This is a genomic window from Prosthecobacter fluviatilis, assembly GCF_042655725.1.
Classification (GTDB): Bacteria; Verrucomicrobiota; Verrucomicrobiia; order Verrucomicrobiales; family Verrucomicrobiaceae; genus Prosthecobacter; species Prosthecobacter fluviatilis.
In genome coordinates, this window is sequence record NZ_JBHSMQ010000008.1 from 114,262 (window position 1) to 171,932 (window position 57,671).

The 57,671-nt window shown below is 60.2% G+C and carries 49 protein-coding genes (2 of these 49 only partly in view); 28 read left to right on the plus strand and 21 right to left on the minus strand.

Annotated elements, in window-relative coordinates:
* The 4 genes in view from ACFQDI_RS19425 to ACFQDI_RS19440 are tightly spaced (at most 56 nt apart) and all read left to right on the plus strand, a layout consistent with a single transcriptional unit that may run on beyond the window.
* A protein-coding gene (locus tag ACFQDI_RS19425) for a hypothetical protein (RefSeq protein ID WP_377169934.1) crosses the window boundary here: on the plus strand, positions 1-509 show its 3' portion. Its footprint begins 475 nt before the window's first position; 509 of the gene's 984 nt are visible here — the last part of the coding sequence; the start codon falls outside the window, past its left edge; the stop codon is at positions 507-509.
* A 56-nt stretch (positions 510-565) separates the two neighbouring features.
* Positions 566-2,143: a hypothetical protein gene (locus ACFQDI_RS19430; protein WP_377169936.1), complete on the plus strand. Its 1,578-nt coding sequence runs from the start codon at positions 566-568 to the stop codon at positions 2,141-2,143.
* On the plus strand, positions 2,140-2,670 hold the full coding sequence (locus ACFQDI_RS19435; protein ID WP_377169938.1) for a type IV pilus modification PilV family protein: 531 nt from the start codon (positions 2,140-2,142) through the stop codon (positions 2,668-2,670). The genes ACFQDI_RS19430 and ACFQDI_RS19435 overlap by 4 nt, the downstream gene beginning before the upstream one ends.
* A gap of 42 nt (positions 2,671-2,712) precedes the next feature.
* The gene (locus ACFQDI_RS19440; protein ID WP_377169940.1) at positions 2,713-3,939 is read left to right on the plus strand and encodes a type II secretion system F family protein; all 1,227 of its coding nucleotides are present in this window, start codon (positions 2,713-2,715) and stop codon (positions 3,937-3,939) included.
* 48 nt (positions 3,940-3,987) lie between these two features.
* Here the strand turns inward: ACFQDI_RS19440 and ACFQDI_RS19445 are convergent, their stop codons facing one another.
* Genes ACFQDI_RS19445 through ACFQDI_RS19455 form a run of 3 tightly spaced genes read right to left on the minus strand, consistent with a single transcriptional unit; the run spans position 3,988 to position 7,079 of the window.
* On the minus strand, positions 3,988-5,091 hold the full coding sequence (locus ACFQDI_RS19445) for a glycosyltransferase family 4 protein (protein ID WP_377169942.1): 1,104 nt from the start codon (positions 5,089-5,091) through the stop codon (positions 3,988-3,990).
* 4 nt (positions 5,092-5,095) lie between these two features.
* Positions 5,096-5,878, minus strand: a complete 783-nt coding sequence (locus tag ACFQDI_RS19450) for a glycosyltransferase family 2 protein (protein ID WP_377169944.1) — start codon at positions 5,876-5,878, stop codon at positions 5,096-5,098.
* A 46-nt stretch (positions 5,879-5,924) separates the two neighbouring features.
* Complete coding sequence (locus ACFQDI_RS19455) at positions 5,925-7,079, minus strand: beta-ketoacyl synthase N-terminal-like domain-containing protein (RefSeq protein ID WP_377169946.1); 1,155 nt, start codon at positions 7,077-7,079, stop codon at positions 5,925-5,927.
* 280 nt (positions 7,080-7,359) lie between these two features.
* On the opposite strand from ACFQDI_RS19455, the gene ACFQDI_RS19460 reads away from it, so the two are divergent.
* The 9 genes from ACFQDI_RS19460 (at position 7,360) to ACFQDI_RS19500 (ending at position 18,183) form a co-directional block, all read left to right on the plus strand.
* Positions 7,360-7,731, plus strand: coding sequence for a bactofilin family protein (locus ACFQDI_RS19460; protein ID WP_377169948.1), 372 nt, complete (start codon positions 7,360-7,362; stop codon positions 7,729-7,731).
* A 169-nt stretch (positions 7,732-7,900) separates the two neighbouring features.
* Positions 7,901-8,932: a polymer-forming cytoskeletal protein gene (locus ACFQDI_RS19465; RefSeq protein WP_377169950.1), complete on the plus strand. Its 1,032-nt coding sequence runs from the start codon at positions 7,901-7,903 to the stop codon at positions 8,930-8,932.
* Positions 8,933-8,942: 10 nt separating this feature from the next.
* Complete coding sequence (locus tag ACFQDI_RS19470; protein WP_377169952.1) at positions 8,943-9,929, plus strand: L,D-transpeptidase family protein; 987 nt, start codon at positions 8,943-8,945, stop codon at positions 9,927-9,929.
* Positions 9,930-10,121: 192 nt separating this feature from the next.
* Positions 10,122-10,484, plus strand: coding sequence for a GxxExxY protein (locus ACFQDI_RS19475; RefSeq protein WP_377169954.1), 363 nt, complete (start codon positions 10,122-10,124; stop codon positions 10,482-10,484).
* A 329-nt stretch (positions 10,485-10,813) separates the two neighbouring features.
* Positions 10,814-11,812, plus strand: a complete 999-nt coding sequence (locus tag ACFQDI_RS19480; RefSeq protein ID WP_377169956.1) for a zinc-binding alcohol dehydrogenase family protein — start codon at positions 10,814-10,816, stop codon at positions 11,810-11,812.
* Positions 11,813-11,997: 185 nt separating this feature from the next.
* Positions 11,998-13,167 carry a class I SAM-dependent rRNA methyltransferase gene (locus ACFQDI_RS19485; protein ID WP_377169959.1) on the plus strand — a complete coding sequence of 390 codons (1,170 nt, stop codon included), beginning with the start codon at positions 11,998-12,000 and terminating at the stop codon, positions 13,165-13,167.
* A 38-nt stretch (positions 13,168-13,205) separates the two neighbouring features.
* Positions 13,206-15,443: a KAP family P-loop NTPase fold protein gene (locus ACFQDI_RS19490; RefSeq protein WP_377169961.1), complete on the plus strand. Its 2,238-nt coding sequence runs from the start codon at positions 13,206-13,208 to the stop codon at positions 15,441-15,443.
* Positions 15,444-15,556: 113 nt separating this feature from the next.
* Positions 15,557-15,952 carry a BlaI/MecI/CopY family transcriptional regulator gene (locus ACFQDI_RS19495; RefSeq protein WP_377169963.1) on the plus strand — a complete coding sequence of 132 codons (396 nt, stop codon included), beginning with the start codon at positions 15,557-15,559 and terminating at the stop codon, positions 15,950-15,952.
* 242 nt (positions 15,953-16,194) lie between these two features.
* Positions 16,195-18,183, plus strand: coding sequence for a M56 family metallopeptidase (locus ACFQDI_RS19500; RefSeq protein ID WP_377169965.1), 1,989 nt, complete (start codon positions 16,195-16,197; stop codon positions 18,181-18,183).
* Between the two features lie 409 nt (positions 18,184-18,592).
* Here the strand turns inward: ACFQDI_RS19500 and ACFQDI_RS19505 are convergent, their stop codons facing one another.
* The 5 genes from ACFQDI_RS19505 to murA all read right to left on the minus strand — a co-directional run bounded on the left by ACFQDI_RS19505 (position 18,593) and on the right by murA (position 25,603).
* On the minus strand, positions 18,593-20,050 hold the full coding sequence (locus ACFQDI_RS19505; protein ID WP_377169967.1) for a DUF7133 domain-containing protein: 1,458 nt from the start codon (positions 20,048-20,050) through the stop codon (positions 18,593-18,595).
* The gene (locus ACFQDI_RS19510) at positions 20,044-22,200 is read right to left on the minus strand and encodes a c-type cytochrome (protein WP_377169969.1); all 2,157 of its coding nucleotides are present in this window, start codon (positions 22,198-22,200) and stop codon (positions 20,044-20,046) included. Before ACFQDI_RS19510 ends, ACFQDI_RS19505 begins: the two co-directional genes overlap by 7 nt.
* 44 nt (positions 22,201-22,244) lie before the next feature.
* Entirely contained in the window at positions 22,245-22,820 is a 576-nt protein-coding gene (locus tag ACFQDI_RS19515; protein WP_377169971.1) for a DJ-1/PfpI family protein, read from the minus strand.
* A 141-nt stretch (positions 22,821-22,961) separates the two neighbouring features.
* The gene (locus tag ACFQDI_RS19520; protein WP_377169973.1) at positions 22,962-23,867 is read right to left on the minus strand and encodes a sugar phosphate isomerase/epimerase family protein; all 906 of its coding nucleotides are present in this window, start codon (positions 23,865-23,867) and stop codon (positions 22,962-22,964) included.
* A gap of 470 nt (positions 23,868-24,337) precedes the next feature.
* Positions 24,338-25,603: a UDP-N-acetylglucosamine 1-carboxyvinyltransferase gene (gene murA, locus ACFQDI_RS19525; protein WP_377169975.1), complete on the minus strand. Its 1,266-nt coding sequence runs from the start codon at positions 25,601-25,603 to the stop codon at positions 24,338-24,340.
* Positions 25,604-25,741: 138 nt separating this feature from the next.
* Here murA and ACFQDI_RS19530 point away from each other — a divergent pair, with 138 nt between their 5' ends.
* The 7 genes from ACFQDI_RS19530 (at position 25,742) to ACFQDI_RS19560 (ending at position 34,135) form a co-directional block, all read left to right on the plus strand.
* Complete coding sequence (locus ACFQDI_RS19530) at positions 25,742-26,146, plus strand: BlaI/MecI/CopY family transcriptional regulator (protein ID WP_377169977.1); 405 nt, start codon at positions 25,742-25,744, stop codon at positions 26,144-26,146.
* A gap of 7 nt (positions 26,147-26,153) precedes the next feature.
* Complete coding sequence (locus ACFQDI_RS19535; RefSeq protein WP_377169979.1) at positions 26,154-27,884, plus strand: M56 family metallopeptidase; 1,731 nt, start codon at positions 26,154-26,156, stop codon at positions 27,882-27,884.
* A 185-nt stretch (positions 27,885-28,069) separates the two neighbouring features.
* Positions 28,070-29,536, plus strand: coding sequence for a polysaccharide lyase (locus ACFQDI_RS19540; protein WP_377169981.1), 1,467 nt, complete (start codon positions 28,070-28,072; stop codon positions 29,534-29,536).
* 91 nt (positions 29,537-29,627) lie between these two features.
* Positions 29,628-31,502, plus strand: coding sequence for a DUF1549 and DUF1553 domain-containing protein (locus ACFQDI_RS19545; RefSeq protein WP_377169983.1), 1,875 nt, complete (start codon positions 29,628-29,630; stop codon positions 31,500-31,502).
* Between the two features lie 12 nt (positions 31,503-31,514).
* Positions 31,515-31,958: a hypothetical protein gene (locus ACFQDI_RS19550; RefSeq protein ID WP_377169985.1), complete on the plus strand. Its 444-nt coding sequence runs from the start codon at positions 31,515-31,517 to the stop codon at positions 31,956-31,958.
* On the plus strand, positions 31,955-33,304 hold the full coding sequence (locus ACFQDI_RS19555; protein ID WP_377169987.1) for a DUF1501 domain-containing protein: 1,350 nt from the start codon (positions 31,955-31,957) through the stop codon (positions 33,302-33,304). The genes ACFQDI_RS19550 and ACFQDI_RS19555 overlap by 4 nt, the downstream gene beginning before the upstream one ends.
* Positions 33,305-33,415: 111 nt before the next feature.
* A complete protein-coding gene (locus tag ACFQDI_RS19560; protein ID WP_377169989.1) occupies positions 33,416-34,135 on the plus strand; it encodes a class I SAM-dependent methyltransferase in 720 nt (239 codons plus the stop codon).
* Here the strand turns inward: ACFQDI_RS19560 and ACFQDI_RS19565 are convergent.
* The 8 genes from ACFQDI_RS19565 to ACFQDI_RS19600 all read right to left on the minus strand — a co-directional run bounded on the left by ACFQDI_RS19565 (position 34,116) and on the right by ACFQDI_RS19600 (position 44,567).
* Positions 34,116-35,531, minus strand: coding sequence for a N,N-dimethylformamidase beta subunit family domain-containing protein (locus tag ACFQDI_RS19565; RefSeq protein WP_377169991.1), 1,416 nt, complete (start codon positions 35,529-35,531; stop codon positions 34,116-34,118). The genes ACFQDI_RS19560 and ACFQDI_RS19565 overlap by 20 nt on opposite strands.
* A gap of 69 nt (positions 35,532-35,600) precedes the next feature.
* The gene (locus tag ACFQDI_RS19570) at positions 35,601-37,001 is read right to left on the minus strand and encodes an efflux transporter outer membrane subunit (protein ID WP_377169993.1); all 1,401 of its coding nucleotides are present in this window, start codon (positions 36,999-37,001) and stop codon (positions 35,601-35,603) included.
* Positions 37,002-37,013: 12 nt separating this feature from the next.
* Positions 37,014-40,184, minus strand: coding sequence for an efflux RND transporter permease subunit (locus ACFQDI_RS19575; protein ID WP_377169996.1), 3,171 nt, complete (start codon positions 40,182-40,184; stop codon positions 37,014-37,016).
* A gap of 30 nt (positions 40,185-40,214) precedes the next feature.
* Positions 40,215-41,360: an efflux RND transporter periplasmic adaptor subunit gene (locus tag ACFQDI_RS19580; RefSeq protein WP_377169998.1), complete on the minus strand. Its 1,146-nt coding sequence runs from the start codon at positions 41,358-41,360 to the stop codon at positions 40,215-40,217.
* 125 nt (positions 41,361-41,485) lie between these two features.
* Positions 41,486-42,154, minus strand: coding sequence for a response regulator (locus ACFQDI_RS19585; RefSeq protein ID WP_377170000.1), 669 nt, complete (start codon positions 42,152-42,154; stop codon positions 41,486-41,488).
* Between the two features lie 8 nt (positions 42,155-42,162).
* Positions 42,163-43,236 (minus strand): sensor histidine kinase, encoded by a 1,074-nt coding sequence (locus ACFQDI_RS19590; protein ID WP_377170002.1) that lies wholly within the window; start codon positions 43,234-43,236, stop codon positions 42,163-42,165.
* A gap of 156 nt (positions 43,237-43,392) precedes the next feature.
* The gene (locus ACFQDI_RS19595; protein WP_377170004.1) at positions 43,393-44,145 is read right to left on the minus strand and encodes an SDR family NAD(P)-dependent oxidoreductase; all 753 of its coding nucleotides are present in this window, start codon (positions 44,143-44,145) and stop codon (positions 43,393-43,395) included.
* A 17-nt stretch (positions 44,146-44,162) separates the two neighbouring features.
* Positions 44,163-44,567: an FKBP-type peptidyl-prolyl cis-trans isomerase gene (locus ACFQDI_RS19600; protein ID WP_377170006.1), complete on the minus strand. Its 405-nt coding sequence runs from the start codon at positions 44,565-44,567 to the stop codon at positions 44,163-44,165.
* A gap of 134 nt (positions 44,568-44,701) precedes the next feature.
* On the opposite strand from ACFQDI_RS19600, the gene ACFQDI_RS19605 reads away from it, so the two are divergent.
* The 7 genes from ACFQDI_RS19605 (at position 44,702) to ACFQDI_RS19635 (ending at position 52,040) form a co-directional block, all read left to right on the plus strand.
* A complete protein-coding gene (locus ACFQDI_RS19605; protein ID WP_377170008.1) occupies positions 44,702-47,404 on the plus strand; it encodes a DUF1592 domain-containing protein in 2,703 nt (900 codons plus the stop codon).
* A 60-nt stretch (positions 47,405-47,464) separates the two neighbouring features.
* Positions 47,465-48,082 (plus strand): hypothetical protein, encoded by a 618-nt coding sequence (locus tag ACFQDI_RS19610; RefSeq protein ID WP_377170010.1) that lies wholly within the window; start codon positions 47,465-47,467, stop codon positions 48,080-48,082.
* Between the two features lie 80 nt (positions 48,083-48,162).
* The gene (locus ACFQDI_RS19615) at positions 48,163-49,152 is read left to right on the plus strand and encodes a Gfo/Idh/MocA family protein (protein WP_377170012.1); all 990 of its coding nucleotides are present in this window, start codon (positions 48,163-48,165) and stop codon (positions 49,150-49,152) included.
* Positions 49,149-50,111 (plus strand): Gfo/Idh/MocA family protein, encoded by a 963-nt coding sequence (locus ACFQDI_RS19620; RefSeq protein WP_377170014.1) that lies wholly within the window; start codon positions 49,149-49,151, stop codon positions 50,109-50,111. The genes ACFQDI_RS19615 and ACFQDI_RS19620 overlap by 4 nt, the downstream gene beginning before the upstream one ends.
* Positions 50,112-50,117: 6 nt before the next feature.
* On the plus strand, positions 50,118-50,438 hold the full coding sequence (locus tag ACFQDI_RS19625; protein ID WP_377170016.1) for a hypothetical protein: 321 nt from the start codon (positions 50,118-50,120) through the stop codon (positions 50,436-50,438).
* Between the two features lie 10 nt (positions 50,439-50,448).
* On the plus strand, positions 50,449-51,258 hold the full coding sequence (locus ACFQDI_RS19630) for an HpcH/HpaI aldolase family protein (RefSeq protein ID WP_377170018.1): 810 nt from the start codon (positions 50,449-50,451) through the stop codon (positions 51,256-51,258).
* A gap of 5 nt (positions 51,259-51,263) precedes the next feature.
* Positions 51,264-52,040 carry an SDR family oxidoreductase gene (locus ACFQDI_RS19635; protein WP_377170020.1) on the plus strand — a complete coding sequence of 259 codons (777 nt, stop codon included), beginning with the start codon at positions 51,264-51,266 and terminating at the stop codon, positions 52,038-52,040.
* 313 nt (positions 52,041-52,353) lie between these two features.
* Here ACFQDI_RS19635 and ACFQDI_RS19640 read toward each other — a convergent pair whose 3' ends face one another.
* From ACFQDI_RS19640 to ACFQDI_RS19650, 3 genes are all read right to left on the minus strand, one after another.
* Positions 52,354-53,136, minus strand: coding sequence for a Kelch repeat-containing protein (locus ACFQDI_RS19640; protein ID WP_377170022.1), 783 nt, complete (start codon positions 53,134-53,136; stop codon positions 52,354-52,356).
* Positions 53,137-53,419: 283 nt separating this feature from the next.
* Positions 53,420-53,971, minus strand: coding sequence for a hypothetical protein (locus tag ACFQDI_RS19645; protein ID WP_377170024.1), 552 nt, complete (start codon positions 53,969-53,971; stop codon positions 53,420-53,422).
* On the minus strand, positions 53,968-54,483 hold the full coding sequence (locus ACFQDI_RS19650; RefSeq protein WP_377170026.1) for a hypothetical protein: 516 nt from the start codon (positions 54,481-54,483) through the stop codon (positions 53,968-53,970). Before ACFQDI_RS19650 ends, ACFQDI_RS19645 begins: the two co-directional genes overlap by 4 nt.
* A 124-nt stretch (positions 54,484-54,607) precedes the next feature.
* Between ACFQDI_RS19650 and ACFQDI_RS19655 the strand changes: the two genes are divergently transcribed.
* Positions 54,608-56,104, plus strand: coding sequence for a sodium:solute symporter family transporter (locus ACFQDI_RS19655; protein ID WP_377170028.1), 1,497 nt, complete (start codon positions 54,608-54,610; stop codon positions 56,102-56,104).
* Here the strand turns inward: ACFQDI_RS19655 and ACFQDI_RS19660 are convergent.
* Positions 56,061-56,822, minus strand: a complete 762-nt coding sequence (locus ACFQDI_RS19660; protein ID WP_377170031.1) for an SDR family NAD(P)-dependent oxidoreductase — start codon at positions 56,820-56,822, stop codon at positions 56,061-56,063. The genes ACFQDI_RS19655 and ACFQDI_RS19660 overlap by 44 nt on opposite strands.
* 57 nt (positions 56,823-56,879) lie before the next feature.
* Positions 56,880-57,671 carry the 3' portion of an amidohydrolase family protein gene (locus ACFQDI_RS19665; RefSeq protein WP_377170033.1) on the minus strand. Its footprint extends 168 nt past the window's final position, so only the last 792 of its 960 coding nucleotides appear in the window; its start codon lies beyond the right edge, outside the window; it ends in the stop codon at positions 56,880-56,882.

Sequence of the window (57,671 nt, forward strand, 5' to 3'; positions counted from 1 at the left end):
TTCCTCAGAACGCCAGCATTTTCATCCTCGGCTACAGCAAATACGCCGGCTATCTCAAGGTCACCTCCATCTACGACATCGACGTCATCCGTTTCACAGGCGCCACAGAGCCCAATGGCTTTCATGCCTCTGTCAAACGCTATACGGACGCCACCACCAGCCTCACCCCTTCCACACTGAGCTACATGGGAGGTTATGACGTCTTTTTCCCTCCCTCCGTCCCAAATGCCACCAACTCCTCACAGTGGTCCACGGATGGCTTCGCGCCGCTGTTTGTCACGATAGAGCGCGCCTCCCGCCTCGCATTGCGTGAGACCCCCGCCACAATCGACCGCTTCAAGCGTGCCTACGAGCGCCCCTTCTACTTCATCTGGTGGCCAGATCCCGCCGCACGTCATCTCGGCCCGGTGGCAAACACCCTTTCATCCACCGACCCGCGGCAGGCCTACAACCAGATGGCCGGTCGCTCCTCCTTCATGTTTACCGTTCCGATGTTCCCTGCCCTCTGACCCCCTTGCCCATGCGAATTTCCCGGCAACATCATCGCAGCACACGCGGCGCCCTAATGGCAGCCGCGCTCATGCTCATGATCGTCGGCGGCATCTTTGTCACCTCCTGGGTCACACTCATGAGCACGCGGGCATCGCAGGTCAGTTATTTGGAAGACGTCTGCAAACGCCGCATCGGCATCGAAAGCTCCCGGCTCCTTGCCTGGCAAAGCATCACCAGCAAGGCTTTTGACCCCAACAACTCCCAGCCTGCCGGCCAGAACACCATCCTCGGCAATGGCATTGGAGGACTCAACACCTTCAAAGGTTGGGACAACCTCAATGTTTACACCTCCAGCAGCACCGCCGGAGGCATGAGCACCGTTTTCCCCTACAACCATACGGGACTTCGCCCCGGAGCCACTTACATCAGCATCGAGCAGCTGACCCGCCCGTCAGCGGCCGCCGCAGGCAACATTGATGATTACAACGCATGGCAGTTCCTCAAGTCCATGCCGCCTGTTCTCAATGGTGACGTCTTCTGCATCTACCGCAAACCGGACAATGTCACCACAGAGCTGGACATTTACGCCAACGCAGGCTCAGGCGGTGCCGGCCACAACGCAAACTGGACCGTGCAAGGGCGCACCGTCCTCCATCACCCGCCATCTTTGTTTGTACGCACCACGCCCAGCCCGCTCCAGCTGCCGTTCCTCACCAAATCACTTTACATCCAGTCACACTCCACTGTCGAGCCCCCGTCCATTCCTTACCCCGTTTATGGCACCGACATGAATGGCAAGGCTCTTGCTCCGTCCAACATGCCAGTGGTACCCAGCACCACCGGCCCCATCGACAGCAGCGGCTCCAGCAACTATCTCGGATACCTCGATGTCGTTCGCAACAACGACAACCCTGACAATTCCCTCTGGCATTTCCAAGACCGGGAAGCCGCGGCCGGCCGCACTCAAACCATCACCATCGATGTGGGAAGCGTCTTCAACTCCGCCACCGAAGCCTACTGGATCGCCGAACAGGCCACCCCCACCTACACCCCGCCCGGCTGGCCTTCGGGCTATGACACCAAGCTGAAGGTCCTCTTCATCAAGCTCGACAGCCAGTATCTCAAAAACATGCGCATCTATGGCGTCGTGGATCAGATCATCTTCGTCGGGCAGAGCAATGCCACCGCCTTTGCCAACGCCGCCGCACTCAAGCCGGTCATCATCACCATCATGCCCAACGGCTCCAAAGGCCGCTGGGTCAGGGACATCCGCTTTGAGCGCGAAAACAACCGCCGCCACGTCCTCGCGTTTCAGGATGACAACGGCCGCCCCGTCGAATTTTCATGGGTCAACAACCCCATCAGCGGCAGCGAATTCCGCTGGCGCTGCGTCCTGGTCAACGAATACCAGAGCATCATGTTCAACATGCCCGCCACTCTGACCCAGAGCGTGCGCTGGATCGGCGGTGTCATGACCAACTGGACGGTCAAACGTCGCGCCGCCGGAGGAGTCAACCCCAGCCGCCTTGTTTTCACCAGCGACAGCGACCCCTCCGTTCCCGCCTCCGTCAATGGCGGCCCGGCTTTCTCCACCTTTCTGCCGCGTGATGCCTGGCTTGAATCCTATTTCCTCCCTGTCGCACCACCATGAAGAACACTCGGCTTCATCGCTTGCCCATGCTGACGGCGGTTGGCCGTTGTTTGCAGTGGTTTGCCAGACCATCGCAAAAGACCACCGCACCCCGCAGGACGCGCAACGGCTACACACTCATCGAGGTCCTGGCCGCCGCCTCCATCATTTCCATCGGCACCACCGCCTTGGTCAGCCTTTCCTCAACACTCATGCTGCAGGAGGAGCTCGCCAGCCGTGTTGCCATCACGCGCAATTACCAGGAAAACACCGTGCGTCTCTGGCAGCTCGGTCTTTCCACCGTTCAGATCACCGCGCTCATGCCATCCATGGCGCAGAATCCCCTGCTCCAGCAGGCCATGTTCAACAATCCCGTCATTGTCGAAAACGGCCTCACCACGGTCAATGGCGTCGTCATGGAGACCTCGCTTTGCACGGCTATCGTGAACATATCCCAGAATCCCTCAGCAAAAGCCGCAGGAGCATCCTTCACGCTCACAGCCTACCGCCCGCGTCTTGTCACAGACCTCCGCACACCGCCGCCATGACCTGCGCATTCGCACAGCCGAAATCCTTCAGCCTGCAGCACCATGCTTAAAAAAGTCAAAATCACCAACGTTCACTCCGGCAAGTCCACCGAATCTCTCGTGGACACGGACACCGACGAAAAAGCGCTGATCGGCGCTGGCGTGGCACAGAATGAGACCACTACGGTGCAGACCATCACCGGCGTTGACGAAAAGCTTCACCGCCTCACCAGCCCGAAGCCCAACACCGATGACAGCGCCGCCTTCTTCGCTGGGCTTGGCCGCTGCTTGGAGCGCAACATCTCCCTCACCAAATCACTGCTGCTTCAGACCAACCGCGTCAAATCCGCCACCTACAAAGGCATGATCGCCGAAGTCGTCCACGCCATCTCCGTGGGTGACAAATTCAGCGATGCCATTGCAAAATTCCCCAAGCTCTTCCCCGATGACATGCTCTCCCTCATCCTTGCGGGTGAGGAGGCCGGCCAGCTCGCCAAAGTCTGCAAACGAATCGCCGTCTCGCAGAAAAAATCATCCAAAGTCATCAAGAAGCTCAAGGGCGGCCTCATCTACCCCGCCGTCGTTATCGTCCTCGGCGTCGGCGTCGTCATCGTCATGAGCTTCACGCTTGTGCCCGCCATGGCCAAGCTTTTCACCTCCTTCAAGACTGAGCTTCCTCTCGGCACCAAGGTGCTTATCGGCCTTTCCGATCTTTTCCTTCACCGCCCTTATCTTGCCATCCTCCCCTTCATCGGCCTGTACATCTTCTTTTCAAACTGGGGCAAGATCAGCTCCCTGCGCCCCATGCAGGATCTCTTCCTCAAAATTCCCGCCGTTGGCGTTCTCGTGCGCAAATCTGCCGCAGCCACCGGATTCCGCACCCTGGCCATGCTCACGGAGTCCAACGTCCGCCTCAGCAGCGCGCTGGACATCACCTCACAGGCAAGCTGGCACTACCATTACAAGGAGCTGTTCATCCGCCTGCGCGAGCACATCGCCGTCGGCCGAACGCTGCATGAAGCCTTCCTCATGGAATCTCACTGGCTTGGCCCTGATGCCCGTAACTTGTGCGGCCTCATTGAACTTGCTTCCGAAACTGGCTCCGGCACCGAAATGCTCTCCGAAATCGCCGACGACTACGAGGAGGATCTCGACAACCTTGCCGCCACCCTGGACAAAATGATCGAGCCTCTCACCATGCTTATCCTCGGTGTCATGGTCGGTTTCCTCATCTACGCCATCTACGGCCCCATGTTCAGCCTCGGAGACGTCATCCTGAAGAAGAAATAACCGGGCTCTAGCATCAGTGCTCCGTCCTCAGACGGGGCACTGAACCGCTCACTCCTCCAGAAGCTCGCTCCACTCCTGCATGTGGCGCTCCCACGTCAGTTGCAGCACCGTCTCCCGTGCTGCAGAGGAAAGCTTTCGCCAGGCCGGAGCATCAAACGCCAGCGCCTCCTGAATGCGTGCCGCCAGCTCCCGGGGCTGCTGCGGATGGTAGAGCATGAATCCGTTTTCCCCGTTTCGGACGTGATCCACAGCACCGTCCATCACTGAAACCAGACCTGGCAGCCCGCAGGCCATGCTTTGCAGCACGGTGTTGGAAAAGGCATCGTATTGCGTAGGATGCACAAACCAGTCTGCAGACTGGTAGAGCTCCACAAGATTGCTTGTCACCGGAACAATGCGTATCCGCGAGCCTATGCCCAGGCGCCTGACCTTTTCTTTCAGCGCAGCGCCGGGACTTTTGCCCACAATCCAAAGCGTGGCGTCAATCTGCTTCATCGCCTCCAGCAGCGGCTCAAGCCCCCGGCGGCGATGGCTGAGCGAGACAAAGATCAGCACGGGCTTTGCGGCATCAGTCTGCAGCTTGCGGCAGTAGATTTCACGCGTGTTGGCGCGATTTTCCGCCGGCTGGAAGAGCTGGGTTTCCACAGGTGGCGTAAGCATGCGAAAGCGCTCACCGTCGGCGCCATAAACTCCCTGAAGCTGCGCAGCCACGCGGGCGGAGCTGGAGACAAATTTCGGCGTTTCCCGGCCCGCATAGAGGCGGCGCTCCAGATGCAGCTCATACAGATGCTTCAGGCTGTAGCGCTGCCAGAGCGGCAGCAGGTTGCCATAGATGCGGTGGCAGCCGGTGCCGTTGCGGTGGATGTCCTGTACGCAGGTGCGGCCAAAGCCGATGCTAAGATCTGCACCGGCCTGCAAGGCCGCGCGCGGGGCGAGGCGGTTGAAATGCCACATGCGCAAGACGGCGGAGCCGCGCAGGCGTGGCTGCAGCTCCCAGCGGCCTGGCAATGCGGCGCCGATCTGTGCAGTGGTCAGCGAGGTGATGTAAGTCAGATCATGTCCGGCGGTGGCGAGGTGTTTGGCGAACTCGATGAGGTAGTTCTCCACGCCGGAGCCGCGGATGATCTGAGGATGGATCAGGGCAAGCTTCATCCGTTTACCTTTTCCCGCCCTCCACTGCGCTTTCATACATCCGGCTGTAACGATCGAACGTGAAAAAGGCCGTGGCGGCGGCGATCCAGAGGCCGGGGAAGCCGTCGAGGAAGCCGCGTTTCAGGATGTAGGCGCGGGTGAAACGCCACCACGGGCGGAAGAGAGTGTGCAGCAGCGACCATTTCTTTCCTTTGCTTTCCTGGGTCTGCAAAAAAACACCCGAGTACTGCACGTGCTTGACCAGGTAGTGCTGGATGTTCCTGAAGGAATAATGAAGCAGGTCGCCCTGCAGCGTGGTGCACGGGCCTGCCACGTCCAGCCGTTCATGCACCTGCCCGCCACCATCTGCGGCCCATTGACTTTTCTCGCGACGAAAGAGGCGTATTTTGCGGTCAGGATACCAGTCGCCGTGGTGAATCCAGCGGCCCATGAACCAGACGAGGCGTGACATCCAGGCGCCGTCAAAGCGCTTTTCGTCGCCATTGGTGAAGAAGTTTTGTATCGAATTCCGCAATTCGGGGGTCAGTTCTTCATCACAGTCGAGCGCCAGAACCCATGGCTGGGTGCAGAGGGAGAGGCAGTGGTTTTTTTGGGCGGTGTAGCCGAGCCAGTCCTGATGCACAAACTTTGCATCAAACTCGGCGGCGATTTCGGCGGTGCGATCGGTGGACCCGGAGTCAACGATGACGATTTCCTGGGCCAGATCTCCGAGGCTGGCCAGGCAGCGGCGCAGGTTGGCCTCCTCGTTGAGAGAGATGATGGAAATCGAGAGCGGCAGGCGGGTCATGTGGTGGGCGACTTTCGCGAATCCGCCGCCGGTGCCAAGCACGGAATCAAACGACGCGCAGGGAAACTGCCGCGTTGTGGCCGCCCATGCCGGAGGCGAGTTTAATGACGCGGTCTCCGGGGGTGAGCGATAGCGGTGCGTCCAGCAAAGGGAGGCCGCAGGCGGGTGGGGTGAGGCCGGGCAGCGAGGCCGGCAGCCAGTGCTGAGCCATGCAGGCGGCCAGGAGGGCCACATCCAGCAGGCCGCTGGCGCCGAGGGTGTGGCCGGTTTGCGGCTTGAGGGGGAGGAGGGGCACCTTGCGGCCGTCCAAGGCGCGCAGCAGGGCCGGGGGCTCGACACGGGCGTGATTGAGGGTGCCGGTGGCGTGAGGACAGAGGGCGACGACTTGGGTGGGGGCAGCGGAGAGGAGAGCCGTGCGCACGCAGTCTTCGATGCCGCCGCCGTCCTCGGGGATCATGAGGGTGTCGTAGGCGTCGCTGTTGGCGCTATAATGGTCCAGGCGGCAGAGTTTGGGGCGGCCTGTGGCATCGCGTTCCAAGGTGAGGGCCACGGCGGCTTCGGCGGGGAAAAAGCCGCTGGTTTGGAGGGAGAAGGGATCGTTGACACCGTTGGTGGAAAGAAGGCCGGTGTCCCTGAAGTCCTGGAGCAGTGCGGGGATGAGCGGCAGGTCCACGGCGACCACGAGTGCACGCGGAGCCACCCCGGAGGCGACCGCCATCCAGGCCATGCCGAGGGCATCCAGACCGGAGGAGCAGCCGTTGGAGACCATCTGCCAGGGGCCTTTGATGCCCAGCCCTATGCTGACTGCAGCGGGTATTTCACAGTGCATGGTATTGCTGGCACTGAACTTGCGAAGAGGTCTGCGCCATGCATTCACCCCCACTATTTCACCCGCGTTGCCACGGCTGCTGGCCCCGTAGAGCCAGCAGGAACGGATTTCCTCCGGGCTCCAGCGAGCGCGCTCCACGGCTGCAGCGGCTACGTGAAGCGCTGCATTGCTTGCTGCGCCGTGGCGGCGGCCCTTCAGCAGTCCGCGTGAAGGCAGAGCCCCCATGGGGAGTGACTCAAAGCCCGGCACGGGCGTGCATCCGGGCAGGGCCAGAGCGCCGCGGCGCTCACGCAGCGCGCCCAGGCATTCCTCCGTCCGCATACCAAGAACACAGGCCGACTCCACGGCTGTGATGAACACATTTTCCATCATGACACGATACAGCCCCAAAACCCACCCCGCGCAACCCATCTCCGCAATTCCATCACATCAAACTGACAAAAAATAAGCAAGCCAAAGATTGACACTCAACTTAATAGCCAGCTATATTTTATTCCTCATGTTAAGGCAAATCATAGGACAATCCGAAGGGCAAAAGGAAGACAGACGCTCCGAGATTCCCGCACCGGCTCCCGCAGTCGAGCGCGCACCCATTCTCTCCGCCACATCCGCTCCCGCTGCACAACCCCAACGCACACACTCAGCTCCCGTCATGACCACCAGCAAAAACGTTCTTGCCAACGACGTCGAAATCAAAGGTTCCATCAAATTTTCCCACGACCTGATCATCGACGGCAAGATCGAAGGCGAAGTGGTTTCCGACGGCAGCCTGACCGTGGGTGAAAACGCGCTGATCAAGGGCGAGGTGAGAACCCGCTCCGTCATCATTTTCGGCAAAGTCGAAGGCAACATCACCGTTGCCGAGCGCTGCGAGCTGAAGAGCAATGCCATCCTCGTAGGTGACATCTCCGCCGGCACGCTTGCCATCGAAGAAGGCGCCACCTTCATGGGCCAGTCCCAAGTCGGCAAAAAGGCAGATTCCAAGCCTGCCTTTGGTGGAATCAAGCCACAACCACAACCTTAACTCCTTTACCTGAGTGTTCAGGCGGATCTTCGGCACGAAGACCAGCAGCATCCTTCCCACACCACCGAAGAATCAAATCGAAGTGGTGTGCCCTTCCTGTGGCGCGGCTCAGTATGAGCCGCGCCTCGTTGTTTCCACCTTTTGTAAAAAATGTGGAGTTCATCTGACTGTGGAGAAACGCCGTGTGGTGGCCTCCAACGTGACACGCTCTGGCATGGGGATGAACAGCGACTGGGCGGAGCCCAGTGCTGCGGCACCTGCGCCAACGGCGAAGGCTGCCGAGCCCGCCAAACCGCAGTCTGCCCCTCCCCCGGCCCGCGCTCCTGAGCCTGCGCCGTCTGCGGCTGATGGTTTCGGTGCCTTTTTGCAGAGCAAAAACCTGCCTGCGCCCGAGGCGGCACCTATACCTGAGGCAGCGCCTGTGGCACCTGCCACGGCTCCCGAACCGGTGAAGGATGCGCCCTCTGCCGCCGCGCTTCCCCCGCCCCACGCGCCTGCTGAGGAGCCCGTTTCTACGGAAACGGCTGCTGCCAGCATACGCAGACCGCAGTCCAACTCCCCGCCCCCGACGCCGTCCCCTGCCCCGCAGACGGCGACCTCTCTGCAAAAGATGAAGGAGCAGGGCATGTACCGGAACCAGTATTTCAAGGACGCGGAGTGCTTTGACTGCGGGCACAAATTTAAAACGGGACGCTCGGCCAAGTCTGCCAACTGCCCGACCTGCGGCGCGTATATTTCGCTGGAGGATGTGGAGATCAACATGACCTCCACCCAGCCGATCAAGACGCGCGGGAATGTGCTGATCCGCAAACGCGGTCGTCTTTCAGCCAGCAGTGTGCAGTGCCGTGATCTGGACTGCCATGGCATCATTGAGGCGAATGTGACCTGCAGCGGGGATGCGTCCTTCCGCACGACGGGAAGCATCATCGGTGAAATCCGCTGCCAGCGCTTTGTGGTGGAGAAAGGGGCGGATGTGGCCTTCATGAATGCGGTGCATGCCACGGAGGTGGAGATCCAGGCGCGGGTGACGGGAACGATTTACAGCACGGGTCCGGTGCTCATTACGAGCATTGGCTCTGTGAATGGCGATGTGACGGCGCGGTCGGTGTCCATCGAACCGGGCGGTGAGCTTAACGGTGCGATGAACATCGTGCGTGGCAAGCAGCCGCCGCCTTCGCTGGCTCCCGCGTCTGTCGTCTGAGGCCTGTGCCATGAAGATGCGCGCGCTGAATTTCGCGGCGGCCATCTTTGCCGGTGTGGTGCTGGCCTTGTGCGCCCGAGCGGTGAGAATCGCCTTCCAGGAGCTGACGGGTTCTGTGCCTGTGCATGAAATGCCGCATGAGCCGAAGCCTGCTTCCCAAGAGCAGGAAGCCTCTTCCAAGGTCTCTACGCCTGCGCCCGTGCCCGCCCCTGCTCCCCTTCCCACCATCACTGCCATGCCTCCAGCGCCGACTCCTCCAGACTCCCGCCCGTCTGTGCACGTGCCTGAGATGCCGCCTGAGCCACCCCCATTCTCCCTGCCCTACCCTGCACCGCCAGAGCCGGCGGCGTGGCGGAGCATGGCGGCAGAGGAGAGGCTGAAGGATGCGCGTGCACGGCTGCTGCCGAAGCTGCGCGAGGAGCTGGCGGCGAAGCAGTGCAAGCTGGGGCTGCCTGCGTACCTCCGCCTTTTCAAGGATAGCCGGGAGCTGGAGCTGTGGCTGCAAAACGGGCCGAAGGAATGGACGCTGTTCCGGAAATACCCCATCGCGTGCTTTTCAGGAACGCTGGGGCCGAAGACGCGGGAGGGCGACATGCAGGCGCCGGAGGGTTTTTACAACGTGACGGCGAAGATGCTGAATCCTGCCAGCAAATACCATCTGGCATTCAACATTGGGTACCCGAACGACTACGACCTGGCGCACAAGCGGACGGGGAACCTGATCATGGTGCACGGGGATGTGTGCAGCGTGGGATGCTTTGCGATGACGGACGCGGTAATCGAGGAGATCTACCTCATCGTGGAGGCGGCGGTGAAGGACGGCGGGAGCGTGGCGGTGCACAGCTTTCCGTTTCGAATGACGGCGGAGCGGGTGCAGAGCGCAGACCCGACACACCTTGATTTCTGGCGGGAGCTGGTGCCTGCGTATGAGGTTTTTGAGAAGGAGCGGAGGGTGCCGAAAATCTCAGTGGAGGGTGGAAGATACCGGGCGAAATGAGGTGCCTGGAGGTGGAATAGTGATGCAGGCATGTGCCATTCGTGGCCCATTCCTCCAGAATCTTTGACCACGGATTACACGAACTGACACGGATCACAGAGAGCAACCCCTTGCATTTATCCGTGCTGCTCGTGAAATCCGTGGTTCAACATCCTTTACGTTATTCCTTCCTATCACATGAAAACCGACAAGATGCTTTACCGATCCCAGTCGGAGTCGATCATTGGAGCGGCGATGCAGGTGCTGAACACCTTGAAACCGGGCCTGAACGAAAAAGCCTATGAAAACGCGATGGTCATCGAGCTGAAGAAACGAGGCCACCACATTGAACAGCAGCGACGGTTTGATGTGTTCTATGATGACCAGTGGGTGGACACTCTCGTTCCTGACCTGCTAGTGGACGGTCTCATCGCAGTTGATCCAAAGGTCGTTACCGACTTCAACGACACTCACGTCGCCCAGATGATGGGTTACCTTGCCATCACAGGCTTTCGACTTGCTCTACTCATCAACTTCAAATACGCTGACCTTCGCTGGAAGCGTGTCATCTCCTGATTGAAGCATGAATCTCTCGTTTATCTGAGTTTTGGACCACGGATCACACGGATCACACGGATTAACACGGATAATGGGGAGCAAACTTTTGCTTTGATCCGTGCTGCTCGTGAAATCCGTGGTTCCACATTCTTTGAACCAGCATTTCCAACCACGGATTACACGAATTAACACGGATGCCGGAGGCTGATGGTGACGGCTCAATGCTTTGATCCGGAGTGCCAAATTCCGGCTGCTGCGGTGCCATGGGCGAAATTCTGACGTGGACCGGACGAGCCGGATGTCTATGGTCCGATGAACTGCAGGCGGGACGCCTGTGCTACGATTGCATGAACTCACTGACTCTCACTGCTGCCAGGACTTTTGAATGGACGACTCTGCCGGAGGCTGCGGAGCCGGGGGCGGGAGAGGCGCTGGTGGGGATAAGGGCGATTGGGATCTGTGGGACGGATTTCAGCGGGTATCTGGGGAAGATGCCGTTCATTGAGTTTCCGCGCATCCTGGGACATGAGCTGGGGGTGGAGGTGCTGGCGGTGGGCGATGGGGTGACGCACTTGAAGGTGGGAGATCGGTGCTCGGTGGAGCCGTATCTGAACTGCGGGACGTGTCATGCGTGCAAGCGTGGCTGCACGAACTGCTGCGAGACGCTGCAGGTGCTGGGGGTGCATTGCGATGGCGGGATGCGGGAGCGGATGGTGCTGCCGGCGCACAAGCTGCATGCGTGCAACGCGCTGGGCTTTGAGCAACTGGCGCTGGTGGAGACGCTGGCGATCGGCTGCCATGCGGTGAACCGGGCGCAGGTGGCGGCGGGTGATGAGGTGCTGATCATTGGCGCGGGGCCGATCGGGCTGACGGTGCTGGAGTTTGCACGGGCGGCGGGCGCGGCGATCACCGTGCTGGAGCTGAATGCGGCGCGGCGGGAGTTTGTGATGACGAACTACGCGGGTGTGCGGGTGGTGGAGGGGCTGGCGGATGAGGGGGCGTTTCAGGTGGTGTTTGATGCGACGGGGCATGCGGGGTCGATGGCGGGGGCGCTGAGGTACGCGCGGTTTACCGGGAGGATCGTGTATGTGGGGATCACGAAGGAGCCGGTGGCGATTGATGATCCGCTGTTTCACCGGAGGGAGCTGACGCTTCTGGCGAGCCGGAATGCGGTGGCGGCGGATTTCCCGAGGATTCTGGGGATGATTCAGGAAGGGGTGATTGATACAAGGCCGTGGATCAGCCACCGGTGTGTGTTTGCGGAACTGCCGGGGAAGATGGAGGAGTGGCTGAAGCCGGAGGCGAGGGTGATTAAGGCCGTCGTTTCACTCCGGAATGACGAATGAGTAAATCCGAATGTCGAAATAATGACGAGGCTCGAATGTCGAAGGGTGCGCCATCGAATGTCTTGGTTCGTCATTTGGCATTCGGGCTTATTTAGTCATTCGGATTTACTCATTCGTCATTTGCTCCAAGCTCTCTACCATTCGTCCGGCCCTGTTTATCAATCCAACTTCCCTTCCCTCCAACCATGCCTACTCTTACTGTTCAGCCACGCGCGCGTCTTTTTCACGGTCACCTTTGGGTTTATGCGACGGAGATTCAGAAGCGGTTTGGGGATCCGAAGCCGGGGGATGTGGTGCATCTGCAGGATGTGAGGGGGAAGCCGCTGGGGAGTGCGATCTATAATCCGCAGTCGCAGATTTCGGCGCGGTTGTTTTCGTACCGGCGGCAGGACCTGGACCTGGACTTTTTCACGCGGCGGATTCAGCGGGCGGTGAAGGTGCGCGAGGAGTCGGGGGTGGACCTGAATCTGTGCCGCATGGTGTGGAGCGAGTCTGACGGGCTGCCGGGGGTGATCGTGGATCGCTACGGGGACTTTCTGGTGCTGCAGACGCTGACGCTGGCGATGGATCAGCGCAAGGAACTGATCGTGCAGGCGCTGAATGATGTGCTGAAGCCGCGCGGCATCGTGGAGCGCAATGAGGTGGCGGTGCGCAAGGCGGAGGGGATGGAACTGATCAAGGGTGTCATTAGCGGGGAGTCGCCGGAACCGTTTGTGGTGCGGTATCAGGGCAGCGCATTTCATGCGGACCTCATCGAGGGGCAGAAGACAGGGCTGTATCTGGACCAACTGGACAACTACCAGCAGGTGTCGCGGCTGGCGAAGGGGCGTCGGGTGCTGGACTGCTTTTCGAATCAGGGCGGGTTTGCCCAGGCCTGTGCGCTGGCGGGTGCGAGCGAGGTGACGGCGGTGGACATCAGCGAACCGGCGACGGAGGTGGCGAAGAAGAATGCGGCGATCGCGGGTGCGAAGATCGAGTGCATCGCGGAGAACTGCTTTGATTTCCTGAAGCGGAGCGAGGCGGCGGGGGCGAAGTATGATCTGATCATCCTGGATCCGCCGTCGTTCACGAAGACGAAGAGCTCGGTGCGGGATGCGCTGCGGGGCTACAAGGAGATCCACCTGCGGGCGATGAAGATGCTGGAGCCGGGCGGGATCTTTGCCACCTTCACCTGCTCCCACCACGTAAGTGCCCAAGAATTTCACAGCAGCATCACGGACGCGGCGGTGGACGCGAAGAAGACGCTGAGGCGGGTGACGACGTACACGCAGCGGCCGGATCATCCGATTCTGGCGACGATTCCGGAGACGGAGTATTTGAGAGGGTATGCGTATGAGGTGGTGGCGAGCTGGTGATGTGTGGTATGATTGAGTGACTTCAGCAGGGCTTCGCCATGAGTCAAAAAAAGCAGCCTCGATATTCATCGGACAAACCGATTTCCAAATTACCTGAAGACAAACTCGGTCGAAGCTCGTTTGCGACACGTTTAGCAAATGACATTGCTGCTTGGGGCGGTGATAGTTCTTTGGTTATTGGTCTCTACGGCGATTGGGGAGTTGGAAAAACATCATTAAAAAATCTTGTTCTCGCATCACTGAAAAAGCGGCGGAGCAAAATACCGATTCTGGAGTTCAATCCGTGGCAACTATCAGGTTCAGGCGGCACCACAGAGTTTTTTCTCAATGAACTCAAAATCAAATTAGCGTCTAAGGCAGTTTCGAGCGAACAAGAAACGGCCGAAGTGAGAAAGCGTCTCACAAGATATTCTAAACGACTCTCTTTTGGAAGCGTTGTGGGACGAATGTTTAGCCCTCTTTTTATAGCTCTCGGGCAGCCTGAGGCAGCCGTTGCGTCGGCAGCCGCCGCCGAAGCGCTAAGCCATGCATCTGATGTAACAAAGGCTGGCGCAGACACATTGGATGAGCGCGAAAATGCGGACGATTCATCCCTATTCGAATTGAAGAAGTCACTGGATGCATCATTGCGAAATATGAAGCGTCCTTTGCTTGTCGTAATCGATGATATCGACCGCCTGACAACCCGTGAAATACTCGACATATTTCAGCTCGTCAAAGTTAACGCAGACTTCCCAAAAGTTATATACCTGATGCTGTTCGAGAGGAATATTGTTGCAACAGCATTAGACTCTGTATCGGACGGTCGTGGAGTTGAATTCCTTGAAAAGATCATTCAGGTTGGTTACCACATTCCAAAGGCTTCTAGAGCATCAATTCAAAAAGTTCTCTTTGAAGGACTCGATGAAATTTTGGCCAGACCAGGAGTCCTTAGGCGCTGGAACACCGACAGATGGTCCCGAATTTACCTTGATGCACTACAGGGTTTTTTTCGCAACCTTAGACATATATACCGTTTCTTATCCTCGTTCGATTTTCATGTGCGCCAATTTCAACATCGTGATCATTTCGAAGTAAACCCTATCGACCTTATTGCACTCGAAACACTGAGAGTCTTCGAACCAAATGTTTTTGAAAAACTTGCCGCGCTAAAAACAATCTTAACACGAGACACCGGAAAGTCGCTTTTTGGGGAGATTAAACAAGACGACATTGAAACGTCCATCAATGAACTAATTAAACTAAGTTCACAAAACCATGTAAACTCACTTCGACGCATAATTCTATCCATTTTTCCATCAACTAGCAGCACCTATTCTGGTAATGACGGAGTAAGCAGCGAAGATTCGCAGAAATGGCTGCGGGAGGCGAGAGCATGTCACCCAAATATGTTTGATAGATATTTCACTCTCGCAGTTGGCGAGGGTGAGTTTGCCCAAACTGAGTTGGACCAATTAATAGATGAATCGGGAGATCATGCAAAATTCTCGAAACGAATTACTGCATTGCATGCGAGAGGATTACTTAATCTTGCCTTTGAGCATTTGGATGCCTGCAAAGAAGATATCCCTTTGGAGAACATGGAACCGCTGACCCGTGCGCTGTCTGATCTAAGTGATTTATTCCCACCTAGAAGCACCAGCATGTTTGAGACGGAAGCGAAGATGATGGCGGCGAGACTCATTCATTGCGGCCTTCGCCGCGAAAAAAATGAGCAGGAGCGCCTCAGGATTTTGGTCAGCGCTTTCAAAAAATCCACAGGATCACTTTTGCCTACATTTGTGACTTTGCTGCAAACACGCCGACAAAAAAATGTCGAGCAGGGTCAAGAATATTTAATCAGCGAGAGTGACTGCGGCACTTTGCGTGATATCTGTGCTCAGAAAATCTCACTGGCTGCAGCAAGTGATCAAATAATAACGCACCCCCAAGCGAACTTACTGCTTCAATGTTGGAAGGATTGGGACACATCGAAGGCAAAGTCTTGGATCAAACAAAAATCACAATCCAGCAAAGGAGCGCTTTGGCTACTAAGCGTACTACTTCTTGAAATTCATTCTCACGGATCAAAAGTCACTATCCGATATTTTATTAAACTTAGTAATATCGAACAATTCGTTGAAGTTGATGCCCTGAAATGCCAGCTCGAGCATGTAGATTTGGAAAAACTAACAGAAAGAGAACGAATAGCAGTAAACGCGTTTGATGCCGCTCTTAGACGTCGCTCAGAGGGAAAGCCGGAATCGGATGGTTTTGATCAAGATTGGGATTTTTAGACTACTTGGAGCCGCATTCTTCCAGTGAATCTTGTTTGGAGAGTTTATCCAAAGGTTGAAAATCCAATCTTTGGTATTGACTCTTGGGCCAAGATGGGTTGAAATTTCAACCTATGAAGAAAATTACCCAATTAAGCCGCCGTGAGCGGGAGGTGATGGACCTGGTGTTTGCGCAGGGGGAGGCGACGCTGTCGCAAATTCTTGAGGGGATGGAGAAGGCGCCGACGCGGGCGGCGCTGAGGTCGATCCTGACGATCCTGGAGGGGAAAGGACAGCTCAAACACCGGCAGGAGGGGCGGGAGTTCATCTACCAGCCGGTGCATTCGCGGGAGGAGGTGGGGCAGAGCACGCTGAGCCGGGTGATCGGGACGTTTTTTGGGGGATCGCTGACGCAGGCTCTGTCGGCGTACCTGAGCGCGCCGGGGACGAAGCTGAGCGAGGAGGAGGTGATGGAGCTGAGGGGGTTCCTTGAGCAGGCGAAGACGGGTAACGGCGGCAAGAAGACCTGATTTTACACCGCAGAGATTGGAAAAACGCAGAGGCTCTGAAATCAAAATCTCTGCGTGTTTTCAATCTCTGCGGTGTGTCGATTTTTTCTCAACTTCCCAACTGGAGCGCAGGCATCTCATGAGCACCGAACCTATGGCACCGCAGAGATTGGAAGACCGCAGAGCCGAGCCTTCAGATTCGAGGTTCTTTGGTGTTTGAATTTTTTCAGTGATTTCATCAACAACGCACACGCACGCAGATTATGAACTTGGAAACTCTTCTTTCTTTCACTCCTGGCTGGCTGCTGGATGTGGGGCTGCAAATGACGGCACTGCTGGCGCTGGCGGGAGGGGTGGTGGTGTGTGTGCGGGGGATGGCGGCGGCGAAGCGGCATTTCATTCTGGCGTCTGCACTGATGCTGATCCCGGTGGTGATGGGGTGCAGCTTTATCGCGCCGGTGTGGCGGATTTCTTGGGAGGCGGGGCGTGAGGCGATGACTGCGGAGGAGGTGGCGAAGAAGGAGATCGCGGAAGGGCGGGATCCGTTTGCGCCGAGGCTGGCGGCAACCGTGACGCTGAAGGCGAGCGTGCTGGATGAGGTGGCAGTATCGCCGCTGTGGGCGGTGCTGTGGCTGGGGGGCGTGGCGGCTGGCGCGGTGGTGCTGGGGGGATCGGCCTGGGCGCTGCGGCGGCTGAGGAGGGAATCCCACATGGTGGTAGATGCTGGCATGCGGCGCTGTTTTGCGGAGGAGGCGGGGGCTTTGAACCTGGAGCTGCCGGTGGCGTGCCTGCGGATGAGTGCTGCGTGTGCGGTGCCGATGACGTGGGGGATTTCCCAGAAAACGGTGCTGCTGCCGGTGGAGGCGGCGGGGTGGGAGGAGAAGCGGCTGCGGCTGGTGCTGCGGCATGAGCTGGCGCACATCGCGCGGGGGGATGTGCTGGTCACGCTGCTGACGACGGTGTGTGCGCTGCTGCTGTGGCCGCACCCGCTGGTGTGGGCGGTGCTGCGGGCGTGCGGACGTGCGCGGGAGCAGGCGTGCGATGATGTGGCGCTGGAGCGCAGCGGCGGGAATGCGGATGATTTTGCGAAGGAACTGCTGGAGGCGGTGGCGGGACTGGGGTGCACGGGGCGGCCGTGGCTGCCGCTGGCGCTGGCGATGTCTGTGTCTGCCAACGCGAGGGCGCTGCGTGGGCGGCTGGCGAGTCTGGTGCAGGCAGGCAGAGGGCGCGGCGGGTATTCTTTGATGCAGAAGCTGGTGCTGATGCTGCCGGCGATGGCGGGGGCGTTTGTGCTGGCGGGGCTGACGGCGTGCCGGAAGGCGGAGCCTGAGGTGCCGAAGCAGATCCTGGTGAGGAGCCGGTTTGTGAGCATCCCGAAGGATTCGCCGGTGCTGGCGGAGGCGGGGCTGACGCTGGACGGGAGCAACGAAGGGATGCAGAACCTGGGGATCCGCACGATGGAGCAGACACAGGAGCTGCTGCGCAAGGTGAGCCAGCAGAAGGGGGTGGAGCTGATGAGCACGCCCTCCGTGACGACGAAGAGCGGTGCGAGGGCGACGGTGGAGGTGATGCGGGAGTTCATCTATCCGACGGAGTTTGACCCGCCGAGGCCGGCGACGGAGGGCAAGCCGCTGATCCCGACGACGCCGACGGTCTTTCAGATGAAACCGGTGGGGGTGCGGATGGATGTGACGCCCACGCTGCTGGAGGATGGGAACATCGCGCTGGAAGCGACGCCGGAGGCGACGAGCTTTGAGGGGTACCTGGAGTACGGCAAGCCGATCACGCAGGGGGACAAGGTGGTGTCTGAGAACAAGATCCAGCAGCCGATTTTTCACACGATGAAGACGACGGCGAGCTTTGTGATGAAGCCGGGGCAGAGCGTGGTGTTTGGCGGGCTGGGAGGGCCGGATGCGACGCCGCTGACGAGCCGGATGCCGAAGACGAAGGACCTGGTGTTTTTCATCATCGAGGCGAGCGTGGTGGATGCGGCCGAGAAGGCTGCGATGGAACGCAGCAAGCCGGAGCCTGCGGTGTCTGTCTTTGGGCCGGTGAAACGGCAGGGGCGTTATCTATTTAAAAAAGGCATGACGGTGCGGGATTTGCTGGAGCAAGCGCAGGGGCTGAGTGAGCGCGCGGATGGGAAGTGGGCGGAACTTCGCCGGGGGAATCAGGGGGTGATGATCGACCTGGAAAAGGACGGAGGCAAGGCGCTGGAGGCGGAGGATGCGGTGACGGTGAAGGAGAAATGAGGGGGGCGGGAGAGATGGTAATGCGCGGAGTGATGGGTGATCGCGGGGGCTGCGGGCTGGACGGACGCAGGCAGGTTGATCCTTCGATGTGGAGGGGCGCTGTGAGGAGAGCGGAGGTGCGTGCTTTTACGGAGTGCTGCGGAATGAATTCCGCGCTCCAGTGGGTTTTGTGGATGCGGATTGCCAGTGGTGATGGCGGGGGCGCTGGCCGACAGACATGAGTGTCTGTCGTACTGCCGGAGAGCGGTGAGAGATGTGGAGCGGCGCGTGATGGCGGAGCAGAGTCGGCGGATTGAGGACAAGCAGCCCTACCAGCGCTGGATGCTGGCGAGTCGGCTGCTGTCTCAATGAGTGTCTGGAAGATCTGGCGTGGCTGCCGAGCCTGAGCTGAAGCTCTGGAGTGCTTTTTTTAATCCGCGAGGAGCTTGTTAAGCGTGTAATAGGCCATGCGGTGCCAGAGCGGGGTGCCGTCTTTGGATTTGAGCTGGGGGAGCTGGAACTCGTGGACGTAGCCGGGGCGAAGGGTGGTGGGGCACTGGACTTCGAGGGTGAGGCCGTCAGGGCTGAGCTGAGCGGAGTCGATTTTGAGGGGCTGGGTGTCGAGCTCGTCGCCGCCGTATTTGCTCTGGAAGGGGTAGGTGTAGCTGGTGCCGGTGAGGGTGGTGAGGGAGGCGGGGTCCACGGGGAGGGTGAAGGTGAAGCGGAAGCCGGTTTTGGTGAGTTCCATCTTCTGCACTTCGAGCGGGGTCTTGTGAGTCCAGACGATGCGCTGGAGGCCGAAGGGGCGGTTGCCTTTGCTGTTCCAGCCGCGGTTTGACTGACCGACGATGAGGGAGCCGTCCTGGAGGAAATTGAGGGCTAGGGCGGCGCACTGGAGGCCATCGATGAAGGGGAAGCAGGCGCCCTGGTATTCGCCGCCGACTTTTTCGAGGAAGACGCGGTTCACACCGCTGAGGACGAATTCGCCGAGGAAGAGCTGCTTTTCGAAGGGGCCGAATTTGCCAGGGCTGAGATCGCAGGCGATGCCGGTGCCGCTCTGGCCCATCTTGACATACGGGAGCCAGACGGCGGGCGGGGTGTAGCCCTGGACGGTCTTGATGGCTTCGGCGACGGTGATGCCGTCGGGCTGCTTGGGCGCGATCTTGACGGGAGACTCGGGACGCATGGCGTCGGGGATGGAGTCTGCGTGGGAGAAGTAGGCGCCTTTGCGGGCATGCATCAGGGGCGTGGTGGGCATCCAGTTGCCCTGCTGATCGGTGATGAAGATGTCGCCTTCGGCATTCTGGCCGATGCCGCAGGGGCTGCGGAATCCGGCGCAGAAGGGTTCGAGCTTGCCGTCCTTGGTCGTGCGCACGACCCAGCCGCGCCAGAGGGGGTGCTTTTCTTCATCGCCCGCGCCTTTCCAGGCCTTGCCCATGCTGCAATTGAGCGAGGTGTAGAGGTTTCCCTCCTTGTCGAAGACGGGGCCGTAGGCGTACTCGTGGTAGGCGCCGGAGACGCCCCAGCCGGTGGAGGCGCAGAGGTATTCGTCGGCTTTGCCGTCGCCATCGATATCGCGGAGTTTGGTGACTTCGGCGCGCTGGGTGGCATAAAGTGCTCCATCATGCCATGCGAGGCCGAGGATTTCGTGGAGGCCGGTGGCGAAGAGTTTGAAGCCGGGCCTGGCGGTGTCGGAGGAATTTTGGGCGATCCAGACTTCGCCTTTGCGGAGGCCGACGGCGAGTTTGCCATCGGGGAGGACGGCGATGCCGCTGGCTTCGAAATTGACGTTTTTGGGGAGTTCGTAGGTCTCGGTGCGGTAGTAGGCGGACTGGTCCTGGGCGAGCAACGACGTCGCCAGCAGCATGAACATGAATTGTTTTACCATGACAAAACCTCCTTCGTTTCCTTGCCGTTGCTGATGATGATGTGTTCGAAGCCGCCTTTGACGGGGCGGAGGGTGTCTTCGATTTGCTGGCCGTTTTCGAGATAGCGGAAGGTGGGGATGCCGTCTTTGCCGAGGGTGTAGCCGCTGAAGGTGCGCTCGCTGGCAGATACTGGCATTGGCTTTATGTCGGTGCCGAGGGGTTTGATGGGGGGCATGGAGCGGTCCTGATAGTTGCTCATGGCATCGAGGAAGCGGCCTTTCCAGAGGATGGCCCAGCGGCTGGTCTTGGCATCGAAGGCGGCATTGAGGCCGCCGGGGAAACCGACGCCGATGGCGTGGGTGCCGACGCCTTCGATGAAGCTGCGGAAGATGATGACGCGCTTTTCGGCAGTGGGCTTCAATTCGAAATCGGCGGAGGACATGAGGCCTTCGGGGAGCGGCTGGCCTTCGATCTCGCGGAGGTAAGTCCAGATGCTTTCGATGTCCTTGTCGGCGTTTTTGCGGCCAATGAACATGGGGGGCATGACGGTGCCAGGCTGGGTGACCTGGGGATTGAGGAGGAGTTCTTTGAAGTACTCGGGCTGCAGGCGCTCCGCCGTATGTGTGAGGCGGATGACGGGCGGGCCGAGGGATTTGCGATCCTTCAGGCCATGGCATGAGACGCAGGCGAGGCCTTTGGCTCCGAGAAGCTGGCGGCCGAGCTCGGCTCGGTGGTGTTTGGCGAGGCCGCTGACATCAATCTGGAATGGTTTTTCCAGGGCATCGGCTTCATTGAGCCAAGAGATGAGCATCTCGGTTTGCTCACGGCCAAAGCTGGGCATGCGGGTGTCCATGTAGGGGCGCACGCTGCCATCCTGGCCCCAGAGGATTTTTCCAAACCAGCCGTGCGTGAGCTTGCGGCCGACCTTGTCGAGATTGGGCGGGAGATTGCCGAGCTGGCCGAGTGATTCTGCGGTGGAGTCGTTGACGCCGAAGTATTGGGCACGGGGATCTTCGGGGCCGCCCTTGCCATCGCGGTCGTGGCAGGCGTAGCAGTTGAGGCGGGTGAGCTGCCAGTCCACTTTTTCCTGCGCGGTGAGTTTGGGGGCGTCTTCTTTTTGGATGAGAGCCAGTGCGAGTTTGATGGCGCGCTTTTCGAGGGCGTTGAGATCGAAGCGCGGGGTGCCGGAGGGTTGTTTTTCGGCGAGGCAGCCTTGGTCTTGGGCGAGGTCTTTAAGGGGCTTTTTCATCTCAGCCAGCTGATTTCGACTGGTGCTGAAAAGTGGCGAAACTATTGGGATATCACCCAGCACAGGAACATTCGCCTGACCTCCTGAACCCATCTTATGACATGCCACGCAGTTCATCGTTCGGAAAAGCTCACGGCCTTTCTCAATGCCCTGCTTGGGAGTCTTGAGCGCGGCGCGGGCGGTAGCTTTTTCGGCGACGCGGCCGACGTGGAGGTAGGCGGCGATGTCGGAGGCTTGCTGGGCGGAGAGGCGCATGTCTGGCATGCGGCCCGAGGGACGAACGGAGAGCGGATCGTGGAGGAAATGGGAGAGGGCGTTGAAGTCGTAGGCGTCTGCGAGGGCGATGGGCACGGAGGCATTGCCGGGCTTTTCGACTTCGGCATCTGCAGCGACCTTTGGCGGCCGCACGTCTTTGGCCGGCTCGTGGCAGGCGACGCAGCCGACTTTGTGATATAGGTCCTTGCCGCGCTCGACATCGCCAGCGGGGACTTTGGGCTGGGGCTGTTTCAGGCTGCTGAGGTATTCGACGAGGGCCTCGACTTTTTCGTCATCGCCTTCTGCTCCTGCGAACAAGCCGGGCATCTGCGTGCCCTTCTTGCGGTTTTGCGGACTGCGGATCATGAGCCAGAGGGTGTCTGGATCGAGACGAGAGCCCACGGCAGTGAGGTCCGGGCCGGGCTTGGGCTTGAGGCGCTCTTCCCATGACTTCGGCACGGCATGGCAGGTGGTGCAGTTCAGCTCTGCGAGGAGGAGCAGGCCGCCATTCACCAGTGATTCGTCGGGGTCTTCGGGAATGTGGAACTGATCGAAGGTGTAGACGAAGGCGTGGTTGATGGGCTCGGCCTGGAGAGGATGCGCCTGGAGATGGCCGCAAAAAAACGCAGAGGCCGCAAAAAGGGTCCAGAGTTTTGATGAATTCATTTTTGCGTTTACTTTGCGTCGCTTTGCGGGCGTTCAGATCCGATTTAGATGCCCATCTTGGCGCGCTCGGTGTCGAGGGCTTTGATCCAGGGGGCGATGAAGTGGCCGGAGTCGTGGTAGGTGCGGCCGGAGTACATGTGCTGGTCGATGACGCAGGGTTCGTTCACGTAGATGCCGCCGCAGATTTCGAGGTCGAACTTGCACTTGGCGACGGTGGCCATGCGAAGGCCTTTGACGATGTCCGCACGGGCGGGGATTTCGACGCCGTGGCAGACGCTGGCGCAGGGCTTTTTCTGCTCCCAGAACCATTTGGTGATGCGGAGGAGATCGACATCTTCGCGGATGTACTCGGGGGCGCGGCCGCCGCTGAAGAAGATGCCGACGTATTCTTCGGGATTGATGTCCTTGAAGGCGATGTCGGCGTCGATGCTGTAGCCTTCCCATTCCTTGGTGATGGTCCAGCCGGGCTTGATTTCATGCAGCACCATCTGGTATTTCCGTTTTTCCGGCGCGGCTACGACGGGGGTGTAGCCGCCTTCGATGAGGCGGTAGAAGGGATAGAGGGTATCAACGGTTTCGGTGGCGTCGCCGACGATGATGAGGACTTTGGCTTGGGACATATTATTTATGATTTACGATTTTTGATTTATGATTTTGGGTGGTGAGGACTTAAAAAACGCTGGGCGATTTGTAATCACAGTTCACAATCGAGGCGAAGCCAAATCATAAATCGTAAATCACAAATCATAAATGCTGAGGCGTCAGCTGAGAAGACCGTCGAGATGCTGTTTGGCGCGAACGATTTCGGCGGTGGTCTCTGCAGCCGTGGGGAGGATGGGGATGCCGCGGGGGGTGGGGTGCATGAAGATTTCGGTGGGGCCGGTGAACTTGATGGCTTTGAGGGCTTGCAGCAGGGGTTTCCAGTCGAGCTTGCCGCGACCGGGCATCTGCTGGAGTTCGTCTTCCTTGGGCATGGCCTTGAAGCAGCCCTGGCCAAACTCCCAGGCGTAGAAGAGCGTCATCTTTTGGTCGATGTGCCTGATGAGGTCTGACAGCAGCTTTTCCTCCTGCGGCAAGTGGTATGGAGCCAAGGCGATGCCGATGCCGGGGATGGCGCGGACTTCATCGGCGAGCCAGCGAAGGGAGTCGGGGGTGTCGATGAGGTTGTTGACGTGGTTTTCGATGCCGAGGGTGAGGCCGTTTTCGGCGGCGAGTGCGGCTTGAGGTTTCATCTTTTCCACGAAGGCTTTGACATTCAGCTTGAGCTGTTCAGGCGAGACCTTGTAGTCCCCTGCCCCGCCGGTGACGATGAAGGTGCCGCCGAGTTTTTTCACGATGCCGATCTCTTCGGTGAGGCGGAAGGGCCCGAGATCATAGCGGGTGGTGCCGCCGAAGGTGAGGCCGTGGTCCTTGAGCATGGCGGCGAATTTGTCGTGGCCGATGGTGTCGATCTCTTCGCGCTGAGTGCCGTGTTTTTTGGGCCAGAGCTCGATGCTTGTGGCTCCGGTCTTTTTTACTTCGGGAAGAATCTCGGCCAGAGGAAGGCTGCCATACATGGAGGAGGCGAGCATGTAATTCAGCTTCCACGGCGGCGGCTCTGCGGCGAACGCGGGAGCGGCGGCGACGAGAGCGGAGAGGGATTGCAGGAAGCGACGGCGGCTGGTCATGGGGGAGTAAACGCGGGGAGCGCGGGTTCTTCATTCAGACTTTGAATTCGCGTCTTCAGGTTTTGCGGCGGGTTGGGAAGGCGGCAAGTGGTGTGAAATTCCACCCGCGATAATGGCGCGCAGCTGCGGGCAGGATTGTCCGCGCTACTTCCGGCAGCGTCAGCGCCGTGGGATAGCGGAATCATTGCGAGGCGGAGCTGATTGCAGACGCTGCTGGTGGGCGCATTGTGTGGCGGGGCGGTGGGTTTGCTTCCCTCTTGTTTGCTGCTTACCCAGGGAAGCACTCGCTAAAGCTCGGCCTCCCTGGGCTGAAATCCGCAGCCCCGTCGGGGCTGGCGTGTGGCGGAAAGAAGTGGTGATGAGTGTAGAATCCTAACACGAGAACACGGAGTTCCAGGCGTGCGGTAATCTTGCCCGTGATGAGAGTGCAGAGCTGCGGGCAGGATTGCCCGCGCTACTTTCGGCAGCGCCTATTTATCCTGAACGCGTTCGAGCTGCGCGCCGAGGGCGGCGAGCTTGTCGTCAAGGTGCTCGTAGCCGCGGTCGATATGGTAGAGACGGTTGATCTCGGTTTTGCCTTCGGCGACGAGGCCGGCGAGGACGAGGGCGGCGGAGGCGCGGAGATCGGAGGCCATGACGGGGGCGCCTTTCATGACGCTGCCGCCGCGAATGCGGGCGGTGGCGCCCTGGAGATCGATATTGGCACCCATGCGCTTCATTTCGGCGCAGTGCATGAAGCGCTGCGGGAAGATGGTCTCGGTGATGGTGCTGGTGTCATTGATGACACAGGCGAGGGCGCACATCTGGGCCTGCATGTCGGTGGGGAAACCGGGATAGCAGAGGGTGGTGAGATCAAAGCCTTTGGCGTTTGGATTGGGCTTCACGGTGATGCTGTCCTTGGTGATGTCGATGGGGAAGCCGCATTTGATCATGGCATCGGTGACGGCCTTCATGTGCTCTGGCATGACGCGCTTGAGGGTGACGCCCTCGCCAAGCATGGCACCGGCGACGAGGAAGGTGCCGGCCTCGATGCGGTCTGGGATGACGACGTGCTCTGCGCCGTGGAGTTCTTTGACGCCTTCGATGGTGATGCGGTTGGTGCCTGCGCCTTCGATCTTGGCGCCCATTTTGATGAGGAAGTTGGCAAGGTCCTCGACTTCGGGCTCAGCGGCAGCGCCTTCGATGATGGTGGTGCCTTTGGCGAGGACGGCGGCCATCATGACATTGTCTGTGCCGAGGACGGTGGAGCCGTGCTTGCCCATGAGATTCATGGGGCCGCCTTTGAAGCCTTTCTTGGCGTTCACGAAGATGTCGCCGCCTTCCACGGTGATCTGCGCGCCGAGGGCTTCGAGGCCTTTGAGATGGAGATCAACGGGGCGATCCCCGATGACGCAGCCGCCGGGGAGTGAGACGGTGCATTTTTTCAAACGACCGGTGAGGGGGCCGAGCACGCAGATGGAGGCGCGCATTTTACGGACGAGATCGTAGGGTGCGACGGATTTAATCTTCTCTGCCTTGACGACGACGACGCCGCTGGCGCGCTCGACCTCGGCACCGAGCTCGCCAAGGATGCGGACCATGTAATTGGTGTCGCTGAGATCGGGCACACGGCGGATGGTGCAGGTGTCCTTGGTGAGGAGGGTGGCCGCGAGAATGGGCAGCGAGGAGTTCTTTGAGCCGCTGATGTTGATGCGGCCCTTCAGAGGTGCGCCGCCGTGAACGATGAGTTTTTCCATGTGTGAGTGCTTTGTGCTGCGGAAAGAGGCAGTGGCAAGCCATTCTTCGAAATCCTCGCACAAGAAAGAGTGCTTGAAAAAAGTTCTTGCCGACTCGGATTACATGCGTAATCCGTGGATCACGTTTGTAATCCAACCATGTCACGCCGCGCTCCCAATCCACCCGCCCCGAAGATTTCTGACGCCGAATGGACGGTGATGAATGTCTTCTGGCAGCGGGGCACGAGCACTCTGGCGGAGGTGGTGAAGGAGCTGGAAGGCAGGCTGCACTGGAAACCGCGCACGGTGCAGAGCCTGATCCGCCGGCTAGCGGACAAAGGTGCGCTGGGGGTGGAGGCGGTGGGCCGGGAGTTTCGCTACTCGCCCGCCGTGGCGCAGGACCAATGCCAGCATGAGGAGAGCCGCAGTTTTCTGGATCGCGTCTTCAACGGCCGGCTGACGCCCTTTGTGGCGGGGCTGATGGAACGTGAAGATGTGACGCAAGATGACCTGGCTGCGCTGCGTGAAGTGCTGAATCAGGCCGAGAAGAAACTTAAAAAGTAATCCAACCATGAATGCCGACGCTCTCCTCCACTGGCTGCTGCGCACTTCGCTCGAAGCGAGCCTCTTGATTTTGGCCGTGCTGGGGCTGCGGCTGATGCTGGGGACGCGGCTGAGCCCGGCATGGCGCATTGGCTTGTGGCTGCTGGTGGGGACGAAGCTGATGCTGCCGGCTTTTATTCCGGCGGGGTTTGGGCTGGGGGCCTGGTTTCAGCAGGATGAGGGGGCGCGTATGAGTGCGGTATCGGCTGCACCAGCCGTGTCGGCGGCGGATTTGATGATGCCCGCAGATTCAGGGAAGCCGCAGATTGTTTCTGAGTTGATCGGTGGTGGGGCTGAATCTGCGGGAATGATTTCTGGATACACGCTGGCGCTGGGGGTGTGGGTGCTGGGGGCGCTGTGGGTCTTTACGGCGGCGTTGTATCGGCAGCGGCGGTTTGATCTTGAGCTGCGTGAGCGTCCGGATGCCAGGACTGCGCTGCTGCGGGCGCTGGTGGCGAGTCTTTGCCAGAAGGCGGGGATTCAGAAGAGTGTGCGCATTCTTCTCATGCCGGTGGGCACGACTCCGGCGGTGGTGGGCATCATGCGGCCGAGCGTGCTGCTGCCAGAGGACTGGGAGACGCGCTTTGATGAGCACAGCCTGCGCCATGTGCTGCTGCATGAACTGCTGCATGTGAAGCAGCATGATCTGGTATGGAACTGGGCCGCGACGGCGGTGCAGGCGCTGCATTGGTTTAATCCGCTGGTGTGGTTTGTGGTGTCGCGCTTTCAGGCGGACCGCGAGCTGCGCTGCGATGCCGGGGCGCTGGAGCTGCTCTCCCCCACGGAGCGGCTGGACTACGGGCACACGCTGCTACGCATTCAAGAAAGCTTTTTCGCACCACCGGCCATGGCAGGGTTGGCCCCATGTGTGCGCAACCACCCCACCCTGCGCCAACGCATCCATATGATCGCCCATCCAACCACCCGCCAGCCTGTGATTCAAATGCTGCTCGTTCTTACGCTCAGCGTGCTTGTTTGCTACTCATTCACGACCGCGCGTGCGGTGGAAAAGGAAGTGCCGGCGAAAGAGCGCAGCCGTGAGGGTGCGCGTGCACCTGCTGCTGAGCAGACGAAGACTGAAACCGGTGAAGCAGGCACACGTGAAGGTGATGGCGGTGCGAAGAAGTCCGGCATGCGTGAAGGTGACGGTGGAAGCCGGAAGCCAGGCACGGGTGATGGTGAAGGTGCGCGCAAGCCTGGTGCCCGCGAAGGTGATGGCGGAAGCAGGAAGCCAGGTGCACGAGATGGTGAGGGCTCTGCCAAGACTGGCATGCGTGATGGCGAGAAGCCACGCACAGGAGGAGAGCGCGATGGCGATGGCGGAGCCAAGAAAACGGGAGCCCGCGATGGTGAAGGTGCAAATAAAACCGGCATGCGTGATGGTGAGAAACCACGCACAGGAGGTGAACGCGAGGGTGAAGGCAGCCGGAAGACAGGGGCGCGTGATGGCGACAAGGCCACCTCTTCAGGCGAGACGATCACTCTCAAGGTGATCAAGAACGGCGAGGCGGTGATGGTGGGTGACGAGGAAGTGTCCATGGGAAGACTGCGGGGGCACCTGAGCACCTTTTTGCCGGAGCATCCTAGTGCCAAAGTCCTGGTGACGGGGGATGAGGATGTGCCACTGGGTGCGCTGCATAACACGGTGGATGCCGTGAGGGATAATGGGAACAAGAATGTGGGGATCAAGGCGGAGTAGCCTGAAGCTGCGCAGTCACCTTTCGTGGGGTCATGCCCACGGTGGGTGAACCAGCGGCCTCAAATGACGAATAACTCCCGATGTCGAAGCCAGATTCCAACCAACACTTTATGCACGGTTCTTCATTGGGACTTCGTCAGTCTTGGGTCATGCTGGTTTCGGCCTTCGTCTTTTCGACGCACGCAATGTCTGCGACTTCGCAGGAGGTCACGGCGGCGATCACGAAGGCTGTTACTTTTTATCATGCCAAGGCGGCGGCGCATGGGGGGTATGTGTATCGCTACAGCGCTGACTTCACGCTGAGGGAGGCGGAAGGGATTCCGGGGGCAGATACGGTTTGGATTCAGCCGCCGGGGACTCCGGCGGTGGGGATGGCGATGCTGGATGCGTATGAGGCGACGAAGGATGAGAAGTGCCTGGCTGCGGCAGTGGCGGCAGCGCATGCGGTGTCGCGCACGCAGCTTGTGTCAGGTGGATGGGATTACTCGGGGGACTTTGCCAAGAAGGATCGGGAGAAGCATCTTTACCGGCGTGACGTGAATGGCAGGCTGATCGAGCGCAGGAAGGTGCCGGAGAACGAAGGCGGGTGGCATGTGTGGAAGAAGCACGCGAACAAGAACAACTACTCGACCTTTGATGATGATGTGTCGCAGGCGGCCACGCGGCTGCTGGTGCGGGTGGATCATGCACTGGGCGGCAAGGATTCGGAGATCAAGGAGGCGGTGGATTTTGCGCTGAGCGCGATCCTGGCAACGCAGTATCCGGCGGATGGGTGGAGCGCGAACTGGGATGCTTGGCCGAGCGCGCCGCCGGCGGCGGGGATGTATCCGATCAAGGCTGCAAGCTATCCGGCGGAATGGCCGCGCAAGTGGCCGAAGGATTTCACGGGATGCTATGTGCTGAATGACAACACGCATGCGACGCTAATGAGCACGCTCGTTCTGGCGTGGCAGCTGCGGGGGGACGCCAAATATCTGGAGGCGGCGAAGCGCGGCGGGGATTTTCTTGTCACGGCGCAAATGCCTGAGCCACAACCGGCGTGGGCGCAGCAGTATGATAAGGAGATGCAACCAAGCTGGAGCCGCGCGTTTGAACCGAGTGCGATCTGCGGGCGTGAAAGCCAAGCGGCGATGTGGGCGCTGCTGAGGCTGGCGGCGACGGGTGACAAGAAGTACCTGGCACCGCTGCCGCGGGCGCTGGCGTATTTGCGGAAGTCGCTGCTGCCGGATGGGAGGATCGCGCGCTACTATGAGTTGCAGACGAACAAGCCGTTGTACTTTGAGCGTGGTGAGGGCGGCAAGGGTTTTGTGCTGACTTATTCGGACCAGAAGGCTTCATCCAACTATGGGTGGAAATGGGACAGTGAACTGGATGCGATTGAGTCGATTGGGCGGAAGATCGGGCGCGGTGAGAGTATTGTTTTTCCACGGGTGGAGAAGGAGCGGTGGTCTTCGCCGCCGACGGAGGGGGAAATTGTGACGATTTTGAAGGAGCAGCAGGCGGATGGCTCGTGGCCCGTGACGGATGAGGAGCGCGGATGGATGCGCGATGCGGGCGGAAAGAAAACGCGGCCGGCGGGTGGTGTGATCTACAGCCTGGACTTTGTGCAGAATGTGAAGGCCTTGAGCGTGTGGCTGAAGGCGAAGCGGTGAGGTGGAATATTATTATCAACCATTGGCCATGATGACACAGCATTTATCTTCGAGAGCATTCTGGCTCTGCGGTGTTCTTATCTCTGGGGGAATGCTTCCTGCGTCAGAGAAATATGAGAATGACACGCCGTGGTCGTATCAGAGGATCCTGCGTCCGGTGGTGCCGGTGGTGAAGGATGGGGCGTGGGCGAAGGATGATATTGACCGCTTTATTCTTGCGCGGCTGGAGAAAGAGAACCTGCATCCGATTGGGGATGCTTCGCGGCTGACGCTGATCCGGCGGGCGTCGTTTGATCTACGTGGACTGCCGCCGACGCAGGAGGAGGTGGAGCGGTTTGTGAAGGATGCGGCGGCCGATGATGTGGCGTTTGCGAAGGTGGTGGATGCGTTTTTGCAAAGCGAACGTTTTGGCGAACGGTGGGCGCGGCACTGGCTGGATGTGGTGAGGTATGCGGACAGTGTGGGCCGGGTGTGGAATGCGCCGTTTACGTATGCGTGGAAGTATCGCGACTGGGTGATTGATTCGCTGAATGCGGACAAGGCTTACAATCGGTTTGTGGCGGAGCAGATTGCGGGGGATCTGCTGCCTGCCACGACGGTGCTGCAAAAGCGTGACCAGATTGTGGGCACGGGCATGCTGGCTCTGGGGAGTGTGAATTTGCAGGAGGGGGACTATGAGCAGTTTGTGCTCGATCAGGTGGATGACCAGATTGACGTGGTGTCGCGTGCGTTCATGGGGCTGACGCTGAGCTGCGCGCGCTGTCATGACCACAAGACGGAGCCGGTGAGCCAGAAGGATTATTATGCGCTGGCAGGCATCTTTTACAGCAGCCGCACGCTGCCGGGCCAGGCGAACCGCAGCGACATGAACGGATCGGGCTATGTGGACCCGGAGATGCTGGTGGACCTGCCGACGAAGCTGGACGAGCGCGTGGGACCGCCTGCGAAACTGCCAGAGGGGATTCACTCGATGGATGACATCCGGGCGCTGGGGAATCCGAAGACGACGATCCGCTACGATGTGGATCCGCACTTTTGCATGGGGGTGATTGAGGGTGACGTCAAAGACTGTGAGCTGGCGGTGGGTGGTGATCCGCATGATCGCAAGGCTGCGCCGGAGCGTGGCGGGCTGGGCATGCCTGCCCTGCCCCCGCTGCCGAAGGTTCCGGCGAAGTCCTCCGGGCGGCTGGAGCTGGCACAGTGGATGACGCAGGCGACGCATCCGCTGACCTCGCGTGTGGCGGTGAACCGCCTATGGCAGCATTTGTTTGGCGAAGGGATCGTGCGCACGGTGGATGATTTTGGCATCACGGGGAGTGATCCGACGCATCCGGAGTTGCTGGATCATCTGGCGATTCGTTTTGTGGAAGGCGGGTGGTCGGTGAAGAAAATGATCCGCGCGATGATGCTGAGCCGCACCTACCGGCTGGCGAGCACGGGAAATCCTGAGCATCCGGACGCGGGGAACAAGCTGCGGTGGCGGATGAACCCGAAGCGCCTGGAACTGGAGCCGCTACGCGACACGCTGCTGCAACTGGCGGGCAGGCTGACGTTTGACCGGCCCGAAGGCATCCAGGTGGCGGGCACAGGCGGCAAAGGACGGCATGGGGTGACGCGTGGATTGCTGAGCCCTGAAGATCCGTATCGCACAATCTATCTGCCGGTGGTTCGGGACAATGTGCCGGAGCTTTTCAGCACGTTTGATTTTCCTGGACCGACGCAGATCAAGGGACAGCGCGATGTGACAACGGTGGCTCCGCAGGCGCTGTTTTTCATGAACAACCCGATGGTGGAGGAGCTGGCGGGTGAGATCGCGGAGAAAGCCGGTAAGGATGTGAAAGCGGTCTATCGTGCCGTGCTGGGACGGGAGCCGTCCAGTGAGGAGCTGCGTGATGCATCTGAGCTGGATCTGCAGACGCTGGTGCAGGCGCTGCTGGGGACGGCGGAATTTCGATATGTGTTTTAACTCTCCAACATTATGAATTCACTGTTTAACCGGCCTCTTCTCATGATTTGCGCACTGAGTTTCGCTGCTCAGCTCAAAGCCGAAACCCTCGTCCACTCAAGTGAGGAAAACTGGGAAGCCCGATTGGCTGAAATGCCGCCCCAAGTTCAGACATTGGTGCGCAAGATTCAATCCATGGACATGCATCCCTATTTGCTGTCAGAGTTGAAGAACAACCGGTTGTTAATCTCACACTTCCTCATTCTCGAAGACTCTCTCGTGGCAATGGACTTCGATGAAGGACATACGAAGGAGAAAGTGCTGTTTGATTTCGATGTAGCACGCGGCTGGACCATCATTCGTCGCTCGCCTCAGGGCGACTGGAAACCGAAAGGCCAACGAAACGGGGACAGGCTGACCCCCATTCCATTCCCGGTTGAAGCCAGTGCATCAGAACCCATCACCAAGAAGCCATGACCTCACGTCGTTCCATTCTTCAATCCACCAGCACCGGCTTCGGCTGGCTGGCGTTTAATGCGCTGCATCAGCAGTGGGCGGGGGCTGCGGCGCCGCCAAAGACGATCAATCCGCTGGCGCCGAAGGAGCCGCATTTTACGGCGCGGGCGAAGCGGGTGATCTTTATGTTCATGCAGGGCGGGCCGAGCCACCTGGACACGTTTGACTACAAGCCGGAGCTGGCGAAGGCGGAGGCGAACAAGGTGCAGAAGTACATGGGGAGCGTGTTTGAGTTCAAGCCGCGGGGGAAGAGCGGGATCATGATCTCGGAGGCGTTTCCGGAACTGGCGAAGCATGCGGATGACCTGTGCCTGCTGAATGGGATGCAGACGCGAACAAATGCGCACCAGATGGCGACGGTGGCGCTGCACATTGGGAGTGAGACGTTTGTGCGGCCGTCGATGGGGGCGTGGATTGTTTATGGGCTGGGCACGGAGGCGGAGGATCTGCCGGGGTTTGTGACGATCAATCCGGCGGCGGACAACGGCGGGGCGATGAACTACGGCTCGGCGTTTCTGCCGGCGACGTTTCAGGGCACGCGGCTGAGCAGCGCGGGCGGCGGCGTGCCGGACCTGAGCAACGGGAGGCTGAGCGATGCGCAGCAGAGGAAGCAGATTGAATTCATTCAGAAGGCGAATCGCAAGCTGCTGAGCGGGGATCCTGGAAATCCGGAGATCGAGGGGATCATTCAGAGCTATGAGCTGGCGTACAAGATGCAGACGAGCGTGCCGGAGGTGCTGAATCTGGACAAGGAGCCGCAAAACATTCGGGAACTTTATGGTCTGGATGATGGGGCCACGGAGCGGTTTGGTACGCAGTGCCTCATGGCGCGGCGCATGGCGGAAAAGGGCGTGCGGTTCATCCAGCTGACTTCGCCGGGGTGGGACCACCACAACGGGCTGCGCGAGAACCTCGCGCGGCAGTGCACGTCGATCGACAAGCCAATTGCGGGATTGATCGCGGACCTGAAGCAGCGGGACATGCTGAAGGACACTCTCATTATGTGGGGCGGGGAGTTTGGGCGTGGAAGCGGGTATGACAACGAGCTGTACAATGGGCGTGGTCACAATGGCGGCGGTTACACGATGTGGATGGCGGGCGGTGGTGTGAAGGGAGGCTTCACGTACGGCAGCACAAATGAGATGGGGGACAAGGCGGAGACGGGCATCATCGGCACGCATGATCTGCATGCCACGGTGCTGCATCTGCTGGGGATCAACCACGAGCGGCTGACGTACCGGTATGCGGGAAGAAATTTCCGGCTGACGGATGTGAGCGGCGAGGTGGCGAAAGTGATTTTGGCGTGAGGAGGAGTCGCCAGCTTGGGATTTTTTGCTCGGCGCCAAGAAAGTTTCGCCCATGGCGGCATGCGGAGCGTTTCCCATGCCGCAGCTGTGCCTTCCCCTCTCATCAGTCTAATGGAAAAAGAACAGATTACCGCCATCTTTGATCAGCAGGCCGCAACGTATGACCAAAAGTGGAGCCGGCTGTCCCCCATCAACAGCGCCTTGCATTTGCTCACAAGCGCCGTGCTTTCAGAGCTTCCTGAGACAGCGCGTATCCTCTGCGTAGGCGCGGGAACAGGTGCCGAAATTCTCCACCTGGCCCAAAAGTTTCCCGGATGGCATTTTACAGCTGTGGAGCCTTCCATAGCCATGCTGAACGTCCTGCGGCAGCGTGCGGAAGAGCATGGCATTTCGGCACGATGCACCTTTCATGCAGGCTATCTCGACACGCTACCGCCTGACAGCCCTTTCGATGCGGCGACGGCCTTTCTTGTTTCACAATTCATCCTGGACACCCAGGCACGCTCTGAGTTTTTCAAAAGCATTGCAGAACGTCTGCAGCCTGAGGGCATGCTGGTCAGCTCGGATCTGTCTGGAGATCTTTCCGGAGGTGCGGACTCCATGGGGCTGCTTGATGTTTGGTTTCGGACGATGCGGGATGGAGGCTCACTCGCCGTGCCGGAAGAGGTGGAGAAAATGCGCGAGGCTTACAGGCATGACGTAGCGGTGCTATCGCCTGCGAAGACACGAGACATCATCAGCAATGGCGGCTTTGGCCCACCGGTTCAGTTTTTCCAGGCGGGAATGATCCATGCCTGGTATGCCAGACGGCTCAAGCAAGCGCGCGTTTGAGGAGGTTTGCGGTGATGCACTGGACGCGTGCGTCGGTGCCGTGGGGGCGGGAATAGTGGCTCCAGACGGGCATGTGGCCGGGGGGCTTGCTCAGGCCCTGGGCCCACCAGATGGTGGAGGCGTTGAAGATGAAGTTGCCTTTTGGGCCGTCGAAGATCACGGCCTGCCACTGCTGCGGATTGGTACCGCCCTGGAAGGCTGTGCCGGCGGCGAGGATTTCGAGGCCGGGCAGATCCTTGGGTGCATCGCCATGATACTCCCAGCCGATCATGCCGGGAATGGAATCTCCTTGCTTCATGCCGGTGCCTTCAAAGACCCAGTGCGCGGGCTTGGTACAGATCCAGTCGCCACCACCGTTCACGGGGCTGATGTTGCGCACGCCCATGAGATAGCCTTCGTCTGGCCCACGATGAGGATAGGGGCCATGGTTCTTCTCGCGATCCACCGCATACTTGTAGTCACCGCCGTAGGGGCCGCCTCGGAAGATCCGGCGAAGGGGAGCGCCGTCTGCATTGGGGGAAAAAGGCGTGACCCAGCAGACAGAATTGCCGGAAAGGAAAAGCAGATTGACGCCGGCATCGCGCATCTTTGCGACGCTGTCGTGCTGGCGGATGTCCCAGTACTCGTCGTGCCCGATGCTGATGAAGGCCTTGCACTTCAAACCGTGATCCGGGGTGATCATGTCGGCATTGGAGCAGTAGGTCACGTCGTAGCCTTCCTTCTCCAGCCAGTAGGCGGCGGGAAACTCAAAGCACAGCCACTCGCCGCTGCCGACGGACTGCGGATTTTCGTAAATCTGCGCATACTTGGCATACGGGCGGTCAAAGCTGACATCGGACCATGGCCCCTGATTGCCCTTGGGATCGGTGTATAGCGAGTAGTTGTCCGGCCACTTGTTGTAGGCCTGCCAGGTGTTGTCACTGCATTGGAAGAGAATGTCCGCCTTCCGGTCGTCGGTGACGATGAAGACAATGTAACTCTGCCAGTAGGGTTCGTCCTTCGAGGCAGGCAGCGTGGTGAGCCTGCCGAGATACACACCGCTGAGCCAGTCTTGAGGAATGGTGATGGAGGTGGTCTTTTCCCAGCGACATTCGCGGAGGCGCTTTTCGCCGATTGGAGGCACGGGCTGTTCTTTGCCTTCAAAGGGGCCGAGCTCCGTCATCAAGCGTGCGCCGCAGCCACCGTAGTAACCGGTGCGGAAGATTTCGAGTTTGAAGCGAGCGGTGGGTTTGGTGCTGACGAAGATGTCCAGAGTCTCGCCAGCTTTTACGGACTGGCGGGAGCAGTAGCCTTCGATCACCGGCGAGCGAAAGCCCTCGTTCTTGTCGAGGCGCATGCGGGTGAGCTGCCAGTCGGAGGATCCAGGCTTGGAGTTTTCGGCGGTGATCAGGGACATTCTCAGATTACGCAGCGAACCGGCAAAAACGATCAGCCAGGAATGGACAGAAAACGGGGACCGTTTAAATCAGCCGCCGCCCAGCGCCTTGTAGAGGGAGATCTGCAGCTGAAAGCGCCGCTTGTTCACGTCCACCAGTTCCAGGCGGCCCTCGAGGGTGGTCTGCTGTGCGTTGAGCACTTCAAGATAGGTGGCGCGGCGGGTGGCGAAAAGTTCATTGGAGGTGGCAACACTTTCGGCGAGCAGGCCGACCTGCTCCGATTTGACCTTGTGCAGTTCATCCAGCAGACGGATTTTGGACTGGCGATTGTGAACTTCCACATAAGCGTTGACGATGGACTGCTGAAAGGCAGCCAGAGTCTCCAACTGTTCTGCACTGGCTTTTTGAAACTGGGCCCTGATGGCGGCCCGGTTGACCAGCGGGGCGACGAGCCCGCCTGCAATGCTGTAGGCGGCTGAGTGGGAGTTGAGCAGGAGATCGCCACGAAAAGCCTGGAAGCCGAGCACGCCGTTGATGTTGAGGCTGGGAAGAAAGGCGGCACGTGCGGCTTTTACGTCTGACCTTGCGGCCGCCACTTCATGTTCGGCCTGGATCACATCCGGACGCTGGGTGAGCAGGCTGGCAGGGACCTTTTTGGAAAGGTGCGGCAAGCTGAGGCTGGTAAGAGGCTGCTGGCTGCGCTGGATTTTTGCACCGGCGTTTCCGAGCAACAAACGAATTGCCGCTTCAAGATCCAAGATCTCCTGCCGGGCTTCGAGCTTGAGGCTGCGCAGGTTTCTGGCACGTGCCTCAAACTGCTGAATGGCTAGCGAGTTGGCAGCCCCGACGGCTTTCTGCGCCTGCACGGTTTCAATGGCACGCTCCTGGAGCCGGAGGTTGTCATCCAGAATAGTCAGCGTGGTGTCGAGAGCGAGGAGATCGTAATAGTGGGTGGCGATGTCGCTGATGAGGCTGACAAGCACGAGGCGGCGGCCGGCCACGCTGGCCAGCGTGCGCTGCATGGCGGCATCACGCTGGCTGCGCAGCTTGCCCCAGAGATCCACCTCCCAGGCGGTCTGCAGGCCGAGACTGAAGTCCGGCAGCGTGTTGGGAATGATCTGATCTTTGTAAATGGTCGTGGTCCGATTTCCGGCATCATCCATGGTGTAGTAGCCGAACTTCCGCAGACCCACGCCGCTGGCGATGCCTAAGGCAGGGGCCAGCGCCCCACGGCTGGCGGTGATCTGCGCACGTGCCGCCTGCACACGCTGGAAGGCAATTTTGAGATCGTTGTTGCCAGCGATGGCCTGATCGATGAGCCGGCCGAGATGAGGATCGGTGAAGTGTTTGCGCCAGAGCGCGGTCTGAGCGCGGGCTTCTTCCTGAGTAAGGATGGTCTTGGGCGCGGTGATGGGCTTGGGCAGCAGCACGCCGGCACAGCCTGAGGCGAGCAGAGTGAGGGCGGCGGAGATGAGAGGGAGTGGTTTCATGCGGAGCGCGACTCAGAGGGTTTCGCTCAGCGGCAGTTCTTCACGCCTGCGGCTGAATTTTTCCGCCAGGGTGGCGAAGATAACGTAGAGCCCCGGCGTGAGAATGACGCCAAAAACGGTGCCAAAGATCATGCCTCCCGTGGCAGCGGCGCCGATGGTGCGATTTCCCACGGCTCCAACACCACTGGCGAGCAACAGAGGCATGAGCCCCGCGACAAAGACCATGGAAGTCATGAGGATGGGGCGCAGGCGTGTTCGCACGGCCTCCACGGCTGCGAGGAGCGGTGTTTTGCCCTCGCGGTGGCGCAATGCGGCGAACTCGACAATGAGGATGGCATTTTTTCCGAGGAGGCCGATGAGCATGATCATGGCGACCTGGGCGTAGATGTTGTTTTCCAGCCCCATCCATTGCAGGAAAAGAAAGGCTCCGACGAGGCCGGTGGGGAGAGAAAGGATGACGGGAAGCGGGAGCAGCAGGCTTTCATACTGCGCGGCGAGCAGCAGATAGACGAAGACGATGCAGATAATGAAAATGAAGGTGGCCTCGTTGCCGACATTCACTTCATCACGCGTCATGCCCGCCCAGTCGATGCCGTAGCCTTTGGGCAGCTTGTCCTTCACAGTTTCCTGGATTGCGCGGATGGCGTCGCCACTGCTGTAGCCGGGGGACTGCTCGCCGTTGAGCTCGGCTGAAGGAAACATGTTGTAGCGGGTGACCTGATCGACGCCGTAAACTTTCTCCAGAGTGATGAAACTGGAGAGCATGACCATCTGATCGTTGCTTGCTTTAACACTGAGCTTGAGGATATCCTCCGGGCGGGCACGATACTGCGGCAGTGCCTGGACCATGACGCGGTACATCTGGCCGAAGCGGATGAAGTTGGAACCGTATTCACTACCGAGCAGGGTCTGCAGCTCTGCCATGGCGCGGCTGACGGTGACGCCTTTCTGCGCGGCTTTGTCCATGTCCACATGCAGAAGATACTGCGGATAGCTGGCGTCAAAGATGGTGAAGACGCTGCCGATTTCCGGCCGCTGCCGGAGGTCTGCCATGAACTGCTTGAGCACGGCATCCATGCGCTGGAAGTCGCCACTGCCGGTTTTGTCCAGCAGGCGCAGCTCAAAGCCTCCCGCATTGCCATAGCCGGGCACAGGAGGCGGGGGGAAGATCTCGATGCGTGCGTCTTTGAGATGGGAGATTTTTTGGCGCACGTCATTCATCACCGTCTCCACCGTGGCGCTGCGCTGATCCCATGGGACTAAATTCACAAGGCAGGTACCGTAGCTGGCGCCGGTGCCGTCTGAGAGGATATTGGTGCCTGAAAGGCTGGAGACGGAGGAGATGCCCGGCAAGCCGCCTATGCAGCGGACGATCTCGTCCACCACGTCCTTGGTGCGCTCCAGCGTGGCACCGGATGGCGTGGTGATGCTGATGTAGAAGCTGCCCTGATCCTCGTTCGGGATGAAGCCGGTGGGCACCTGACGGCTGACCCAGCCGGTGGCGGCGCAGAAGCCGAGCAGCATGAGGCAGGTGAGGGCGCGACGCCCGGCGATACCGCGAATCATGGCGGTGTAACTGGAAGCGAGACGCTCATAGGTGCTGTTGAACGCATGGAAGAACCAGGCAAGCGGACCACGCCGTTTGGGCGCTTGGGCAGAATCGTGCGGTTGATGATGCGAGTTTTTCAGCAAAAGCGCACACAAAGTCGGCGTGAGAGTGAGCGCGACAAAGCCGGAGAGGCTGATGGCGATGGCGATGGTGATGGCGAAGTTTCGGTACAGGATGCCGCTGGGGCCGGACATGAAGGCCACGGGCACAAACACGGCCGCCATGACGAGGGTGATGGCGATCAAAGCGCCGCTGATCTCATGCATGGCACGCTCCGTGGCCTGCCGTGCGCCGCCGCTGCCGCGCTCCATCTGCGCATGCACGGCCTCCACGACGACGATGGCGTCATCCACCACAATGCCGATGGCAAGCACGAGGGCGAAGAGGGTGACGAGATTCAGCGAGAAGCCGATCATGTGCATGAATACGAAGGTGCCGACAAGGGACACAGGCACAGCGAGCACGGGCACGACGGTGCTGCGCCAGTCCTGCAAGAAAACGTAGGTGACGAGGGAGACGAGCACGAAGGCCTCCAGCAGGGTGCGCAGGACCTCATGCAATGAGGCATCCAGAAAGCGTGAGACGTCATAGCTGATCTCGTAGTCCATGCCTTCGAGGAAGGTGGACTCGCGGATCTCCGCCATGCGCTGCTTAACGGCAGCGATGACCTCGCTGGCGTTTGAGCCCGGAATTTGCTTGAGCATGATGGCGGCGGCGGGCCTGCCATTGAACCTGGCCTCCACATCAAAGTAGGTGGTGCCAAACTCGATTTCCGCCACATCGCGCAGGCGGAGGATCTGCCCCTCTGAGGTGGAGCGGAGGGGGATGTTGCGGTACTCCTCCTCGGTGGTGAACTTGCCGGTGTAGCGCACCACGTACTGGAGCTGCGGGCGGCCTTTTTCGGAACTCTCTCCCACCTTGCCGGGGGCGGCTTCCACGTTCTGCTCTTCGAGCGCGGTCATCACGTCATTGGCGGAGACATTGAGAGCGAGAAGTTTGTCCGGCTTGAGCCAGACGCGCATGGCGTACTCCTTGGCGCCGAGGATGTCGGCGTAGCCCACGCCTTTGATGCGCTTGAGCTCGGAGAGGATGTTGAGATCGGCAAAGTTGTAGAGGAACTTTTCGTCAACATCGCTCCTGGTGCTGAAAATGTTGAGGTACATCAACATGGCGTTTTCCTCCTTGGCGATCTTGACGCCGTTGCGCACCACCTCGGCGGGAAGCTGGCCCATGATGGCAGCCACGCGGTTTTGCACGTTCACGGAGGCCGTGTCCGGATTGGTTCCGACTTCGAAGATGATCTGCACCACGCCGACGCCATCGTTGCCCACATCGGTGGACATGTATTTCATGCCGGGCACGCCATTGATGCTGCGCTCCAGCTTGACCATGGCGGCCTTGGTGAGCGTCTCGGCATTGGCCCCGGCGTACTCCACGGTGACGTTCACCTCCGGCGGCGCGATGCCGGGAAACTGCGACACGGGAAGCTTTGTCAACGACAGCAACCCCAGCAATGTGAGGATGACGGACAATACAACTGAAAGGATGGGACGATTTATGAAAACGGAGGTCATGCAAGGTGAATGACTGGGATGCAGGCCGGATCACAAAGGGGCGGGAGCGTCCCATGCGCGATTCTGCGGCTCGATGACCTGGCCCTCATGCACGAGTTGGATGCCTTCAAAGAGGATTTGATCCTGCTCACCGAGGCCTTGACCGATCACAAAATGATTGGGCAGGCGGAGGATGGGCTGCACTTCTTCCATCTGCAGCTTGTTCCCCTGCCCCACGCGATAAACGCAGAGCCTGTGCTGGACTTCAAAAGTACACTTCTGAGGGATGACGACCACGTGCTTGAGAGTATTGTGCACGGCAACCTTGCAACTGGCCCCATGCCGCAGGACATGATCGGGATTGGGAAAGCGCCCGCGAAAGGCGATGGTGCCCATGGTTTTGTCGATGACGGCGTCCAAGGTCTCGATGCGGCCGCGGCAGGGGTAGGCGCGTCCGTCTGCCAATTCCAGTGAGAGGCCATCTGCTGCGGCATAGTCCGGACGAGAGCTGATCTCCAGATACTCCTGCTCGCTCACATTGAAATAGACGAACACATCTCCGTCGCTGGAGAGAGTGGTGAGAACGTCGCCGACATTGACCATGCTGCCTGCCTTTTTGGAAAGACGATTGATGATGCCATCAAAGGGAGCGCGCACTTCCGTCAGAGTGAGCAGGCGCTCTGCCTCCGCGACATCCGTGGCGGCCTCTTCCACAGCCGCTGCAGCAGCATCCGCCTTTGCCTGAGCCAGATCCATGTCCACCTTTGCAATGATTTTTTTCTCCAGCAGGGTTTGGGTGTTGGCCAGCTCGATCTCCGCCATGCGGAGGTCTGCCCGGGCGCTTTTGAGCCTGGCATGGGCACGGCGAAGGCTCATCTCAAAGGCCTGCCTGCCGAGAGCGAAAATGAGCTGGCCTTTGGAGACGTGCTGGCCCTCATCGACGGCCACTTTTTCGATGAAGCCCTCCACACGGGCGCAGAGCTCGATGTGGCTGGTATTCTGAACGGACGCCACGTAGTGCCTGTCTGCCGGGACATCCATCACGACAGGGGTGGTGACGCTAAAAACCTCCGGAGACGTCGGCTCTGCGGCCGCTTTGGCGACTTTGGAGCAAGATACCGAGGATGCCCCCGAAATAAGGCAGGCCGAGGCCCATAGGAGCCGGAGGATGAGATGTTTGGCAACGATCTTGTGCATGTGCCCGCCACATTCAAGCATGATGCTCGAGGGGTCATGTCAGCACGATGCGCAGCGTTTTGTCATCCACGTCTTACATAGCCATGTAGGGCCGCGCCTTACACACAGGTCAAGCAGAGGCCTTATCAGCGTTCGAACTTCGGCTTGCCCGCCTGCTGCTCCCACCAGCGGAAGGCCTCACGCATGAGCTCATGGTGACCGGCCAGGCCGAGCTTTTCACGCACGCGGGTGCAGTAGACCTGCACGGTCTTGATGCTGATGCTGAGGGAGTCTGCAATCTGCCGCGTGTCGCCACCCTGGCCAAGCATGCGAAAGACCTCCAGCTCGCGATCGCTGAGGGTGCTGATGTCCGAGGAACTGGTGCGGTTTCCCAGATAGCGCTCGGTGATCTGGGCCTGAACCTCCGGGCTGACGAACACGCGCCCGGCGGACACCTCACGAATGGCATTGACGATTTTTTTGGTGGTGTCCCGTTTGCTGACGTAGCCACGGGCACCTGCACGGAGGGCGCGGTCGGCATAGGTGAGCTCATCGTGCATGCTGAGAACCAGGGAGATACTCTCCGGAGAGACGCGGCGGATGTCCTTGATGAGTTCCAGACCGGAGCCAGATGCGAGCATGATGTCCACGACGACGACGTCGGGCTTGAGGGTCTCGATTTTGGAGAGCGCCTCAGGGGCTGCTTCGGCCTCGCCGCAGATGGTCATGTCTGTCTGCTGATTGATGAGTGTACCAAGCCACTCACGAACCAGGGGGTGATCATCGACGATAAAGATGCTCTGGTGTTCACTCATGCAAAAAATCAGACAGAGGTGGGCCCGGCGCCCTCGGCGCGGGAGCGGGTGGGCACAAGAACACTCACACAGGTGCCATGTGCAAGAGCGCAGACTTCGCACACGGCCCCGATCATGTCTGCACGGTGGCGCATGATGTGCAGGCCCATGCCGGACTTGCGACCTGCACCAGGCGGCAGGCCGATGCCGTCGTCCACCACCTGCATCTGCACGCCCCTGGGGGTGTTTTGAAGGGAGATGGTGATACGCTCTGCACCGCTGTGGCGCACGGCATTATTGACCGCCTCCTGGGCAATGCGGTAAAGGTGCACGACGGCCTCGGAGTCATCGAGGAGGACCTCCTCCGGCATTTCCAGGGTACAGTGCAAACGTGCGCGAATGGTGGTGGTGCGCGCGAGCTCGCGCAGTGTGGCGGTGAGGCCGAGCATGTCGAGCTCCACCGGAGCCAGACCACGTGCGAGGCTGCGCGCGAGATCGATGCCGGACTCGATGAGGCCCACAAGCTGCTCGCTGTCGGCAGCCTCTGGCAGCGACTTTTGCTGCAACTTTTCACTCAGCACCTGACCTGCGAGCGCTGCGCTGGTGAGATGCTGGCAGAGGCTGTCGTGAAGATCGTGCCCGATGCGGCGCTGCTCGCGCTCGCTGACCTCGAGGACGGCTTCTTCAAGTTTTTTGCGCTCCTGAATCTCTTCCAGCAGGGCGGTGGTGCGCTCGCGCACACGCACTTCGAGCTGCCGCTGAAACATGCGCAGGCGGTACAGCACGGAGATCATCACCATGTAAAAGCTGATGGAGATCACGCAGTTCCACCCTGTGACCAGCCTGTTTTTGTTCACCGCTCCGCTAGCGAGATCGCCGGTGAGGGAAAGGGCCACACTAATCAGTGAGACGACCACTCCCATGCGCCAGCCGCCAAACCAGGTGGCCAGATAAACGGAGACCAGATAGAAGATGGAGAACTGAAGCTCAAAGCCTGCATGATAGTCCACCATAGCCACCACGGGCAGCAGCAGAAATGCGACCCAAAGCCATTTTCGATTTGAGCCCGACCGTTCAGAATACTGTGAGGAAACGGCACTCATGGATCATTCAACGCAAAGTCATTTGTTGGCATGCCTGAATCATAAGGCATGCACCGTACCGGGTTTCAAGGACCAATGTCAACATGCCATTGCAGCCCGGGAAAAGGCTCCCCGGCTGCAATTGATCCAATACGGCATGAACTGACTGAGCCGCGATCAATACGTCGCGCGGCCGCCGGAGAGATCGAATACGGCGCCGGTGGTAAAGGAGCAGTCTTCGGAGGACAGCCAGGCAACGAGAGCTGCGGCTTCCTCCTTTTTGCCGAAGCGGTTCATCGGGATCTTGGACAGCATGTAGTCGATGTGCTGCTGGGTGAGCTGCTTGAGGATGTCGGTCTCAATGACGGCGGGTGTCACTGCATTGACGATGATGTTGCTGGTGGCAAGCTCCTTGCCGAGAGATTTGGTCAAGGCAACGACCCCGGCCTTGGAGGCGCTGTAGTGGGCGGCATTGGGATTTCCCTCCTTGCCGGCGATGGAGGCGATATTGACGATGCGGCCGTAGCCGTTTTTGAGCATGTGCGGGACGACGGCGTGGCAGCAGTGGAAGGGGCCGTTGAGATTGATGGCCATGACGCGCTGCCATTCGGCGGGATCGGTTTCCCAGGTCTTGGCGTTTGTGCCGGCGATGCCGGCGTTGTTGACGAGGATGTCGATCTTGCCGAAGGCACCGATGGTGGATGCGGCGGCGCTTTCCACGGAGGAGATGCTGGTGAGATCCACGGTGGCGGTGTGCACTTTGCCGAGGGCGGAGAGTTCAGCCTTGGCCGCATCGAGCGCAGCTGCGTCAATATCCCAGAGGCAGACGCCTGCTCCGGAGCGTAGCATGCGTTCTGCGATGGCGTGGCCGATTCCGCGTGCGCCACCGGTGACGATGGCAACTCTGTCTTTGAGGTCGATTTGATTCATGGGCAGAGCAATCGCTCTCAGTCCTCCCAGACTTTCAGCAGTTCCACTTCAAAGATGAGGGTTTCATTGGGGCCGATGTCGATGCCTGCGCCACGTTTGCCGTAGGCGAGCTCCGAAGGGATGAAGAAGCGGTATTTTGCCCCCTCCTGCATGAGCTGGAGGCCTTCAGTCCAGCCTTTGATGACACGCTTGAGGGGAAACTCGGCCGGTTCGCGCCCGGCGAGGTAGGAGCTGTCAAACTCCACGCCGTTTAGGAGGGTGCCGCGGTAGTTGACCACGACGGTGTCCTTGGCCTTGGGGCTTTTCCCGGTGCCGGGGGTGAGGACTTCATACTGGAGGCCGCTGGCGGTGGTGGTGATGCCTGGCTTGGTGGCGTTCTGGGCGAGGAAGGCGCGGCCGGTTTCGAGTGCGGAGGTGGACATGGGTAAAAGGGGCGCGCTCCATCAGCGCAAGCCCGGGCGCATGCAACCGCAAATGATGTGCATTGGGCGTTGGTTTCGGCGAAATCCCTGCCATTCTAAACGCGTATCCTAGATACCCCCAAATTCCTCCTTTCATGCTTCGCCGCCTCATCTTTGCATCCATCGCGATTCCATCACTGCTTTCCGCTGCTGAACGTGGACAGGACGCCTATAACCAGCGGATCCTGCCGCTGCTGCAAAAGTACTGCTATGACTGCCATGGAGACGGCACGGACAAGGGCGACTTTGCGCTGGATGAGTACCCGGAGTACTCCAAGCTGATCGGGGACAAGGTGTTGTGGGACCACGCGCGGCAGCAGTTGGTGACGCATGTGATGCCGCCGGAGAAGAAGGAGAAGCCGCCGCTGAGTGAGCGCGATGAGATCGTGGCATGGATCGACAACACGGTGTTCTGGTTTGACCCGAAGAAGATCGACCCGGGACACATCACTTACCGCCGTCTGAACCGGACCGAGTACAACAACACCATCCGTGACCTGCTGCTGGTGGACATGAAGCCCGCCAATGAGTTCCCGCCGGATGACACGGGCTACGGCTTCGACAACATCGGGGATGTGCTGAGCATTTCGCCGATGCTGATGGAGAAGTACATCCGTGCGGCCAATGCAGTGGCGGCCAAAGCGCTGGACACCTCCAATGTGGAACGGCTGGACATGGAACTGGGGGCCAAAAAGTTCTGGAATCAGAAAGGCGAAACGAAGGAGTGGGACGGCGTGCGGTGGTTCCACAGCAATGCGGATGCGGCGACGAAATTCACAGCGCCCGCCAGCGGCAACTACCTGCTGAAATTTCACCTCTCCGCCACGCAGGCAGGGCCGGACGCGGCAAAGGTGGCGCTGAGAGTGGATGACAAGGAGCTCGGCACCTTTGACGTGACGGCACGCTACAACGGCGACAAAGGCCCCTGGCAAATGATTCAGCAGCAGGTGCAGCTCAAAGGCGGGGAGCATAAGATCGTGGTGCGTTTCATCAATGATTTCGCGGACCCGCAGAATCCGGACGCGAGCAAGCGGGACCGCAACCTTGCGCTGGAGAAGATCGAGATCGAAGGTCCAGACGGACTGCTGCCACCACGCGGCACGCGACTGGTGCAATGGCTGCTGGATGGCAAGCCTGCGGGGCTGCCGGCCATCAACCTGAGCGGTGAAGACTTTGAAAACGGCCAGGGAAATGCGAGCCGCGACACGGGAACCATCGAACTGCCCTCGAACGGCTATGTGAAGCATCACCTGGATCTCGCGATTGCTGGCAAGTACCGGCTCGCCATCAAGGCGGGAGCACAGCAGGCAGGCGGTGAGCCTGCGAAGTTTGACGTGCGCATCGGCGGTAAAAATGCCGGCTCCTTTGCCATCACGGCCAAGGACCAGACGCCGCAGAAGTTTGACGCGGAAGTGGAACTCCCTGCGGGCAAGCATGAAATCCAGGTGTGGTTTCTAAATGACTACTACGACGAGAAAAAGCACGAGGACCGGAACTTCTGGCTGCACCAGCTCAAGGTGGAGGGGCCGCTGGACCAGCCGGGGGGGATCTCTGCTGCTGATGTGCACAGCCTTGTGGACAAGCTGGGACAGCGCCTTTTCCGCCGCCCGATGCGCGAGGCAGAAAAGACGAAGTGGCATGGCATCGCAGATCTCGGACTCAAAGAGAACCTGCCGCCGATGGAGGCCATGGGCTACGTGCTGCGCGGCATGCTCATGTCTCCGGGATTTCTTTACCGAGGGTCGCCCACACCGGTTGGCGAGGTGAAGGACGGTGTGGCATTGATCGACGAATACAGCCTTGCCTCGCGGCTTTCATATTTCCTGTGGTCTGCGCCGCCGGATGAGAGGCTGCTGCAGCTGGCGGCGAAAGGCGAGCTGCGCAAAAACCTCGCGGCAGAGGTGAAGAGGATGATCGGCGACTACCGTGCGTGGAGCCTGACGGAGGATTTTGCCGGCCAGTGGCTGCAACTGCGCGACATGGACATTGTGGATGTGGATGAAAGGCGCTTCCCAGACTGGAAGGGCGGCATGGCCTACGCGATGAAGAAGGAATCCCAGATGTTTTTTGACAACATTCTGCGGAACAATCTGGACGTGATCACATTCCTGAATGCCGATTACAGCTTCATGAATGAGAAGCTGGCGCGCTTCTATGGCATCCAGGGAGTGAAGGGGGACAAGTACCAGAAGGTGTCGCTGCAGGGCACTCCGCGTGGGGGCATCCTGACGCAGGGGAGCATCCTGACGCTGACTTCGACGCCGACGCGCACGTCTCCGGTGAAGCGTGGCAAGTACCTGCTGGAAAACATCCTGGGCACACCGCCGCCGCCCGCACCGGGTGGCGTGCCGCCGCTGGATGAGCGAAAGCAGCAGTTTGGCAAGATGACGCTGAGGCAGCAGTTTGCCGAGCACCGCAGCAATGCCTCCTGCGCAGGATGCCATGCCTTCCTGGACCCGATGGGCTTTGCATTTGAGAACTACGACGCCATCGGGCACTGGCGTGACGAGGAGAAGAAGCAGCCCATCGACGCCTCGGGCTCGCTGGTGCGTGGACAGACCTTTGCGAATCTGGCGGAACTGCGAACGATCCTGGTGCGGGACATGAGCGACCAGTTCGTCAAAAACCTCGCCGACAACCTGCTTATTTTTGCACTGGGGCGCGGCCTGGAATACTCCGACAAGCCGACAACGGAGGAGATTCTGAAGAAGGCGAAGGCCTCCGGCAACCGCATGCAGGACATCATCCTGGCGGTGTGCGAGAGCGTGCCGTTTCAGAAGATGCGGGCAACGCCGTAACCGGCGGGGGATTTCGGGGTTTACCGCGCACCCGCACGCAGCGAGCATCCAGCGCAATCCATGAGCAAGCAGATCAACGACCACGAAGATCCGCCAGGCGAAAGCTGGCGTGACGAGCCGATCCAGCCCAAGCAGAAGGCGGTGCTGGAGTTTCTGAAAATGCCGGTGCCGCCTACACGCGGGGGCGCGAGCAACCTGATCAAGGCGGTGTTTGAAGGGCCGGGAGGCTACGCGCACCAGAACCTGTGGAACGCCTCCAAGCATGAGCTGCACCCGGACCTGTACCCGGAGCCTGCCAAGAAGCTGCCGCAGCCAAAGCCGACGAGCCTCTTTACCAAGATCATGGTGGTGCTGGCGGGAGTGGCGGTGGTGTTTTATGCCATGGACCAGTATGTGGCGTATTCCAACAAGAAGGGTGCCGTGCCTGAAGCCTCCGCGTCGCCCGGAACAGTTCCCCCGCCGCCAGCGCCGCCGAAGGTGGTGAATGAGATGGTGTCTCTGGAAAGCACGGATGGGAGGACCATCAAGGCGCGCATCACGGCCTTCACTAAGGAGAGCATCGTGATCCGCCGGGAGGATGGGGAGAGCTTTGACCTGCCGCTGGAAAAGCTGTCCGAGGGATCGCGAAAACTGGTGGAGGAGCAGCGCGTGGCCCGGCGTGCGGGGCGGACGAAGTGAAGAGGCTCGGCATGTGGTTCATTGACCAGACCAGATCATTTTTCTAGGACGGGGCGCAGGCCCGGGTTTACTCAGAGGTCATGCATTCCATTCTCATCATCGGCTGCGGCAGCATCGGCGAGCGGCATCTGCGCTGCTTTCAGCAGACAGGGCGCTGCGAGGTGAGCGTGTGCGATGCGAATGCCGCGCTGCTGGAGACGGTGAGCCGGCGCTATGGCGTGACGGCCTACGGCACGCTGGCGGAGGCGGCGAAGGCGCGGCGCTTTGACGCGTGGGTGATCTGCACGCCTGCGCACACGCATCTGGCCATAGCCCGTGAAGGGGCGGCGCAGGGCGCGGCGCTGCTGATCGAGAAGCCGCTGTCCGTGACGCTGGAGGGGCTGGAGGAGACGCGCGCGGCGCTGGCTGCGAGCGGGCGCTTTGTGGCGGTGGCGTATGTGTACCACTGCTTCCCGTGGATCGTGGCGGCGCGTGAGTTTCTGCAAAGCGGGACGCTGGGCAGACCGCTGCATGCCAGCGTGGTGGCGGGGCAGCATTTTCCAACCTTTCGCCCGGCCTACCGGGACATTTATTATGCGCGGCATGAGACGGGCGGAGGCGCGATCCAGGATGCGCTGACGCACATCGTGAACGCGATGGAGTGGATGATCGGGCCGATGACGCGGGTGTATTGCGATGCGGCGCATCAGCAACTGGAGGGCGTGAGCGTGGAGGATACGGTGAACGTCTCCGCACGGCATGGCGCTGTGCTGGCGAGCTACGCGATGACGCAGTTTCAGGCGGCGAACGAGGCGGTCTTTGAAATTCACTGCGAGCATGGCAGCGTGAAGATCGAATCTCACGCGCAGCGCTGGGGAAGCATGAAACTGGGCGAGACAGAATGGACCTGGCACAAGACGCAGCCGCTGGAGCGGGATGACCTTTTCATCGCGCAAGCGAACGCCTTTCTGGATGGGATGGAGGGCAAGGCCTGCGCGCTGAGCACCTTTGAGGAGGCGGCGCAGACGCTGCGCTTTAACCGGGCCGCGCTGGAGTCCGCCGCCAGCGGCATGCCGATCACGATTTCATGAACACCGAAGGCAAAGAACTGCGCCTGGCGATGCTGGGGATGATCGAGGGAAACGGGCACCCGTACTCGTGGAGCGCGATCATCAACGGCTTCAATCCGGAGGCGATGGCGGCCTGCCCCTACTCTGCCATTTTGAGCTATCTGGGAAAGCAGCGCGTGGAGGATGTGCGCGTGCCGGGCGCGCGGGTGACGCACCTGTGGACGGATGATCCCGCCGATGCGACCAAGGTGGCGGCGGCGAGCCTGATCCCGAACCTTGTCTCAAAGCCTGAGGATGTGATCGGCCAGGTGGATGCGGTGATCATTTCGACGGATGATGGCGACGACCACATCCGGCGGGTGAGGCCGTTCATCGAGGCGGGGCTGCCGGTGTTTGTGGACAAGCCGATGGCGACGAACATGGCGGACCTGCGGCAGTTTGTGCAGTGGCACGAGGCGGGGGCCACGATCCTCTCCACGAGCGGGATGCGCTATGCGCCGGAGATGCGGCTGAATGAGGAGCAGCAGGCGCTGGTGGGAGATCTGCGGTGGATCACGAGCTTCACCTGCAAGACGTGGGAGCGCTATGGCATTCATGCGCTGGAGGCTGTGGAGCCGCTGCTGGGCACGGGTTTTATTACCGTGCAGGCGCACAGCGATGCCGGGGGCGATGTGATGCACCTGACGCATCGTGGCGGCGTGCGTGTCACCATTGGCGCGCTGCATGATGCGTATGGCAGCTTTGGCGCGGTGCATCTGTATGGCACCAAGGGGCAGCTGCCGCTGCGGCTGACGGACACCTACAGCGCGTTTCGCGGGCAGCTGGTGGCTTTCATCGAGATGCTGCGCACGGGCGCGCGTCCCCTGCCCTTTGCGGAAACCGTGGAACTGATGGCGGTGATCATTGCAGGCCGGCGCAGTCGTGAGCAGAATGGGGCCATGATTCAAGTGGAAGACATTATCCAAGAAGTGCGTGCTTAGATGACGATGAATCCTGAGCACCACCTTCAACGCGTGCCAAGAATGGCGGACAATGCTGCCCTGGGGTTTCTCACCACTTTGGCATTATCGGCTTTGGCCTGTGTTGCACGCATGGTCATCACCAAGGATGCAAGTGATGCGGCGGTCTTTCATGTTCTGTTTGAACCGTACGTTTTGGCGGTCGGCTCCATCGCCATCGGCCTTGTCTGTTATAGATCCGCGAGAGTCCGAAAATGCTGCATTGCCCTGCTCGTGGTGCTTATGAGTGTTCTTTTGCTGATGCAGCTCTTCAGCTTCTTGCGGGAAGAACTCGCCTCAAGATTTTAATTTTCCATTCATGAAACTCCGTCCCTCACGCATCCTCCGCGAGCTGCGCTCCGGCCAGAACAGCACTGTGCTCAAGCTGAATATGGGAGACCCCCGCATCGTGGAGCTGGCAGGACTTGCTGGTGCCAGCGCTGTGTGGCTGTGCAATGAGCATGTGCCGAATGACTGGCTGAATCTGGAGCACCAGGTGCGCGCGGCGAAGCTGTATGACATGGACACGATCGTGCGCGTGAACAAGGGCGGCTACAGCGAATATGTGAAGCCTTTCGAGTGCGATGCCACGGGCATCATGGTGCCGCATGTGACGAGCGCGGACGAGGCGCGAAACGTGGTGGACATGGTGCGCTGCCAGCCGCTGGGGCACAAGGCGCTGGATGCTGGCAACATGGACGGGCTTTTCTGCCAGGTGCCGCTGGCGGAGTATGCCCACCACTGCAACACGGAGAAGTTCATCATCCTGCAGATCGAAAGCCCAGAGGCGCTGGAGGTGGTGGAGGAGATCGCGGCGGTGCCGGGCTTTGACATGCTGCTGTTTGGCGCGGGAGATTTCAGCCACCGCATCGGCAAGCTGGGACAGGCCACGCATCCTGAAGTGGTGGCCGCGCGCAAGCGTGTGGCGACAGCGGCGCTCAAACATGGCAAATACCCGGCGGTGGCATCGCTGTATGGGCAGAAGGAGGAGGTGCTGGCGGAGGGTACGCGCGTTTTTACGCTGGGCGCGGATGTACTGGAGCTGGGGAATGCCTTCAAGAAGCTGGTGGGGGATTTCGGCGGCGGTGCGGCGGCCAGCGGAAGTGATTCGATTTACCAATCCAAGTAAGCGCCATGTCCTCAAACTTATTCTCTCTCGAAGGCAAAACGATCCTGCTCACCGGAGGCGCGGGGCTGTATGGCCGCGGGCTGGCGGCGATGCTGGCGGAGACGGGCGCCACGCTGATCCTGGCCTCGCGGGATGTGGCGAAGCTGCAGGCGGTGGCGGAGGAGGAGACGGCCCAGGGGCACCGCGTGTTTGCGGAGTCGCTGGATCAGGGAGATGAAGGCTCGGTGGTGGCGCTGCATGAACGAGTCACGGCACAGCATGGTGCGCTGCACGGGCTGGTGAACAACGCGGTACTGCGGCCCATGAAAGGCACGAATGGAGCGACGGAGCAGTTTGCGGAATCCATGCGTGTGAACGCCACGGGCCTGATGCTGATGCACCGGCACTTTGGCAAGACCATGGCGGAGGCCGGACGCGGGAGCATTGTGAACATCGGGAGCATCCAGGGGATGATCGGCCCGAGCTACGAACTCTACACCGGCACAAACATGGGCGACATGCCGCCGGATTACTTCTTCCACAAAGGCGGGATGGAAAACCTCACGCGCTTTTACGCGGCGTATTACGGCCCGAAAGGGGTGCGCGTGAACAACCTCGCGCCGGGCGGCTTTTTCAATCACCAACCGGAGCCGTTTTTGCAGCGCTACTGCGAGCACACCATGCTGGGCCGCATGGCGGATGAGACGGACCTGGGCGGTGCGGTGATCTTTCTGCTGAGTGACGCCTCGCGGTATATCACGGGGGTGAATCTGCCGGTGGATGGAGGGTATACGGCGAAGTAGCTGAGAGCTTTGCGAGCGGACAGGTCTGTCGCATGATGGCCCGGCGCTTCATGCAGGAACGTAGGATGGACGTGGCGACAGCCCGTCCGTCCATGAGCGTGTGGCAGGGGCTTGAGAGTACGAGTGCTCTGGCAAGTCGTGAGAGAATCACGAGCGGTGGAGGTTTGCGGACGCGCTCGTGTTCGGGCGGTTTGGCGGAGGGAGGCGGTGGTGAATGGGCGTGTGTTCGACGCCAAACACGACCGACCTACGTTCCAGAGCGGCCCACACCCTTTCAGCGAGAAAACAGAGCTGTTTTCAATGGCTTATCGAATTACTTGAGGTCTGCCACGGGGATGCGGAAGCATTTGTCGGTGCGGGATTGTTTTTTGTCTTCGCCGCCAAGGCAGTAGATGTAGTCGCCGAGGCGGACGAGGCTGACCATGGCGGCGTAGGGGAGCGGCTTGGCTGGGGTGTAGGTGTCGGTCTTGGTGTCGTAGATGACGGCGTCTGCGGTGAAGTCGGTGGTGTAGCCTCCGGCGATGTAGATGCGGTGGTCGTCGAGCGCGACGGCACAGAGACCGCGAGCGGCCACGGCGAGGGGCCGGAGTTTGCGCCAGGTGTTTTTGGCTGGGGAAAAGGCGTAGGCCTCGGTGGAATTGACGGGGGCCTTGGCTGCGGCGTCGTAGTTCATGCCGCCGAAGAGGAAGAGCTCGTCTCCCAGGACGGCGGAGGCGGCGACGGCGAAGGGTTTGCCGGGGTAGTCGGCGAGCGGAAGGGCTTTGTAGTGGCGGTCCTGCCCGGGCTTGTCGATGAAAACGATTTCATGAGCCGACCTCACCAGACCGGACAAGTCGGCAGCGTCTTTGGTCCCGCCCACGATCAGCCTGCGGTTCAAGACCTCTCCACCGGCGGACAGCACGACCGCTACGCCCAAGTCCCGGATTCCCATACCATGGGAGGTTTTGACGCTGTCGATGACCAGCGTCTCAGGACGAGGCTTTTCGCCATCGCTGCCTCCGAGAACCGAGAGGCTCACATCGCTGCCCTGACATGCGAGTCCATAGGCTAGAGGTCCGCCGGGCAGCTTGGTTCCCAGGTCGGATCTCCATGCCATGGTGCGTGTGTCGAAGTATCGGACCGAATTCAGCCAGTTCTTACGGCCACCCTCCCAATTGGTCCCGCCGATGATGACAATGGACTGGCCCTGTGTCCCACACATGAAGCCGCCATTCGGCTCCGGCAGCGGAGGGAGCGGCTGCCAGTCGGCGGCTTGGGTGGAAGCCGCGAGAACACCCACTGCCAGTACGAGGAGCCAGCGAGCAGCGCGGAGTGTGGCATGCTGCGGAGTGCTGCGGACTGAAGTCCGCGCTCCTGGGGCGCTGGGTGTGCGACAGGGCCTAGGAGCTTGTCTTGGCATCGGGGTCCGTGGCACGTGCATAGTGGTCGGTGTGGGGTGATTTCCAGCCGGGACGGAGGCGCACGTCGGCGGTGCCGCTGAGGGCGCCGGGGGCGCTGGGCGGAGAAGGGTCGTCTTTGCGGCGCATCTCCCACCAGCACTGGCCGCAGTGGTTGTGCTCGTGGTCGATGACGAAGCCGGCCTGTTGCATGAGCGGGCCGATCCAGCCCATGCAGTGGTCGCAGTAGTCGGCGTATTGATGCAGGTCGTTGCGAATGAGGAAGCCTTTGGAGGGGCATTCGTGCATGTCGATGCGGAAGACGTCCTCCGTGACGGTGCGCTCATACACCGCGCCCTCGTCTGCGAGGGTGGGGCCCCAGTATTCCTTCATGCCTTCGATCCCCTTCCCGACGATTAGCTCCACCGCATGCGACTGCGAGTCCTGATGGATGGCCTCGTCCCAGTAGGCGCGCACGAGTTCATGGCCGCCCTGCTGGCGCAGCCATTCAAAGGTCCACTCGTAGTGTCCGCAGAAGTCGTAGCAGCCGATCATGAGGCGGTGGCGATGTCCTCCAGGTTTTGCGGGGCGGTGTGCGCCGTGCGTTTGAAAAAGCGCTGGGTGCAGGCGCCATTGCCGCCGCAGACGCGCGCGGTCAGGCCCGCAGGCGCGGCGATGGCTTCGCTCACAAAATGGCAGTGCTGGCAGAACTGCGGAACGATCTCGCGTGCATGCTCGCGCAGGTGGTGGATGGCGGGGCAGCGGGTGACCTCGAGGCGAACTTCGTCGGCGGACTCGACCACCTCCACCCCGGCACCGGGCTCGGCTTTGAAAAAGGCGCGCCAGTAGTCCGCGACGGCGGGCAGGCCGTGCTGCGCCCAGTTTTGCGACACTGGGCGGTAGTAGCTGCCGCCGAGATCGCGCCAGTAGCTGCGCAGCGCCTGCTCGCCACGATGGCGCAGGATGAAGCGGAAGGTGGCATTGATGGCGAAGTAAAAGTCGGCATGGCCCGCCGGCTTGGTGTCGGTGTAAGGCAGAGACGTGGTGGCGGGCGCGGCGTCTGACATGGCGGCTGACTCCATGAATAGCACCCGTGCCGGGTATTGTCCGAAGATTTGTCTGGTCTAAAAAACTGACCAGAAAACAGCCTGGCATGCGTCCGTTTTCATGGGGTATAAAAGCAGACCGAGCATGACTCACTTTTCCTGGATCGACTACCTCATCTTTGGCGGCTACCTGACGGCGTCTGTGGGCGTGGGCCTGTTCTCCGCGCGCGGGTCCAGATCGCTAGGCGACTACTTTCTGGCAGGACGTGGCATGAACAGCATCCTGGTGGCGATGTCCATCCTGGCGGCGCTCTTCTCCGGGATCAGCTATCTCGCGGGTCCGGCGGATGTGTACAAAAACGGCTTCGCCTTTGCCTACGTGATCCTGGCCTTCTTCATCGCCACGCCGTTCACGGCGATGTACATGCTGCCCAAATTTTACCAGTCGCGCTTCTTCACGGCGTATCAGTTTCTGGAGGAGCGTTTTTCGCTCTCCGTGCGGCTGCTGGCCTCGGGGCTCTTCATCTTCCGCGTGGCGCTGTGGCTGGCGGCGGCCACGTATGCACCTGCGCTGGCGCTGGAAAAAGTGACGGGCATGCCGCTGTGGCTGACCATCCTGGCGTCCGGTATTCTGACCACTCTCTACACGGCGCTGGGTGGCATGCGCGCGGTGATCTGGACGGATGTGATGCAGCTCATCGTGCTCTTTGGCGGGCAGCTGGTGATCGTGCTGGTGGCCGTGGGCAAGATCCCTGGCGGGCTGGGCGGTGTGTGGGACACAGCGGTGGCGGACCACCGGCTGGACCTGAGCCTTTCCTTCAGCCTGTCCGAGCGTGTGAACCTCTGGGCCGTGCTGCTGGCGGCGGCGTTTCTGCATCTGGTGCAGATGGCCACAGACCAGGTGTCCGTGCAGCGCTACCTCACGGCAGGCAGCCTGAAGGAGGCGCAGCGCTCCCTATGGATCAAGCTCTGGATGATCCTGCCGGTGCTCGTGCTTTTCTACGGGACGGGGCTGGTGCTCTACGCCTTTTACAAAACACATGGCGATCCCATGGCGGCGGGGCTGATCGCGAAGGAGGACCAGATCCTGCCCTACTTTGTGGTCACACAGTTGCCAGCCGGGCTGCCGGGGCTGCTGATCGCGGCGATCTATGCGGCCAGCATGTCCACCATCTCTGCGGGCCTCAATTCTCTGGCATCGGCCACTTTTGTGGACTTCAAGCAGCGGCTCTCCAAAGAGGCTGCAGGCACGCAGGAGCAGCAGGTGGGCCGCGCGCGGCTGATCACGGTGGTCTATGGCTTCATCGTCATCGGGCTGGCCTTTGCGGTGTCACTCATGCCAGGAAATCTGGTGGAGTCGGTCAATACCGTGATTGGACTGGTGGGCGGACCGCTGCTGGGGCTGTTTTTTCTGGGCATGTTTACAAAGCGGGCGACCACACGCGGTGCGCTGCTGGGCTGCCTGGCGGGCTTCATCGGTCTGCTGGCGCTCTACCTTTATCAAAACGGCATGCTTACCAGCGTGAAGCCGCCGCTGCTGGTGTCCTTCATCTGGTTCAGCCTGCTGGGCACGCTGATCACGCTGGGTGTGGGGCTGCTCACTTCCGGCCGATCTGGCCCGTCGTCAGGCCGCCATCAATGATGATGGTCTCCCCGGTGATGTAGCGGGCGGCGTCTGAGCAGAGGAAGACGGCGGCACCGGCCACGTCGTCCGGGGTGCCGAGGCGGCGGAGGAGGATTTTCTTTTCGTAGTGCTCCACCATGGCGGTGTCGCTGGAATGCACGAGGCCCGCGGTGAGCGGGGTCTTGATGAGGCCGGGGGCCACGCCATTGACGCGGATACCATGGTCTGCCAGAGAGACGGCGAGGGATTTGGTGAGCATGACGAGAGCACCCTTGCTGGCGTCATAAGCGGCGGAGTCGGCCTCGGCCTGGAAGCCGTTGGTGGAGGAGGTGATGAGGATGCAGCCGCCGCGCTTTTCCGCGACCAGACGGCGGGCAAAGGCCTGCGCGGTGAAAAAGGCGGAGGCCATGTTGAGCTGCACGGTTTTGTTCCACCGCTCGCGGGTCATTTCGAGAAATCCGACGTCAAAGAAGCTGCCCGCATTGCACAGCAGGGTGTCGAGGCCGGGCTCCGCCTCAAAGGCGCGCTGCACGAGCATTGCAGGAGCATCGTCCGCCGAGAGATCGCAGGCCACGTAGGAGGCCCAGGCGGGAAAGTCGGCGGGGCGCTCGTTCAGCCCATGACAGACGACGCGCGCCCCGGCCTCATGCAGGCCGTCTGCCATCGCGAATCCAATGCCCTGGGATGATCCTGTGACCAATGCCGCCCGACCTTCAAGAGAGAATGCTTTTATCATGCCTAGGTTTCTTATAACGTCGGCAGGAGGCTGGTCAATACACGGATATTGCCAGGATCAAATGGGGTGGCCGAGATAGGCGAGGGTGTTGGTGTGGGCGATGCGGCCAACTATCTCTGCGCCGCCTGCGGTGAGGGCGTCCACTTCGGCTTTGTAGGTGCTGATGAGGCGCACGACTTGGCCGTTGATCTCGGCGGCGTAGCTGTAGAACGGGGAGTCGCTGCCCCACATGAACTTTTTCGGGTAGGCGGCGGCGAGGTCCATGATGACGCGCGCGGGGTCGGTGTAGTCTGAGTCAAAGCGACGGGCCCTGGGGGCGACGTAGGGGAGATCCTGCACGGCGCCGACGCAGTGGATGCAGTGGGCGGAGTTGTCGAACCAGGTGTTTGGCAGCGCCCGCACGCGGTCGAGGCATTCTTTGTCAAAGCGGCAGGAGTGCGCGAGGCAGAAGCGCACGCCGGGGTTTTCCTCGGCGATGTCGAGAATGTCATGAGCCTGGGCCCAGAGATCGCTCTCGGCCACGCTGGAGTGAATGAGGAAGGGCACATCCCACTCGGCGGCGAGTTCGACGAAGACCTTGCCGCGGTCGCGCAGGTGCTTGATGTCGGCCTGGAGGATGGTGGTCTGCATCTTGATGCCGTGAAAGCGGTACTCGGCACGGAGCTTGCGCAGTTCCTTCTCCTGAGCGGCGGTGTTGCGCATGGGGTCGCCCATGACAAAGGGGAGCATGCGCTTTCCCTCCTCGGGGAAGAGCTCGTAGCACTCCTTCATGAGTCGGCGGTTTTCAAAGGCGTAGGGGATGTCGTGGAGGCGGCCTTTCTCGTCCTTGATCTCGTTGTCCATGAAGGC

Coding starts and splice junctions, on each gene's coding strand:
- ACFQDI_RS19620 (WP_377170014.1), top strand. CDS start 49,149: ATGAACACCGAAGGCAAAGAACTGCGCCTGGCGATGCTGGGGATGATC.
- ACFQDI_RS19585 (WP_377170000.1), bottom strand. CDS start 42,154: ATGAGTGAACACCAGAGCATCTTTATCGTCGATGATCACCCCCTGGTT.
- ACFQDI_RS19545 (WP_377169983.1), top strand. CDS start 29,628: ATGCTTCCTGCGTCAGAGAAATATGAGAATGACACGCCGTGGTCGTAT.
- ACFQDI_RS19510 (WP_377169969.1), bottom strand. CDS start 22,200: ATGAATTCATCAAAACTCTGGACCCTTTTTGCGGCCTCTGCGTTTTTT.
- ACFQDI_RS19450 (WP_377169944.1), bottom strand. CDS start 5,878: ATGACCCGCCTGCCGCTCTCGATTTCCATCATCTCTCTCAACGAGGAG.
- ACFQDI_RS19600 (WP_377170006.1), bottom strand. CDS start 44,567: ATGTCCACCTCCGCACTCGAAACCGGCCGCGCCTTCCTCGCCCAGAAC.
- ACFQDI_RS19440 (WP_377169940.1), top strand. CDS start 2,713: ATGCTTAAAAAAGTCAAAATCACCAACGTTCACTCCGGCAAGTCCACC.
- ACFQDI_RS19495 (WP_377169963.1), top strand. CDS start 15,557: ATGAAGAAAATTACCCAATTAAGCCGCCGTGAGCGGGAGGTGATGGAC.
- ACFQDI_RS19650 (WP_377170026.1), bottom strand. CDS start 54,483: ATGTCAGACGCCGCGCCCGCCACCACGTCTCTGCCTTACACCGACACC.
- ACFQDI_RS19445 (WP_377169942.1), bottom strand. CDS start 5,091: ATGAAGCTTGCCCTGATCCATCCTCAGATCATCCGCGGCTCCGGCGTG.
- ACFQDI_RS19520 (WP_377169973.1), bottom strand. CDS start 23,867: ATGACCAGCCGCCGTCGCTTCCTGCAATCCCTCTCCGCTCTCGTCGCC.
- ACFQDI_RS19560 (WP_377169989.1), top strand. CDS start 33,416: ATGGAAAAAGAACAGATTACCGCCATCTTTGATCAGCAGGCCGCAACG.
- ACFQDI_RS19470 (WP_377169952.1), top strand. CDS start 8,943: ATGAAGATGCGCGCGCTGAATTTCGCGGCGGCCATCTTTGCCGGTGTG.
- ACFQDI_RS19610 (WP_377170010.1), top strand. CDS start 47,465: ATGAGCAAGCAGATCAACGACCACGAAGATCCGCCAGGCGAAAGCTGG.
- ACFQDI_RS19655 (WP_377170028.1), top strand. CDS start 54,608: ATGACTCACTTTTCCTGGATCGACTACCTCATCTTTGGCGGCTACCTG.
- ACFQDI_RS19625 (WP_377170016.1), top strand. CDS start 50,118: ATGAATCCTGAGCACCACCTTCAACGCGTGCCAAGAATGGCGGACAAT.
- ACFQDI_RS19550 (WP_377169985.1), top strand. CDS start 31,515: ATGAATTCACTGTTTAACCGGCCTCTTCTCATGATTTGCGCACTGAGT.
- ACFQDI_RS19475 (WP_377169954.1), top strand. CDS start 10,122: ATGCTTTACCGATCCCAGTCGGAGTCGATCATTGGAGCGGCGATGCAG.
- ACFQDI_RS19605 (WP_377170008.1), top strand. CDS start 44,702: ATGCTTCGCCGCCTCATCTTTGCATCCATCGCGATTCCATCACTGCTT.
- ACFQDI_RS19460 (WP_377169948.1), top strand. CDS start 7,360: ATGACCACCAGCAAAAACGTTCTTGCCAACGACGTCGAAATCAAAGGT.
- ACFQDI_RS19565 (WP_377169991.1), bottom strand. CDS start 35,531: ATGTCCCTGATCACCGCCGAAAACTCCAAGCCTGGATCCTCCGACTGG.
- ACFQDI_RS19535 (WP_377169979.1), top strand. CDS start 26,154: ATGAATGCCGACGCTCTCCTCCACTGGCTGCTGCGCACTTCGCTCGAA.
- ACFQDI_RS19580 (WP_377169998.1), bottom strand. CDS start 41,360: ATGCACAAGATCGTTGCCAAACATCTCATCCTCCGGCTCCTATGGGCC.
- ACFQDI_RS19555 (WP_377169987.1), top strand. CDS start 31,955: ATGACCTCACGTCGTTCCATTCTTCAATCCACCAGCACCGGCTTCGGC.
- ACFQDI_RS19530 (WP_377169977.1), top strand. CDS start 25,742: ATGTCACGCCGCGCTCCCAATCCACCCGCCCCGAAGATTTCTGACGCC.
- ACFQDI_RS19515 (WP_377169971.1), bottom strand. CDS start 22,820: ATGTCCCAAGCCAAAGTCCTCATCATCGTCGGCGACGCCACCGAAACC.
- ACFQDI_RS19435 (WP_377169938.1), top strand. CDS start 2,140: ATGAAGAACACTCGGCTTCATCGCTTGCCCATGCTGACGGCGGTTGGC.
- ACFQDI_RS19630 (WP_377170018.1), top strand. CDS start 50,449: ATGAAACTCCGTCCCTCACGCATCCTCCGCGAGCTGCGCTCCGGCCAG.
- ACFQDI_RS19570 (WP_377169993.1), bottom strand. CDS start 37,001: ATGAAACCACTCCCTCTCATCTCCGCCGCCCTCACTCTGCTCGCCTCA.
- ACFQDI_RS19490 (WP_377169961.1), top strand. CDS start 13,206: ATGAGTCAAAAAAAGCAGCCTCGATATTCATCGGACAAACCGATTTCC.
- ACFQDI_RS19645 (WP_377170024.1), bottom strand. CDS start 53,971: ATGATCGGCTGCTACGACTTCTGCGGACACTACGAGTGGACCTTTGAA.
- ACFQDI_RS19595 (WP_377170004.1), bottom strand. CDS start 44,145: ATGAATCAAATCGACCTCAAAGACAGAGTTGCCATCGTCACCGGTGGC.
- ACFQDI_RS19575 (WP_377169996.1), bottom strand. CDS start 40,184: ATGACCTCCGTTTTCATAAATCGTCCCATCCTTTCAGTTGTATTGTCC.
- ACFQDI_RS19540 (WP_377169981.1), top strand. CDS start 28,070: ATGTCTGCGACTTCGCAGGAGGTCACGGCGGCGATCACGAAGGCTGTT.
- ACFQDI_RS19500 (WP_377169965.1), top strand. CDS start 16,195: ATGAACTTGGAAACTCTTCTTTCTTTCACTCCTGGCTGGCTGCTGGAT.
- ACFQDI_RS19590 (WP_377170002.1), bottom strand. CDS start 43,236: ATGAGTGCCGTTTCCTCACAGTATTCTGAACGGTCGGGCTCAAATCGA.
- ACFQDI_RS19430 (WP_377169936.1), top strand. CDS start 566: ATGGCAGCCGCGCTCATGCTCATGATCGTCGGCGGCATCTTTGTCACC.
- ACFQDI_RS19635 (WP_377170020.1), top strand. CDS start 51,264: ATGTCCTCAAACTTATTCTCTCTCGAAGGCAAAACGATCCTGCTCACC.
- ACFQDI_RS19640 (WP_377170022.1), bottom strand. CDS start 53,136: ATGGCATGGAGATCCGACCTGGGAACCAAGCTGCCCGGCGGACCTCTA.
- ACFQDI_RS19485 (WP_377169959.1), top strand. CDS start 11,998: ATGCCTACTCTTACTGTTCAGCCACGCGCGCGTCTTTTTCACGGTCAC.
- ACFQDI_RS19505 (WP_377169967.1), bottom strand. CDS start 20,050: ATGGTAAAACAATTCATGTTCATGCTGCTGGCGACGTCGTTGCTCGCC.
- ACFQDI_RS19615 (WP_377170012.1), top strand. CDS start 48,163: ATGCATTCCATTCTCATCATCGGCTGCGGCAGCATCGGCGAGCGGCAT.
- murA (WP_377169975.1), bottom strand. CDS start 25,603: ATGGAAAAACTCATCGTTCACGGCGGCGCACCTCTGAAGGGCCGCATC.
- ACFQDI_RS19455 (WP_377169946.1), bottom strand. CDS start 7,079: ATGATGGAAAATGTGTTCATCACAGCCGTGGAGTCGGCCTGTGTTCTT.
- ACFQDI_RS19660 (WP_377170031.1), bottom strand. CDS start 56,822: ATGATAAAAGCATTCTCTCTTGAAGGTCGGGCGGCATTGGTCACAGGA.
- ACFQDI_RS19480 (WP_377169956.1), top strand. CDS start 10,814: ATGAACTCACTGACTCTCACTGCTGCCAGGACTTTTGAATGGACGACT.